This window comes from Alcaligenes sp. MMA, from assembly GCF_020907215.1.
Lineage (GTDB): Bacteria > Pseudomonadota > Gammaproteobacteria > Burkholderiales > Burkholderiaceae_B > Alcaligenes > Alcaligenes aquatilis.
Map to the genome: position 1 here is coordinate 461,372 of NZ_JAJJPP010000003.1, position 57,065 is coordinate 518,436.

The window sequence follows — 57,065 nt, forward strand, 5'->3', positions numbered from 1 at the left end:
ACAACATGACGGTAGCTATAAAACGGGATCTTCTCGTCGAACTCCCGCACAAAAGAAGGTTGCTCTGGGCGAGGGCCAATCAAGCTCATCTCGCCTCGCAGCACGTTGTAGAACTGCGGCAGCTCATCAATGCGTAACTTACGAATGATTTTGCCTACACGAGTAATGCGCGGATCATCCTCCCCAGCGAACTGCTCGACCACGCAATCCTGGTCAAAACGCATGCTACGCAGCTTGTAAATAGTGAACTCACGATTTCCTAAACCAATTCGCTGCTGAGAATAAATGACCTTGCCAGGACTTTCCAGACGAATGGCCAGCATTGCCAACAAGCACACCGGCACCACCACCACAGAACTGAGAATGACCATCGCATAGTCAACAATCAGTTTCACAATCTCGTAGCCTCGTGACGGTAGCAAAGAGCCAATCGTGTTTTCCGACATACGGTCAATCTTGACGCGCCCAGTCAGCGACTCAAAGACCTGCCTGGAGTTATAGACCGCCACTCGGTCCAGCGCACAACGTGTCAAGAAACGTTCTGCATCAGGCTGAATACAGGAAAAGTCCGCCGCCACCCCATCATAGCGATACCCGGCAAGATCATAGTTTTTCAGCAAGCGACCATCCAGGCCTGGCAGGTCCAGCAAGGTTTCGGCCTCTCCCCCAGGAACAATCGCCAATTTCAGTACCCGATAACGACTGGTAAACACGCTCTCCAACAAGAACCATGCCAATGCCAGAAAACTGCTGCTTAACAACAAGGCTCGCGAAGCGTCGTAACGAAATACAAAGCTGGTGGTGTAAATAAGGGCATAGGTCACGCCCACCGTGGGAATAATCAGCCAGGCACTACGCGCTCCCGGATAGCCTTGTTGGCTTTTATCAATCAACAGCTTGCAAGCTACGAAGGCCACGATCACCAGAATCAGTGCGGTACGCTGCCCGTTATCCAAGCTCCACAAAGGCCCCCATCCCCACAACAACAAAACAGGGACAAGCACCACCACGGCGAATCCAATCAACCACGAGCTTGGCCCGGATAATAGGAGTATCTCGTGCAAACGCTTAAACCGCCTGATTTTTATTTGATTCATCGAAGCACTAATAACCTAAAATAGACCGTTTACGCGCCAATTATACGTCGCTCCTGTGTCGCCCCAACCAGACGCAGGCAGATTTACTTGGCGTACTGACTGTATAAAGTCACCTTACTGGCCAAGTCTGTTGACTCACTATTGCTCCTGCAAATTTCTGACAGCCCCCTTTATGTCCGAGCCCGTATCCAAGTCTCTTTTTTCATTTAATGCGGCCGCTCACTTGGGCTTAAGCCTGTTTTTCATCGGCCTGCTCTCCACCCGCAATGTTTACTCGGCAGGGGTAATTCTGCTTCTGGTCACGGCCCTGTGCTGGTATCTGAACTCTTTACGATCCAGCCAGTCTTTGCAAAGCCAGAACATCAGTCGCGGCTTGTACTGGATACTGGCCCTGACCTTTGCCAATGGGCTTCTGATTTGGTTTCTACACCAGAACCCCAGTAATCAACTGGATCTGCTTAGCCGCTATCTGTTACTGATCCCCATTTTTTTAATGCTCAGCTCTCGCCGTCTGCATAGCCATGCAATTTGGGTTTGCTTTTCGTTGGGCAGCTTGTCTGCTTTATGGATCATTCCCGCCCAATATGGCGGCCCTCTGCATGACGGTCGGATCTATGGTTATACCGGGGCCATCCAGTTCGGCAATATCGCCCTTAGCCTGGCTTGCTTTTGTCTGACAGCGCTATTAAGCCAACTTGGCCAAGCACAACGCTCTATCCCTATCCTTATTGTGTCACTCCTGGGTTGCCTGGCAGGGTTCATCCTGTCACTATTAGCCGGCAGCCGTGGCGGCTGGATTGCTCTGCCTGCCGTACTTTGGATTCTTGCCTACGCCTACTTGCCCAAGCAACATTTTCGACGCGGCATAGCCATTCTTTCTCTGGCCGCCGCCCTAAGCGCCAGCATTCTCTGGCAAACCGATACGATCCAATCACGCATCGCTCTGGCACAGCACGATATCGAGCAGTTTGAGGCTGGCAACTCCAACACGTCCATCGGTGCCAGGTTTGCGATCTGGCAAGCCAACTGGAGGCTGATCCAAGAACGCCCCCTCTCTGGCTGGTCCTATCAACAGCACGAGCAGGCACTCACCGAACTGGTCAAGGCCGGACAAGCTGATGCCGTAGTCCTGAACTTGGCCAATTCTCATAACAACTACATTGAAACCTGGGTAGATTTAGGGCTGGCAGGACTGCTACTGCAGGTCTCGCTTCTGCTGTACTGTTTTTACGGTTTCATTCGCCGCGTGCATGCTGCTGAACCACATATTCGCGCTTATGCGGTCTGTGGCAGTACCGTTATTACCATATACACACTAGCGAACCTGACCCAGAACATGATGGAACGCAACAATACGCTTTTGTTCCTACTGCTCAGCATCGCATTGTTCTGGAGCCAAATTTACCCCAATCAAGCCAAACTGCGGTCTGAGCCTTAGGCTATGTCTGCCAAAAAACTATTAGGTAATTCATTCTGGAACCTGAGCTCCTATATGGTGCTCATGTTCGCCTTCTTACCCTCTATGGGCATGATGGCACGCATTTTGGGCCTGGAACCTTTTGGTATTTACACCCTGCTCTTTGCCTTGATTGGCTATGCCAGCATGTTTGACTTGGGGATCAGCCGCGCTTTGATCAGAGCCATTGCCATGGCAGACAAGCAAACTCAACAAATCCAGTCCATTCTGGGCACCGCTACCTTGCTGATCCTGCTCAGTAGCGGTGTCGCTGCAGCCCTGGTCCTCCTATTCAGCCCCTTGCTGGTGCAATGGCTCAACATCAGCCCAGACCTTCGCGCCGACAGCCTGTTCGCCTTTCGACTAATGGCGCTTAGCCTGCCATTCCTGCTTTTGCAAGCAGTCTGGCTGTCATATCTCGAAGGCTTGTCCGACTTCAAGCAGGTTAATATTCAGCGCACCATCAGCGGCCTGCTGCTTGCGATACTGCCGTTGCTGGCCATCCTGTATCAGCCCAACCTAAGCTTTGCCGTATTGGGCCTGTTCGTCGGACGTCTGATTACCTGCATATTGGCCTATTTCTGGGCACTGCCCACTTCTCTTCGCAAAGGTCTGTGGCACTGGGACAGACATCAGGCCCATCGTTTGCTACGCTTTGGCGGCTGGCTGACAGTCAGCAACGTGATCAGCCCATTAATGGTGTATTTTGATCGCTTCCTGCTATCCAACCTGAACGGCGCAACTACCGTCAGCTTCTATACGGCGCCCGCAGAAGCCATTACACGCTTATTGAATATTCCGGGTGCTGTGGTCCGAGTAATCTTCCCTTTGATCAGCGCACAGAAAGATGCTCGCCAAGAGACCCGCCTAACCTATCTCTTACTACTGGGAGTCTGTGGACTGATCAGCCTGGTGGGCATCGTTGGAGCAAAGTGGATTATCCTGCTTTGGCTGGGTGAGGCCTACGTTGAACAATCGGTACCCCTGCTACAGATTTTGCTGGTGGGCTTCTTTTTCAATGCCATCGCCCAGGTCCCGTACACGGTTATTCAAGCCAAGGGACACGCTCACATTACCGCCTATGTACACTTGGCCGAGATCCTGCCATATATAGCTTTACTCTATGTCTTGATTTCCCACTTTGGCTTGCTGGGCGCCGCAATTGCTTGGACCAGCCGGGTTATCGTAGACTGCCTTGCCCTTTTAATTCTGGCTAAACGTTATCGCTAAGCCTTACGGAACGCTACTTTATCGTCATGCATATTCTCGTTACCGGTGGCGCCGGCTTTATTGGCTCAGCATTGGTCCGTCACCTGATCCAGGCCACAGAGCACCATGTTCTTAATGTCGACAAGCTGACGTACGCAGGCAATCTGGAGTCCCTGGCAGCCGTTCAGAACGACCCACGGTATCAGTTCGCTCAGCATGACATTCAAGATGCTGCGGCTATCCAAGCCTTGCTGCAGAAATTTCAGCCAGACGCCATCATGCATCTAGCTGCTGAGTCCCATGTTGATCGCTCTCTGGATGGCCCCGCCGCATTTATACAAACAAATATCGTTGGCACCAGCACTCTTTTGGAGTGCGCCCGCCACTATTGGAATGAACTGCCGGAGCCCAAAAAATCGCGCTTCCGCTTTCACCACATCTCGACTGACGAGGTCTATGGCGACCTGCACAATACAAAAGATCTGTTTGTAGAAACGACGCCCTACGCTCCAAGCTCACCTTACTCCGCCAGCAAGGCCAGCTCGGACCACCTAGTCAGAGCTTGGCAACGTAGTTATGGCCTGCCTACTGTGATCAGTAACTGTTCCAACAACTACGGTCCCTATCACTTCCCCGAGAAACTGATTCCACACATGATCCTGAACGCACTTAAAGCACAGGCTCTGCCCGTCTACGGAGAAGGTAAACAGATCCGGGATTGGCTCTACGTGGAAGACCATGTCCGCGCGCTCTTAACGGTGCTGGAAAAAGGCCAAGTAGGAGAAACCTACAATATCGGTGGCCATAACGAGCAAGAAAATATTTATGTGGTGCAGCAGATCTGCGCCTTGCTTGAAGAGTTAGCCCCGGAAAAGCCCAAGGGCCTGCAACACTACGCCGACTTGATCACCTTCGTCCAGGACCGACCTGGACATGATCAACGCTACGCTATCGACGCCGGTAAAATCGAGCGGGAACTCGGCTGGAAACCGCAGGAAACCTTTGAGACAGGTTTACGCAAAACCGTCCAATGGTATTTAGACAATTCAGGCTGGTGGGAGCGCATCCTGAACGGCCGTTATCAGCTCCATCGCTTAGGTCAGACAGAATCATGAAAGGCATTATTCTCGCTGGTGGGTCTGGAACCCGCTTGCACCCTATTACTCTGGGTGTTTCCAAACAGCTATTGCCTATCTACGACAAGCCCATGATCTACTATCCCTTGTCTGTGCTGATGTTGGCGGGCATACGGGAAATCCTGATTATTTCTACCCCCACCGACCTGCCCAGCTTTCGCACTTTGCTAGGTAATGGCAGCAAATTCGGTGTCCAGCTTAGCTATGCAGAGCAACCCTCCCCCGACGGCCTGGCTCAAGCCTTTCTGATTGGTGCCGACTTTATTGGGTCTGATCGCGTCAGCCTGATCCTGGGGGACAATATTTTTTACGGCTATGGTTTCAGCCAGATGCTGAAAGAAGCAGCCCAGCGTGAGCAGGGCGCCACTATTTTTGGCTATCAAGTCAGTGATCCCGAGCGTTTTGGTGTGGTGGAGTTCGATCCACAGGGCAAAGCAATTTCAATTGAAGAGAAACCCCTGCAACCCAAGTCGAACTTCGCGGTAACGGGTTTGTACTTTTACGATAACTCGGTCGTTGATATTGCACGGCAAGTACGCCCTTCTGCACGTGGCGAACTGGAAATTACGGACGTCAACAACGTCTACCTGCAGCAAAACAGCTTGCATGTCAGCTTGTTAGGCCGAGGCTTTGCCTGGCTGGACACGGGTACGCACGAAAGCCTGCAAGAGGCGGGGAGTTTTGTTCGTACTATCGAACATCGCCAAGGCTTGAAAATCGCTTGCCTGGAAGAGATCGGTTTCAGGCAAGGGTGGCTGAGTCGCTCAGACCTGGAACAACAAGCCCAAGCCCTGGCAAAAACCGAATATGGCCAATACTTGCACAAGCTGCTGCAAGATGAGCCTGCGTCGAAAAAAACAGCCTAAAAAGCCTATAGTAATTAAACCCGTCGCAAGGCTCGGACCGTTTGCAAATACTGACCAGCATAATGTTGGTCAAAATAATCGGCGTACTGGCCCTGCCATACCTGGCGGGCACGTGCGGCCGCAGCCTGAATCTGCTGCCTATCCAACCCTTGCAACCACGCTGCAATTGCCTGCTGACCTTCCTCAACAGCCCACCCCGTCTGATAAGTACGCACTTTGTCTGCCGTTGGAATTCCCGCCGTCGTCAGCATGGCCCGGCCTAACATCAAATGCTCGTAGTACTTATTGGGTGCTGCAAATAAATGATTGGGCACTCGTTTGTAATACATCCCCACCACAATCTGACAGGACTGCATTATCTGTAACCCTTGCACCGAGCTTTGAGCCCCGTAGTAATGGATATGTGAGTATTGTTGGGCCGACCGCGTAAACAAGTCAGCCAACGGGCCATAGCCAGCCACATGCAACTCACAGGCCGGAATTTGTTCACAGGCAGCCAGCAAATCTTCCAGACCTCGATTTTTGGCCTCCAGCACACCAAAATAAGCAATTTTGACAGGCTGTTGATCCGACACAGGAACGTACTCCTGCACCTCTGATTTTTGAGGCACGTTCTCCAGCACCATGACGGAAGGCAGTGAACTCGGACTAAGCCCATGTTGCTCAAACCGGCAGGGATCAGCCAAAATCCCTGCATTGGCAGTCTTCAATAGGTAGTTCTCCAACTTATCGACCCACCTGCCCAAAGCCCCAGGAAAATAACGCAGCGAGCTGTACTTATCGTAGACATCAAAAATCCATGGCTTGCGACATAAAGCGGCATATACCTTTACAGCCATAGCCGTATCCAGATCAATCGCATGGACCAGATCTACGTTACGGTTGTTCTTGAGCAACCAGCGCAATACAAACAGGTTCCAGAAAAAGATACCAATCAGACTGCGCCACCCGGCACCTAAAGCCCCCGGGCGCGAATAATAGGTATCGTTGCTGTTTTTTTGTGCCGGAACCGCACCACGCTCCCATCCCACAAAGTGATAAGGAATTTGGGCCTCATCTAGCACCTTCAAGTACTTGGCCAGTTTGCCATCCACATGCCGTAAGTACGAGCGAATAAAAACAACCATCCTGCTGTCGTCCAGTGTTTTGCCAAGTCATCCACGATAGCTAAAAAAAACCTAAATAGATACAATTTCCATCAGCAGCGCATACCAGCCACCAGCAAATTACAATCCCATGCTGGCCTTAGAAACACTTGCTTAGCGCGCCTTCGCCCGGCTCTGTATTGACGCGGCCACTCAAGCACCTCACCCCCACATCAACATGACCATTTATCCCACTCGCCTGGCGGGCGTTCTGATCATTGAACCCACTGTTTTTGGTGACGAACGCGGGCTCTTCAAAGAAACCTACCATCAGCAACGTTATCAAGAGCAAGCGGGGATTAGCCTTCCCTTTGTACAAGACAACTTTTCACGTTCTGAAAAGGGGGTGCTACGGGGGCTGCATTTTCAGAGAACCCGGCCTCAAGGTAAGCTGGTTAGCGTCAGTCGGGGAGCAGTATACGATGTGGCCGTAGATATACAGCCAGACTCATCCACTTTTGGCCAGTATGTCGGTGTTGAGCTGAGCGAATCGAATCATAAGCAGCTTTGGATCCCCCCAGGCTATGCCCACGGTTTTTGCGTGCTATCCGACTTTGCCGACTTCAACTACAAATGCACCGATTTTTACTTCCCACAGGATGAAGGCGGGCTGGCTTGGGACTGCCCTGAGGTAGCAATAGACTGGCCTATTCAGAACCCTCGATTGTCCGAGAAGGACAAACACTATCCTGTGCTGAGCCAGCTCGTAGCACAAGGCAAGGCCTGAGCCCATGGCAGGTCCTGTCATCCTGATTACCGGGGCTCACGGTCAACTAGGCCAATCCTTGGCTTGCTTGAGTGCGAACATCCATCCAAGTGTCGAGCTTGTCCTGCTTGGGCGTGCTGAGCTGGACATTACTCAAGCCGGCTCCATTGCTTTGGCATTGAAACAGCATCGTCCTGATGTCGTCATCAACACAGCTGCCTACACCGCTGTCGACAAGGCAGAGTCCGAACCAGAGACAGCACATCTGATCAACGGTATAGCTCCCGGCCTTCTGGCCGCTGCCTGCGCCGAACGCGGCATAGCACTTATTCATGTCTCCACTGACTATGTGTTTGACGGCCTGGCAAGCCAGCCCTATACCGAAGATGCTCCTACCTGCCCTGCCAGCGTCTATGGACAAAGTAAGTTGGCGGGCGAGCAAGCAGTCCTGACCGCCCTGCCCTCGTCCATCATTTTGCGCACCAGTTGGGTATTCAGCCAGTTTGGAAACAACTTTCTGAAGACCATGCTACGCCTGGGACGGGAACGCACTGAACTGAGCATTGTTGATGACCAGATTGGTGGCCCTAGCTACGCGCCACATATTGCTCAAGTGTTACTTCAACTGGCAGAACGGCTGTGTGAGTCCAAACAGGGCACCGGCAAGCAGCAGTCCCCATCAGGGGTCTACCATTTTGCTGGCCAACCCTCTGTAAGCTGGTATGGCTTTGCTCAAGAAATCTTTGACCAGGCAGTCAAACTTGATCTGCTGGCACAAGCACCAACGTTGACCGCTATCTCTACTCGCCAGTACCCAACACCTGCCAAGCGGCCGGCACAATCCAGTTTGCAACAAGGCAGGCTGGATGCTTTGCTAGGGGCACAAGCTATCGAAAGAGACTGGCGGCGCGGCATCAAGCAAAGCCTGCTTGCCCTGAAACAGATGCGGTGAATCATGCCGCATGACTGCAACAGGCCAAGCTGATGGTGTGCTTATTCTGTGCTGCGATAGCTGGGTTCAATAAATCAGGCACACCAACTACCACTTGGTATCCCCGCCCATATCTCTGACATAGTCGCCGCTGAGGCGGGCGGGCGCAGTTGCAGTTGCAGTTACAGTTACAGTTACAGTTACAGTTACAGTTACAGTTACAGTTACAGTCAGAAAAAGTAGATATTCAACCCCACCCTTCTGTCTACACCAAACACAAAAAAGCCACCCCTAAGGGTGGCTTTTTTGCGGATGCTACCGACTTGAGATCAGTGCTTGCGCACGTCACGCAGGCGTCGTGCTGCAGCAGCTTGAGCGGCCAGCATGGCCAGCTCGGCTTCCACAACAGCGATGTCGGCCTTGTCCTTGGTGTTGCGCAGGGCCTCTTCCGCATGTTTGCGGGCTTCCAGGGCCTTTGCTTCATCCAAGTCGTGTGCGCGAATCGCGGTATCCGACAATACAGTGACTTTCCCAGGCTGAACCTCGAGTATGCCGCCAGCGACAAAGATATGCTCTTCGCTGCCATCGTCCATAACGATCTTCAGCGTGCCGGGACGAATCCGCGAGATTAGTGGAGTGTGTCCGGGCAAAATACCCAGCTCTCCAGCCTCGCCGGGCAGCGCCACGAACTTTGCCTCACCGGAAAAGATCGATTCTTCGGCACTGACCACGTCAACATGAAGCTTAGCCATGAGTAATCCTTATTACTGAATAGTCTTGGCTTTTTCGAAAGCCTCGTCGATGGAACCGACCATGTAGAATGCCTGTTCTGGCAGAGCATCACACTCGCCGTCGACGATCATCTTGAAGCCGCGCAGGGTTTCAGCCAGTGGAACATATTTACCAGGCGAGCCGGTAAACACTTCTGCCACGTGGAAAGGCTGAGACAGGAAGCGCTGGATCTTACGAGCGCGGGCAACAGCCTGCTTGTCTTCTGGAGACAGCTCGTCCATACCCAGAATGGCGATAATATCGCGCAGTTCCTTGTAGCGCTGCAGCGTTTGCTGAACACCGCGAGCCACTGCGTAGTGCTCTTCACCCACAACTTGTGGGTCCAGCTGACGGCTGGTGGAGTCCAGAGGATCCACAGCGGGGTAAATACCCAGAGCAGCAATGTCACGAGACAACACAACGGTGGAGTCCAAGTGCAAGAAGGTCGTAGCAGGCGATGGGTCAGTCAAGTCATCGGCTGGAACGTAAACGGCCTGGATGGACGTAATCGAACCGGTCTTGGTGGAGGTAATACGCTCTTGCAGCTTACCCATTTCCTCGGCCAGCGTAGGCTGGTAACCCACTGCGGAAGGCATACGACCCAGCAGAGCAGACACTTCGGTACCGGCCAACGTGTAGCGGTAGATGTTGTCCACAAAGAACAGGATGTCACGGCCTTCGTCACGGAACTTCTCGGCCATGGTCAGACCGGACAGTGCCACACGCAGACGGTTGCCTGGAGGTTCGTTCATCTGACCGAACACCATGGCCACTTTGGACTCGCTCAGGTTGTCCATCTGGATAACGCCAGCATCAGCCATTTCGTGGTAGAAGTCGTTACCTTCACGGGTACGCTCACCCACACCGGCAAACACGGACAAACCGCTGTGTGCCTTGGCGATGTTGTTGATCAGCTCCAGCATGTTCACGGTCTTGCCCACACCGGCACCACCGAACAGACCAACCTTACCACCCTTGGCGAACGGGCAAACCAGGTCAATCACTTTAATACCGGTTTCCAGCAGCTCTACGGAAGGCGACAGTTCGTCGAAAGTAGGAGCAGCCTGGTGAATGGCGCGACGCTCATCGGACTGGATAGGGCCGACTTCGTCGATCGGGCGACCCAGAACGTCCATAATGCGGCCCAGGGTGCCAACACCCACAGGTACGGAGATAGGAGCGCCCGAACCGGCCACTTCCATACCGCGACGCAGGCCGTCGCTGGAGCCCATGGCGATGGTGCGAACTACACCGTCACCCAATTGTTGCTGTACTTCAAAAGTCAGGCCTTTTTCTGCGAAAGCCGAACTTTCGTCAACGAGAGTCAATGCTTCGTAGACTTTAGGGATGCTGTCGCGGGGGAACTGAATATCCACCACGGCGCCGATGCACTGAACGATGGTACCGTTGCTCATGTTGAGTCCTTGCAATATAACTTTGATGGTGTGCCTTGCCGTGATTACACAGCGGCGGCACCCCCCACGATTTCAGAGATTTCTTTCGTAATCGCTGCCTGGCGAGTCTTGTTATAGACCAGCTGAAGATCACCGATAACGGTCTTGGCATTGTCCGACGCGGCTTTCATGGCCACCATACGGGCAGACTGCTCAGAGGCCATGTTCTCGGCAACGGCCTGATACACCAGACCCTCTACGTAACGCATCAGCAAATCGTCAATAACCGACTTGGCATCGGGTTCGTAGATGTAATCCCAACCGTACTCGGAAGCGTTAACACTTTCTTGAGCGTCTACCTGATCGCCAGCCTGGAAAGGATCTTTCAGACCGGAAGGCAAAGGCAACAAGCGAATAAATGTTGGGTCCTGCTTCATCGTATTGACAAAGCGGCTGGTCGCCAGATAAACAGCATCAATACGGCCTTCCACGAAGTCATCGATCTGCACTTTAATAGCGCCAATCAGACGTTCCAGGTTAGGCGCATCGCCCAAGCCCACTTCCTGAGAAACCAGATTGGCACCAACACGCGCCAATGTTCCAGCAGCTTTACCACCCAGAGCCGTTGTCTGAACGCTAATACCTTTGTCTTCAAACTCGCGAACACGCGCAAGTACCAGACGCAAAATATTGGTGTTCAGGCCGCCACACAGACCTTTGTCCGTGCTGACAACCACGATACCTACCGATTTGACTTCGGCGGGCTCAACCATGTAGGGGTGAGTGTAGTCGGGGTGCGCCTGCATCAGATGCGAAGCAATCTCGCGCACCTTGTCTGCATAGGGACGGCCAGCACGCATCCGCTCTTGCGCCTTGCGCATCTTGGATGCCGCCACCATCTCCATGGCTTTGGTGATCTTGGACGTGTTTTGCACGCTCTTGATCTTAGTACGAATTTCCTTGATTCCGGCCATCACACTTTCCTGTAAGGGCATTATCGGGAGCCCAACTAGGCTGTCGACTCCCGCTAATCATGACGCCGGGGTTTCCGGCGCCTGCCAACAATGATTAGAAAGCGCCGTGCTTTTTGAAGTCCTGGATGGCTGCAACCAACTCAGCCTCGTCTTCTTTACCCAGTTCCTTCTTGCTTTCGATACGCTCAACCAGAGCAGCGAACTTGCTGCGCAGGTGATCTTTCAGGCCTTTTTCGAAAGGCAGAACCTGAGCGACTTCCAGATCGTCGAAGTAACCGTTGTTCACAGCGTACAGGCTCACGGCCAGTTCCCACACAGCCAAAGGCTGGTACTGGGGCTGCTTGAGCAGTTCGACCACGCGCTTACCACGCTCCAACTGACGACGGGTTGCGTCATCCAGGTCGGAAGCAAACTGAGCAAACGCGGCCAATTCACGGTACTGGGCCAAGTCGGTACGAATACCGCCGGACAGCTTCTTGATGACCTTGGTCTGAGCAGCGCCACCCACGCGGGACACCGAAATACCGGCGTTAATAGCAGGACGAACACCCGCGTTGAACAGGTCGGACTCCAGGAAGATCTGACCGTCAGTAATCGAAATCACGTTGGTTGGAACGAAAGCGGAAACGTCACCGGCTTGCGTTTCAATGATAGGCAGTGCGGTCAACGAACCGGTCTTGCCCTTCACTTCACCGTTAGTGAATTTTTCTACGTACTCGGCGTTCACACGAGCAGCGCGCTCGAGCAGACGGGAGTGCAGGTAGAACACGTCGCCAGGGTAGGCTTCACGGCCTGGTGGGCGACGCAGCAACAGGGATACTTGACGGTAGGCCCAAGCTTGCTTGGTCAAGTCGTCATAAATGATCAGGGCGTCTTCGCCACGATCACGGAAGTATTCACCCATGGTGCAACCGGAGTAAGGAGCCAGGTATTGCATGGCGGCAGACTCGGAAGCCGAGGCGGCCACAACAATCGTGTACTCCAGAGCACCGTGCTCTTCGAGCTTGCGCACCACGTTGTTGATCGTGGAGGCTTTTTGGCCCACGGCAACGTAGATACATTTAACGCCATTGCCCTTTTGAGCAATGATGGTGTCCACAGCCACGGCAGTTTTACCGGTCTGACGGTCACCAATGATCAGTTCGCGCTGACCACGGCCAATTGGCACCATGGAGTCCACGGCTTTCGTGCCGGTCTGCATGGGCTGGGAGACGGACTCACGGGCAATAACGCCAGGAGCCACTTTCTCGATGACGTCAGTCATCTTGGCGTTGATCGGGCCCTTGCCGTCGATAGGCATACCCAGAGTATCTACCACACGACCCAGCAGTTCGGGGCCAACGGGTACTTCCAGAATGCGGCCAGTTGTTTTAACTGCGTCGCCTTCGGAAACACCGGTGTATTCACCCAGAATCACGGCGCCGACAGAGTCGCGCTCGAGGTTAAGGGCCAGACCGAACGTGTTGTTCGGAAATTCGAGCATTTCGCCCTGCATCACATCGGACAAACCGTGGATGCGCGTAATACCGTCGGTCACGGATACGACCGTACCTTGTGTACGAACGTCAGTCGACGCGCCCAGGCCTTCGATGCGGCTCTTGAGCAGTTCGCTGATCTCGGACGGATTAAGTTGCATGTTCAGACTCCTGAAATCCTGTTTACTGACTCGCGCTATGCGGTCAGCGTATCGCGCATGCTGGCCAGCCGGGCCTGCACGGAAGTGTCGAGCACCTGGTCACCAACAATCACCCGAATACCGCCGATAAGGTCAGTGTCGACGGTCACAGTCGGTTTTAGCTTCAGGCCAAACTTTTTCTCCAGCCCAGCGGTCAGCTCAGCAACCTGAGCCTCAGCCATCGGGAAAGCACTGATGATCTGTGCCTGCGCCGTGCCTTCGAGTTGGTGTTTCAATAGATCAAACTGTTCTGCAATTTGTGGCAGCAGCAAGATGCGCTGGTTATCCACCAACAATTGAAGAAAGTTGCGAGCCTTTTCGGTGACCTGTGACTTAACCAGGCCCGTAAAGAGTTCGAATCGCTGCCCGTTATTCAGGCGCGGATCGTTCAGTGCCTCGCGCACATCGTGGAGACCGGCCACCTGAGCCATTTCGGACAACAGGGCCGACCACGATTCGAGGCCCTGGCTGTCGTCGCGTACGGCGGCGAACAGGGCTTCGGCGTAAGGTCTGGCAATAGTCGATAGTTCAGCCATGGCCTGCCTTGATGTTAAAGTTCTGCCTTGAGCTGCTCGAGCAGCTGGGCGTGCGCATTCGCGTCAACTTCGCGTCGCAAGATTTGCTCGGCACCCTTGACAGCCAAGGCAGCCACTTCGCTACGCAAACCTTCACGTACGCGTTGCACTTCTTGGTTAGCGTCTTGCTGGGCCTGCGCAATAATGCGGGCTTTCTCGGCTTCGGCTTCACGACGAGCTTGCTCCAAAAGAGCAGTCGCTTGTTTTTCAGCGTCGACAATGCGTTGATGGTTCTCGGATTTAGCCGAAGCATCCATCAGGCTGATACGCGCTTGGGCCTGTGCCAGATCGGCCTTGCCTTTATCGGCAGCAGCCAAACCATCAGCGATTTTCTGACGACGATCATCGATTGCTTTCGTCAGTGGCGGCCATACGAATTTCATCGTAAACCAGGCCAAAACGAAAAACACGATCATCTGAAAAAAGAGAGTCGCGTTTAAATTCACGGTCGTATCCCTTCAATACCACGTGTGTAGGAAGCGGTATGCGTCCTGACACATGTATGTTCAAGTCGACAAGCGGTGCATGATCAAACCGAGCAACACACCGCTAACGACGACTGCCTGTCCATCTGCCAAAAGCGGCAACGGACTCGCCTTTTTACCCAACAAATGGGTTGGCGAATGCAAACAACATGGCGATACCGACACCGATCAGGAAAGCAGCATCGATCAGACCGGCCAACAAGAACATCTTGGTTTGCAGAGCGTTCATCAGTTCTGGCTGACGAGCGGATGCTTCCAGATATTTACCACCCATCAGGGCGATACCAATGCAAGCGCCAAAAGCGCCCAGACCGATGATGATACCGCAAGCAAGAGCAACGAAAGCTACGTTGGTCATGACAACTCCTTGGTTAAAAATCAGGTGTAATTCAAAAAAATCAAAGCGTTAGCAAGCTAAGCCTGCTCCCCCCAACCAGACACCATTGTCCAGTCGGAATCGGATTAATGGCCTTCGTGTGCTTGTCCGATATAGACAAGGGTGAGCATCATGAAGATGAACGCCTGGAGCAACACAATCAGAATGTGGAAGATTGCCCACACAGAACCGGCCAGAATGTGACCGAGACCCAGTCCCAGGCTGGCGCCATTAAACCCTGTCCATGCGCCACCCAGCAGAGCGATCAACATGAAAACCAATTCACCGGCAAACATATTGCCGAACAACCGCATGCCCAAAGACACAGACTTGGCCGCGTACTCGATGCAGTTCAGCAAGAAGTTGAAAGGTGCGAGCAATACAGCCATCAGGCCAGTCGCGGTGAACGGTGCAGTAAACAGCTCTTTGACGAAACCGCCTGGGTGCTTGATCTTGATGCCGTAGTAGAACATCAGCAGCAGCACACCCATGGACATGCCCATTGGCACGTTCAAGTCAGCGGTTGGCAAAATACGGTGGTAGTACAGAGGGTCGCCATGTTCGGAGGCCAGACCGGTCTGAGTGAAAATCCAACCCAGGCCATCAACCGGCAGCAAGTCCAGCACGTTCATCATGAGGATCCACAGGAACACGGTCAGCGCCAGAGGCGAGACAAACTTCCGGGACTCGGCATTGGGAACAATGGATTTGGCCTGATCTTCAACCCAATCGACCAGCATTTCTACGAAAGACTGCAAGCGGCCTGGTACACCGGCTGTTGCGGCCGAAGCGGCACGCCACAGAAAGAAAACCACAACCAGACCCATCAGCAGGGACCAGAACATGGAGTCGTAGTTAATGACACCGAAGTTGGCCAGAACATCCTGTTTTTCACCCACGTTATTCAAGTGAACTAAGTGATGCTGGATGTACCCTGACTGAGGCGAAATATCACTAGCAGCAGCCATCTGTATTTACCCTGTGATGTATATGTTATGGGACAAGCCCGTGAAACAAAATTCGTTATGGCAGCTTGCGAAAAAACAGCAGCAGCACATATCCCTTCAAGACACATAGCAAGCCAAAGAGCAAGGCAGGCCAAACCAACCAGCCTGTGTTTGCCATGGCAGCCGCTGCCAGTGTCAATACTGCAAAGCCAAGCTTGAATGCTTCCCCCCAAAAGAAGGAAAGGGCGCCAGCGTTGCCACCACCCATCAAACCTAGCAAAAGACGCAATGCAAACAATGCGTTAGGCACAAAATAAGCAGCCGCACCGATAAGTGCCGAGGCTGCTGCATATGCGCCGGAAATCCATGCCGACAGGCCAATGGCCAACAGGCCCATAAAAGCCTGGGCAAACAGTGTGCGCACAATTCCCTGCCCTGCCCGGCGAGCCATGCGGCTACGTTGCTCGGGCGTCAATACGACGGGTTCGGGAAATGGTGCTTTGTCCCCTGCTGCCTGCACCGTGGCTGTGGTGCCTGTTTGCTGATAAAACGGCTGATTCATAATAGGAAACTATCAGATAACGTTGTGTGGGTGGATGTACTGCAAAGGCCTTGGCCAATCCATCCGCGCAATATTATCGGCCCCTTTTAAAAAGCCGGTGTCGTCAAACCCATAAAGTATAGCGTCTTTTTTTTGTTGTAAGCAAATTCAGCCTTGCTTGTTTGATACTTAATGCAAGGCTGATATACGCAATCCCAATGGCATCAAGGGGTACGCTTATTTTGTAACATTGCAGCGCAGCAATTTTACAACACACCCCCTGATTTATCAGCGATTGGGAAACTTAGCGATGCTTGAACTCAGGCTTGCGCTTCTCGACAAAAGCACGCATCCCTTCTTTCTGATCGTCAGTGGCAAACAAGCCGTGGAAGTTGCGGCGTTCAAACAGCAAGCCCTCTTCCAAAGACGATTCAAAAGCGCGGTTCACGCACTCTTTGGCCATCAAGACCGACGGCAGCGACATGCTGGAAATAACCGTTGCGGCATCAAGCGCTTCTTCCAACAATTTGTCGGCAGGCACCACGCGCGAGACCAGGCCGGAACGCTCAGCCTCTTCGGCATTCATCATGCGTGCAGTCAGAATCAAATCCATGGCTTTGGCCTTGCCCACGGCCCGAGGCAGACGTTGCGTACCACCGAAACCGGGAATCACGCCCAGTTTGATTTCTGGTTGACCAAAACGGGCAGAGTCAGCCGCAATGATGAAGTCGCACAACATGGCCAATTCGCAGCCACCACCCAAAGCATAGCCAGCAACGGCAGCGATGATGGGTTTGCGGAAACGGCGCAGTTCTTCCCACTGGCCACCTAGATAGTCCTGGGAGCTGACATCGTGGTAGTTCCAGTCTTTCATGGCACCAATATCGGCACCGGCCGCAAACGCTTTTTCGTTACCGGTCAGCACGATACAACCGATTTCGTTGTCGGCATCGTATTTCTTTAACAGGGCATACAACTCGGCGATCAGCTCGTTATTGAGCGCATTCAAAGCCTTGGGCCGATTTAATGTCAATAAAGCAACACGACCATGCACCTCTGCTTTGACTAAGGGTTCGTTCATGCTGACTCCCAGAAAAATTAAATAGAATAGGGGAATGGAACCTACACCCGTACTTTACCGTGCCGAGCCGACAGATCTCGCCGGCCACCGCCTGACTGTCCAGATACAGATCACTTCTCCCCAAACCAATGGCCAGGTATTAAGCCTTCCGGCCTGGATTCCTGGCAGCTACCTGATCCGCGACTTCTCGCGTCAGATCGAAAGCATAGCCGCCTTCTGTGGCGAAAAACCGGTTTCCATCCACAAGCTGGATAATCACCGTTGGCAGTGCGAGCCCTGCAAGGGTCCCTTGAGTGTGCAATATCAGGTCTACGCCTGGGACCTGTCCGTGCGCGGCGCGCATATTGATCAGACCCATGCTTTCTTTAATGGCACCAGCGCCCTGCTGGCCGTTGAAGGTCAGACCAAACAGCCATGTCTACTGGAGCTGGTGCCCAACCAGGACATGGAGGATTGGCAGGTTTACACCAGCTTGCCCGAGGCCACTGGCATGCCCGGCGCGGCCGAACGTTATGGTTTTGGCCTGTATCGCGCCCGCAATTACGACGAGCTGATCGACCATCCCATTGAAATGGGCACCCCACAGGTCATCAGCTTCTTTGCGCACGGCGCCGAACACGAGCTGGTCTTTACCGGCGTCATTCCCAATCTGGATTTGCCTCGTATCGCCCGCGATGTAGAGAAAATCTGCACCGCACAAATCGCTTTTTTTGAGCCTGAAACCCGTCGCGCGCCCTTTCTGGACAGCAGCTCGCGCTACGTGTTCATGACCATGGTGACCGATGACGGTTACGGCGGTCTGGAGCATCGCGCCTCGACCGCCCTGATGGCTTCGCGCCGTGACCTCCCCACCCAGGGCCAGGACAAATCGATAAAAAGCGCGGGCTACCAAACCTTTTTGGGTTTGGTCAGCCATGAATACTTCCACACCTGGAACGTCAAGCGCATCAAGCCTGCCGCATTTGCGCCCTATGACTTGAGCCGCGAAAACCACACCCGATTGCTGTGGGTGTTTGAGGGCTTCACCTCTTACTACGACGATTTGATGCTGCTGCGTTCGGGCGTGCTGAGCGAACCAGACTACCTGAAGCTGCTGGCCAAAAACATCAACGCCGTCGAGCGTGGCCCTGGCCGCCTCAAACAGTCCGCCGCGCAAAGCTCTTTTGATGCATGGACACGCTATTACAAGCAGGACGAGAACTCCCCCAACGCACTGGTCAGCTATTACAGCAAGGGCGCCTTGATTGCACTGGGCCTGGACCTGTGCATCCGCAGCCATACCCGGCAAGCCAAGGGCCTGGATGATGTCATGCTGCTGATGTGGGAACGCTATGGCCGCGACTTCTATCAAGGCAAGCCACAAGGCATTCCTGAAGATGCCATGTCTGCCCTGATTCTGGAAGCCACCGGCTACGACGCCACAGACTTCATTGCCCGCTATGTTGAAGGTTGCGAGGACCTGCCCTTGAAACCCTGGCTGGCCGAACACGGCCTGAAGCTGGAATGGCAAGCCTCCTCCAAGCTGCCCAGCCTGAACGCCCGCTTGCGCCAAAGCGCGGGCCAATGCCAGTTGGCCACTGTGTTTACCGATGGTGCAGCGCACCAAGCCGGCCTGTCCGCCGGTGACACCCTGGTCGCCATTGACGGCTTACGTGTCAACGACACCGCCAGCCTGGAACGCCTTCTGGCCGCGTACGAGCCCGGCCAGACCGTTCAGGTCCACGCTTTCCGCCGCGATGAACTACACTGCTTCACGCTGCAACTGGCACGCCCTGCATTGGACGAATGCGTCCTGAGCCGCCAGTCCTGATTGACTTCACAGGCCCGCCCCACCCGGCGGGCCTGCTCCTTTTTTTGCCATGACGACACGCCGCATATTTATCAACAATCTGGTGGTGCAAGCCTCTATCGGCATGCTGGACCACGAGCTGGTTCACCGCCAGCCCCTGCATATTGATGCCGAATTCGACACCACCATTACGCAAGACGTAGAGGACAGCGATATTGGCACCGTACTGGACTACCGCCAGTTGCGCGAGGCGCTGATTGAAGTCAGCACCACCGAACACACCAATCTGCTGGAAACGCTGGTGGAACGCCTGGCTGATCGCATCCAGAATGACTTCCCGACCGTGGAACGCGTTAAAATTCGGGCCAGCAAACCCGAGGCCTTTGCCGATTGTGATGCCGTTGGCATCGAGATCGAACGCCACCGCTAAAGCCCCCGCCCCGCTTCCAGCCGGGGCCTCGATGATACTTCTCTCCGCTTTCCCTTATGTCCCAAGACACCAGCCCCTTACCTTCTTCCGAAACCGATACGCCCGTCTTTGCCAGCAAGGCCGAACGCAAGCAGCGTGTTAACGACAACAAGCTGAGCAAACGCATCATGCGTGAAGTAGGCCGCGCGATCGGGGACTTCAACATGATCGAAGAAGGCGACAAGATCATGGTCTGCCTGTCCGGCGGCAAGGATTCCTACGGCCTGCTGGACGTGCTGATGACATTGCAAAAGCGCGCTCCCATCAAGTTCGACATCGTGGCCGTGAATCTGGACCAGAAGCAGCCCGGTTTTCCTGACCACATCCTGCCCGAGTATCTGGAAAAGCTGGGTGTGCCCTATCACATCGAAACCCAGGACACGTACTCGGTGGTCACTCGCGTCATTGCCGAAGGCAAGACCATGTGTTCTCTGTGCTCGCGCCTGCGCCGTGGGATTTTGTACCGTGTCGCCAAGGAGCTAGGTGCCACCAAGATCGCCCTGGGCCATCACCGGGACGACATTCTGGCTACCTTCTTTCTGAATCTGTTTTACGGTGGCCGTATGAAAGGCATGCCGCCCAAACTGATGTCGGATAACGGCGAACATATTGTGATCCGCCCTCTGGCTTATGTGCCCGAGAAAGACCTGATCGCCTACGCCAAGCTGAAAGAATTCCCCATCATCCCTTGTAACTTGTGCGGCTCACAAGAGAACCTGAAACGTCAGGAAATCAACCGCATGATTGCAGACTGGGACAAGAAATTCCCGCACCGCTCCTGGAACATCTTTGGCGCCCTGACCCGCGTGGTGCCATCGCACCTGATGGATCCCAAGCTGCATAACTTTGCAGATCTGAAGGTGACAGGACAGGCCGATCCCGAAGGAGACAAGGGCTTTGACCAGGATTACTTCGACGATCACCTGCCTGAGAGCCTTTTGGCCACAGGCTTTGAAGAAGAAGCCGATGATGCCGCACCTACTGTGCGCCAGGATGCCTTCACTCCCGCCCAGCCAGCCGCTTCTGGCGAGCAGCAGATTGTATTCATGAGCAAAAGGCGCTCCGGCCAATAAAGCGAGTGGTCGACGCTCCAACGACGACAGTCCTCTGGGCCATGGAACGGATGGTCTGTGCCCAGAAAAAAACACCACTCCAAGCTGTAGAGCGGATCATCTTTTTCGATCGTGGCACCCAAAACCCTCCAAACCTTAGCGCCTGCAGATCAGAGATCGCCACTGCTTGGACTGCTTGGACTGCTTGGACTGCTTGGACTGCTTGGACTGCTTGGACTGCTTGGACTGCTTGGACTGCTTGGACTGCTTGGACTGCTTGGACTGCTTGGACTGCTTGGACTGCAACTTAGCGTAGCGCTTACCGCCAGCAAACACACCAACGACGGACAACAAAAAGCCCCGATATAAACCTTCAAAACCTGGATTTAATGCCAGATGCCAATGGTTTATATCGGGGCTTTTATACCCACTGAACGGCTATCCAGCCTTAGTTCGGCGTTTGCGAACCATCCCAGCGTTCACCGGGCACCTGAATATCAAACAGTTCCAGCACCCGCATCACCGTGTGATCGACAATATCGTCGATACTTTTGGGACGCAGATAAAACGCGGGCATAGGCGGGAAAATAATCCCGCCCATTTCCGTGACAGCGGTCATATTGCGTAGATGCGCCAAATTGAATGGCGTTTCACGCACCATCATCACCAAACGGCGACGCTCTTTCAAAGTAACGTCTGCTGCCCGGGTAATCAGGTTATCGGACAGACCATGTGCCACAGCAGCCAGAGTGCGCATCGAACAGGGCACAATCACCATGCCAGCAGTCGGAAAACTGCCACTGGCCAGGGTTGCTCCCACATCGCGAAAGCTATGCACCTGATCGGCCAGAGCCTGGATCCCATGCCTGTCGATATCCAGCTCATACTTGATGTTCAACACCCCGGAGGGCGAGATCACCAAATGGGTTTCCACATCCGGACAGGACTGCAGCACCTGCAGCAAACGCACGGTGTAGACTGCCCCGGTGGCCCCGGTCATGCCAATGACCAGGCGTCGCTTGGTGCTCACTCCAGAGCCCCAGCCTCACGCAGCATAGTTTCCAATTCGCCGTTTTCGTACATTTCAGACACAATGTCCGAACCGCCGACGAATTCGCCCTTGATATACAGTTGAGGAATGGTGGGCCAGCTGGAGAAATCCTTGATGCCCTGACGCACTTCGGCGTCGTCCAGCACATTGACCACAACCACTTGGCTCAGACCAACAGCGCGCAGGATCTGCACGGTACGGGCGGAGAAACCGCACTGAGGAGCTTGAGCTGTGCCCTTCATAAACAGCACAACAGGGTTTTCCGTGACGGTTTCGCGGATGAAATCTTGAACTTCACTCATGATGTTCTCTTAAGAAAAGAATTAACACTGTCCACCTGTGACCCGCCGGATTCCTGCCAGATCTTCATAACTGACGATCTGTTTGAACCCTGCCTGCCGCAGCATATTTTGCACATGGTCGGCCTGATCCCAGCCGTGCTCCATGAGAAGACTAGCACCGGGGCGTAGATACGGCCCGGCTCCCTGAACTATTGTACGCAAATCCGTCAAGCCGTCAGAGCCATCTGTCAGTGCCTGACGCGGCTCGAACCGCACATCGCCCTGCGCCAGATGTTCGTCATCCACTGCAATATATGGAGGGTTGGACACGATCAGGTCAAAAGGTTCCTGGCCTGTCACGGCATCGTACCAACTCCCCAGGCAAAACTCGACTTTCCCACACAAACGCTGAGCATTTAGGCCGGCCTGCGCCAAGACCAGCGTGCTGATGTCACTGGCGACCACCTGGGCATCGGGGCGTGCCAACGCCAAAGAAACAGCAATGGCACCGCTGCCACAGCCCATATCCAGAATGCGGGGGGCTTTGATGTGCTGCACGCGCTCCAAGGCACGCTCGACCAGGGTTTCCGTATCGGGGCGCGGAATCAGCACCGAAGGCGATACCAGAAACTCATGGCCCATGAATTCGCGGACACCGACGATATAAGCCATAGGCTCACCCGCTACCCGCCGGGCTTCCAGGGCTTGATAGCGTTGAATCTTGTCCAGTGGCAACTCGTCCGTGTCGTGCGCAATCAGCCAGGAACGGCCAACACCCAGCACCTGCATCCACAGCATGTCACGCTCCAGACGCGGCAAGGGGCTGAGCCGCTGCAAAGCTCGCAGAGTACGAGAGGAATCGGCAGGCGTGACCGTTTGAGGCACGGCCTGCTCACCGGATAGGCTCATGCTCACGCCTGCGCCAGATCAGCCAGCAAACCGGCCTGATGTTCGGACAGCAAAGCCTTGATCAGCTCGTCCAGATCGCCATCCATGATGTAGCCCAACTTGTACAAGGTCAGGTTGATACGGTGATCCGTCATGCGGCCTTGCGGGAAGTTGTAGGTGCGAATGCGCTCGGAGCGGTCACCCGTACCGACCAGGCTCTTGCGCTCGGCAGCTTCCTTGTCGGATTGCTCACGCTGCTGCTTGTCTTTCAGACGCGCAGCCAGCACCTGCAAGGCTTTCTCACGGTTGCGGTGCTGAGAGCGATCATCCTGACACTCCACTACCAGCCCGGTAGGCAAGTGAGTCAGACGAACGGCAGAGTCCGTCTTGTTCACGTGCTGACCACCGGCACCACTGGCGCGGAAGGTGTCCACACGCAAATCAGCGGGGTTGATGGTGATCTCAGCCAAGCCTTCAGCCTCAGGCAACACGGCCACCGTACATGTAGAGGTGTGAATGCGGCCCTGGGCTTCAGTTTCCGGCACACGCTGCACACGGTGCGCGCCAGACTCGAATTTCAGGCGACCATAGACATCCTGGCCTTCAATACGCACGATGACTTCTTTGTAGCCACCCACCTCCGACTCGCTGGCAGACATGATTTCCGTGCGCCAGCCACAGTTTTCGGCGTAACGCATGTACATGCGCAGCAAGTCCCCGGCAAACAGGGCACTTTCATCACCACCGGCACCGGCACGGATCTCAATAAAGACGTTGCGGGTATCGTCCGGATCACGGGGCAACAAGAGGATTTGCAGCTCGTCTTCCAATTGAGCAATACGCTCTTTGCCCAGCTTGTATTCTTCCTCGCCCATTTCCTTCAATTCAGGGTCGGACATCATGTCCTGAGCAGCCTGCAAATCGCCCTCGGCCGCTTCATAGCTCTTGAAAGCCGTAACGACAGGGTCCAGCTCGGCACGCTCACGCGACAGTTTGCGAAACTCATCCATATTGCCGGCAATTTCTGGCTCGGCAAGCATGGCATCAACCTCATGCAGACGGCGAGACAATTGCTCAAGCCGACCGCGCATAGAGTCTTTCATAGGGAACAGCCTAAAGGGAAAATCAGAAGGTCTGGGCGCAGTTCAAAGCAAACGGGCTGCACCGCAGAAAAGTCGGTGAACAGACAGCAGCCCAGACGCTAACGTCGACGGGTAGTCGAGGGCAACAGGCGAGGCAACAGATCCAGCAACTGTGCGCGCTCCGCACCTTCGCTGCGCGTCAATTCGGCCATGGGGCCATGCATATACTTTTGAGTCAGGCCATGCGCCAGCATTTCAATGACCTCTGCCGGATCATCACCACGAGCCAGCATACGACGCGCACGCTCCAACTCGTGTTGGCGTACTTTCTCGACCGACTGCTGCACATTCAAAATAGCGGGCACAATCGCCCGGGTGCCAAGCCAGTGCATATAGTGCTGCACCTGGGTGTCGATAATGGCTTCGGCCTGGACCACCGCAGCCTGACGGGCATCCGCACCGCGCTGTACAAAGCGGCCCAAATCATCGACGGTATACAGGTAGACGTCATCCAGACGGCCTACTTCGGTTTCAATATCGCGTGGCACGGCCAGATCGACCATGACCACAGGGCGGTGACGACGCGAACGCACAGCCCGCTCCACCATGCCCAGACCCAAAATGGGCAAAGTGCTGGCCGTACAGGACACCACCACATCAAAATCTGCCAGACGCTCGGGTACATCCGCCAGCTTCATGGTGCTGGCCATAAAGCGGGACGCCAGGTTTTCAGCACGTTCCTGAGTACGATTGGCGACCACGATGCTACAGGGGTTCACCGCCGCAAAGTGCGTGGCGCACAGCTCGATCATTTCGCCGGCACCAATAAACAGCACCTTGGCCTGGCCAAGATCACCAAACACGCGCTCAGCCAAACGAACTGCTGCCGCCGCCATGGACACCGAATGCGCACCAATCGCGGTTTGCGTACGTACTTCCTTGGCCACCGAGAAGGTACGCTGGAATAATTGATGCAGCAACGTACCCAGCGAGCCGGCCTCGTTGGCGGCTCGCACGGCATCTTTCATTTGACCCAGAATCTGGGGCTCGCCCAACACCATGGAATCCAGACCGCTGGCAACGCGAAACGCATGGCGCACGGCTTCATTCTGGTTGTAGCGATACAAATGAGGGGTCAGCTCGGCAGAGCGCAGGCTGTTGAAGTCAGCCATCCACTCGGGCAGACGTTCAGCCACATGAGGCTCGGCTGCACAGTAGATCTCGGTGCGATTACAGGTAGACAGGATGGCTGCTTCACGTACACCTGTGCCAAAAGTGGCACGCAAGGTATCAAGCGCAGGCTTTAACACATCGATCGGAAACGAAACGCGCTCGCGCACGGCAACCGGCGCGGACACATGATTCAGACCGAAGGTTAGAACATCTACAGACATGAGCAGTACAGGCTATAGCCTTGAAAAGACCAAGACAGGCAGTTTTTGCAAACGCAAAACGCATGAAATTGAAGTGATTTTACGCCGCAAGCCGCAGTTTTGCCAAAAATGTTACTTGAATTGCCCTTTTGTGATTACAATTGCACTCCTTTATGCAGTCCTCTTTTCGCTGAAAAGGGCCTCCCCCTAGGGGTACGGTAAATTTGAAGTCGAAAAGATGCATAAAATTTTTGTTGTACTATGTGCACAAATAAAAAAACGTGGTATAGTTTTATTTTTACCGAGCAGTACACGTTGGCCTGGTAGCTCAGTCGGTAGAGCAGAGGATTGAAAATCCTTGTGTCGGTGGTTCGATTCCGCCCCAGGCCACCAAGAATTCAAACAAAAAGCCCAGTCAAACGACTGGGCTTTTTGTTTTTCCGGGGCCCGCCCTGAAGGCTCTACCTCTTAAACAAGAGGCGGGCACTCACCAGACACAGTGGATCACACCTTCAGTAATGCCCTTAGACCTGGTGAGGTGCCAAGCAGCCCTTCACTCGACCTGATGAACGCGATTGCGGCCATCCGCCTTGGCACGATACAAGGCCGCATCAGCTAGAGCCAAGGCTTCATAAAGATCATTGCCATGCTCTGGGTAACAGGCCACCCCCAAAGACACGGTCACACTCCCAACTGTCTCAAATACCGTCTGCGCTACCGCACGGCGTAAACGCTCTGCAAATTGGCCCGCCGCCTCAAGACCTGTCTCTGGCAACACAACCACAAACTCTTCGCCTCCCAGGCGAGCCACGACGTCTTCCCGACGCGCTTGGGTCATAATCAACTCTGCAATCGCTTTAAGCACCTCGTCCCCAAGCGCATGGCCAAACCGATCATTGACCGCTTTGAAATGATCAACATCAATCATCACCACCGCTACGGACTGCTCGGCATCTGTCATTTCTTCCAAAGCGGCATCCAGACCGCGCCGATTCATCGTCCCAGTCAAAGGATCTGTTGCCCCCTGCTGGTACAGTTTGCGAATTCGACTGCCTATCGCAGAAAAACTTTGCATCAAGCCCTGCCGAATCAGGGCAGCCTCAACATACCAACCCTTAACAAAGCGAATGCGTCGAAAATCAACGTGATTATCCAGATTGGCAGCCGCAGTAGCCAACTGGCGCAATGGGCTGGCAATAAGCCCGGACAAATACCAAATTGCCAGCAGACTCAATGCAAATACTGGCAAAGCAAGCAAGAGCGTGCGCAACAACAGCTCACTCGTATTCGCGAACACACGCTCTGTAGGACGCTGTGCAATGACGAGCCAACCAGCGGCCGGAATCGCTGCCACACTGACCAGCTCCTGATCCGGATTGATCTCATCAGGCTCGGGCAATGACTGTCTGCCGGTGACCTGTGGCTGCTCGGTCACTGTCGCCACGTCCTGGGCCGTAGTTCCTATCTGACTTTGCTTCGGATGATAAATAATCGTCTGCGAGCCATCAACGATGCGAAAGTAAGTTCCTTCCTCATAGCTCAATTTATCAAGCGACTCTTGCAATGCACTGCGGCTTTGCAAGTACATACCCCCACCAATAAACCCCGCGTAGGCTCCATCAGGTGCGAAAACCGGAGTAGCAACCATCGTCATCCACCGCCCTTCCCCTCCCTGAAATGCGCTTGCAACCATTGGCTCTGGCACGGCCTTGCCCTGGAACAGTTCCGGCCACAAGGGCAATGCCACATTCCGAAACACAGCGCCTGGGCTGGCGGCCAGCACTGAGCCTGACACATCAACCAAGACAAGCGCATCGAACGCCTTGGTAACCTCCATCACTTGCTTGAACTCTTCCCGTATCACGGCTACATCGAGTTGTCCTGCCGTGATATCCAAAGCAGCGCTTTTCAGTACCGCAGCCGATGAGCGAAGAAAATCATCACTGGCGTGCGCCAGCCTTTCCGCATAAGCCTGATTGACTCGTACACTTTGCTCGAGCAATAGCCCCTGCTGCACCCGATAAGCGGCATGCAAACTGCTAAACAAAACCAAAAAAACGAAAGACAGGCACAACCACAAGATCAGACTTCGCAAATTAACCGACCTGCGTAGTGTGAACATTCGTCTAAAGCGCGGGATTTTTATCATTGAGAACAGCGGCAGGGCGATGGTGGATATCCATACTATTTTACGTAAGACCATCTGAAACATGCAGATTCCGACGTCAATCCGCATTCACAAGTAACCCAGAACGCTTTCCTCAGTGCCTAGCCCCGCTGATACTGCAAGCAGCGACCCTTGTAAGGCAACTCCTTGCCCTCGGGCGTGAAGATAGGCCGGTCACGCAAACACACTTGCCGTACCAGCTCAAAGCCGTAGTGCTCCATTTCCTGGGTGAACTTATTGCGATGCCCCCGGTCCGGATCCACCAGCCAGACTTCGGCCTGCTCTTTCGCACGTTGATTGACCAGCTCTGCCAATTGAACGGGTGTATTGCCTTCATAAAGCAGGTCGCTACCCACGATCAGATCGTAACGCTGCTTGGCAGGTATCAGGCCCAAGGAAGCCAGCAAATCGGGGCAGGACTGCTCACCCCACTGCGCATGAACATACGGCAAATCGGACAAACCGTTCAACGCCTGATTCAGCTTCAAGAAATGCGGCACCATAGGATGACAATCGCTGGCGTGAATGTTTGCGCCACGTTTATGCATCATCAAACTGGTCAGACCCAAACCGCAGCCCAACTCCAGAATGCTTTCACCCTCCCGAACCGGACGGTTTTTCAGTTTGCGCGCCAGTTGAATGCTGGATGGCCATAGCAAACCGAATAAGGGCCAGACAGCCGAGCCTATCCCCAAAGATTGTGCGTGTCCCAACGGGTCGGCGTATTGCATGTGATCGGCCAAGGAACGAATACGTAACGATTCTCTGGACGAGATTCGTATATGCTGGATACGGGTTGTTAACTTGGCGGGCGTGGATGAGGTCGAGCCATATGAGTTTGACATAGACTCATAATCGTCCATATTCACGCAAAAAGCGAATTTTTAATTATTTTGTCGTCGTTTAAACTATAGATAGCCGAATTTAAACGAATTTTCGCTTAACGCCGCTGATAAGGACCGCTATTGTTCAAAGAACTGATTAACGACCTCAACGACCATTCCATCGTGGAACCTGACATCTTTCTGGACGTCCCCTTCGTCCCCAGCGATGACCAAGTCATCGACACCCTGCTGCAACTGGCTCAGACCGGGCACAAGGACATCTTGTATGACCTGGGCTGTGGCGATGGGCGTATTGTCATTGCCGCCGCCAAAAAATACCGCTGCACCAGCATCGGCATAGAACTGGACCCGCTGCGCGTTGCCGACGCCATGGAGCATGCTGGCCATGCAGGTGTGGAGTATCTGGTGGACTTTGTGGAAGAGGATCTGTTTACCGCAGACTTCAGCCAGGCCACTATCGTCACGCTGTACTTGATGGACACCATCAATGCCATCCTGCGCCCGCGCCTGTTGCAGGAGCTGCGACCCGGTGCGCGCATTGTGTCACACGCCTTTGATATGGGGGATTGGGAAGCCGACGAGATCCTGCATGTAGGCGGCATCAAAATCTACAAATGGATTGTGCCAGCGCGAGTTGCAGGTGAATGGGAGTGGGAAGGCCTGGACGGAACGGACTACCGCTTGCAGCTCAAGCAGCGTTATCAGGATGTCAGCGGGAAAATCTGGATCAATGGCAAGCCTGCCCTGCTGACTGATCTTTATCTGTGCGGCGATTGTCTGGAGCTACGTACACAGGCCGACGAGTCCGCGCCCGTCGTCAGCTGCAATCTGTACTTCGACCATCAGGAGCTGCTGTCCGTGGAAGAGGTAGAAGAAGAGGCCTGATTCCGCAGGCCCCTGCTTTGCCATACCAATATCAAGCCCTGGCACCCGACCAGGGCTTTTGTTTTAGAACTGGTACTTCATCGTCAGCATGATCTTCTGCGGCGCGCCGTAAAAGCCCTGGGAGTCCTCCGTCAGATCCACATACTTCTTGTCGAACAGATTGTTCACGTTCAACTGGGCCGACAAGCTGGGCGAGAAGCGGTAATGTGCCATCAAGTTGGCCAGCAAAATGGAACCTTGCTCACGTCGTGCGCTAAGGTTTGGCGCTACGGTTCTATCTACGTAAACATGACTGCGCCATTGCACACCACCGCCTACTGTCAACTTCCCTTCGGTACCCGGCACGATATAGGAAGTTTGCAAATGCACCAGGTTCTGCGGCTCAGAGGTTTTGAAAGGGCCGCCTTCAGCATTGCGTACCAGGTTACGCGCAAAGCCCGCAGACACTTGCCAGCCTGGTTGGATTTCACCCGAAGCCTGTAGCTCAAAACCTTCGCTGGTTACGCCCTTGGCCCCCCGATAAGCAAAATCGCTGGAGCCAGGTACAGTCCTGTCCCCATCTTTCTCGGCCACATTGTCCTGCTCGATACGAAACAGTGCCAGCGACGTGTTGAGCTTGCCATCAAAGTGCTCGGATTTCAGGCCCAGCTCGTAGCTCTTGCCCTGCACCGGGTCCAGATAGCCACCACTGGCGTCACGATAGGTCTGTGGCTGGAAAATATCGGTGTAGCTGAGATAAGCCGTGAAGTTATCGTTGAAGTCGTACAACAGGCCAGCGTACGGCGTGAACACATGATGGTTCATGGTGTCATTGCCGGACTCGCGCCTCCAGTTGGTTTGTCGCCCCCCCACAATCAGCTTCAGTGAATCGCTCAAGGACAAGCGCAGGGCACCATAGACCGCATTCTGACGCGTTTCCTGCTCGCCCAGCGGCTGGAAATCACCCCATACCGGTTCAGGATAGGAGCCGTTCCACTCAAAGATATTGCCCACTGGCGTATTGCCTTGTGGGGCGTGGTTGCCATAGCGGTAATTGGACTTGCTGCCCATCGCCCCCACAAAAGCCTCGTGCTCCTGCCCAAAGGCCTCAAATGGCCCGCTCAGTTCCAGCGACGCGCTGTTCTGATCGAACTCCTGATGCGAGTTATTCAGCAAGGAAGTCATGCCCAAGCCGGTGACAGGATCAGGGTGTCCCATCAAATACACCAGCTTGGAGTCGTACTCACTTTCCAGACGACTGACATTGGCTTTCAAGGACCAGCCGTTGGAAAAACGATGATCAATGCCCGCGTAGAAAGTATTGCTGGTCGTATCCCAGCGAGTCCAATCCGCACCGATGCTGAAAGAACGCCGCCAATCCAGATCCCCACCCTTGTTATCCAAGGTAGGCAGACCGCCCCAGGTCACGCCCGTCGGACGTTTGGCCTGATGCTCTACCCCAACCCGCACAGTGGTATCAGGTGTCAGATCTGCTTCCGCGGTCGCTAACCAGGCACGATTGCGCGTGTGGTAACGGTCGATATACGAGTCGCGCTCCTCCATCATCCCTGCCACGCGAGCACGCACGGTACCGTCCTTGTTCAAGGGCGTGGACAGATCAATCGTGCCCCGGTGATGGTCCCAGGAGCCTATGCCAACAGAAGCGGTGCCGGTAAACACATCGCTGGTCGCGCGCTTGCGCACGATATTCACCGAAGCCCCCGGATTGCCGGCACCCGTCATCAAGCCGGTCGCACCACGCACTATCTCGATACGGTCGTACAGAATGGGATCAAAGTTGGAAGTGCCAAAGAAGTCATTCTGCGTGGCAATGGACACCCCATCGTATTGGTAAGTGTCGATATAGAACCCACGCGAATGAATATCGGTGCGGTCAATATCCGACATGGAAGTCGCAATCCCCGTCACGGTCTTAAAGCTCTCACCCAACGTAGTCAGATTCATATCTTCCATCTGCTGACGCGTCACCACGCTGACTGACTGCGGTGTCTCGCGTGGCGACAGGCGCAGGCCTGTTGCCGCCGTAGTCGCCTGCACGGCATAAGAACCCGAGCCTTCGGTAGACAGGTCACGCCCCACCACGCGCACTGGCGCGAGCTGCGTAGTCTCGCCCTGCACCGGACGGGTCAGGGACACGTTCTTGCCGTTACGTCGGAACTCCAGGCCCGTTCCTGCCAGCAAGCGGCTCAAAGCCTGATCTGCCGTCAGACTGCCGGACACAGGGGGAGCCGTAATGCCTTTAACCGCATCCGGCAGATAGAAAATCTGCAAGCCGGCCTGAGCACCCAGCTTTTCCAGCGCGGCCTCCAAGGGTTGCGCGGCAATGCTGATCGCCACCGGCGTTTCCTGCGCCCAAGCGTGGGGTGCGTGCAGACCAATAGCCAGAAAAAGAGAGAGTGCGAGGGCATTAAGACCAATCGATGTCGTACCCCGACGCGCGGCGGCGGAGGGTATAGCTTGCGTGTCCAGCATGAACAGAGTTCCAAAAAATAAGTACGCGCACGGTGCGCAGACGCCCTTGGCCAAGGCTATGGGCCAGTCTGCTTCCGGTCTGGAAAGCAGGCCCCCATAAGTAAGACGCCGTAGCGAAAAATTTTCCGGAATGATTCTCACTGCTCTTTTTGATACAAAATGTATCGTCAGTGATGCATGACTTGCTTGGCGACGGGACTCGACAGCACAACATGGTTCGACTCCGAGTCGCTATTCACCGTCCGCACTTCACGGTTCGTTGCTTGCTGCTTGCTGCTTGCTGCTTGCTGCTTGCTGCTTGCTGCTTGCTGCTTGCTGCTTGCAGTCAAGCGTAAAACGAGCCGAAACCTTAACGCGCCATCAGCAAAGCGCTGCCATCCGCCTGTCGCGCCACCAGGACTGGCGCAATGTCCGGCAGGATGTCCAGCGCCGCTGCTGGCTCCTCAATACTCAACGTGCCCGAAATGCGCAGCTTGGCGATCTGTGAGTCTGCCACCCGCAAAGGGTGATCCAGATAGCGGCTCAGCTCCTGCGCCACCGTCGTCAAAGGCACATCACGGAACACGATGCGCCCCTCTTGCCAGGCCGTAATCGCTTCCACACGCTCCTGCCCCAAAGGCGTCACCTTGTTGTTTACCGCGCCGGATACCTGCCCGGCCGATAACATCACCCGATCCCTGCGCCACCACGGACCCATAGAAAGCTGCACCGAACCCTCACGCACCGCCACGGTGACACCTTCAGCCTCTCGACGCACATTGAACTGCGTGCCGGTAACCAGCACCTGCGCCTGGCCCGCGTCTACGGAGAAGGGTCGATTCTTGTCGGACTTCACCGCAAACAAGGCCTCGCCCCGCAGCAACTCCACGCTACGGCGCGACGCATAAAACGCGATGTTCACTTCCGTGTCCGTATTCAAATCCAGACGCGAACCGTCCGGCAATTCAAGTTGCTTACGCTCACCGCGTGCCGTCAGCACGCGCTGGGTAAACACAGGTGTCTCGGCCCACATCGAACGACTGAACCAGGCCCCGGCAGCCACCGTGGCAAACGTCGCCCCTGTACCCAACACCCAGCGTCGACGCGCGAAGTTGGGCTCCTCTTGCGCCGGACGATTCATGATCTCCCGCATCTCGTCCATGGGCAGATGGTCCGCCACCTGCCAGACCTGCTGCAAGGAACGGTACTCCCGCTCATTGGCCGGATCCTGCGCCAACCACGCATCCCGCTCACGCCGCTCCTGCAGCGTCAGCTCACCGAGCTGCTCTCTGGAAAACCAGTCCAGCGCTTGCTCTTGCGGCAGATGAGAGGGGGTGGGCTTGTCGTTTTTAGGCATGGCTCGCGTCGCCAGGGACACAGGGCAAAAAACCGTGCCCTTCACTGATAAGACGTTTATGCATAAGGAAATCCGGAATCAATGAGGGGCATAGTTTTGTAACTTTTTCTGAAGATGCCGTAATGCCCGCTTCATGTATTTTTCCACCGAGCTGGATGTCAGATCCAGCTTCTCTGCAATTTCCTTTTGCGTATAGCCCTCTATTTTGTTCCACAAAAACACCTGCTGGCACTTCAAGGGCAGCTCCTGCAAAGCCTCCCGCAACGCCTGGCTAAGCTGCTCCATGCGCAGATCACTTTCCGGGCCAGGGTCTACCGGGTGCTCCTCCTCGCGCAAATCATGCAAGGGCACCACGTCATGGCGCGACTGGCGGCGGATTTCACTGATCAGCTGATTTTGCGCACTGCGATACAGATAGGCTTTTTGATTCAGTGCCGCAGCATGTTCACCGCGCAGCAAGCCTTCAATGGAGTCCTGCGCGGCATCCTCCGCGTCCTGCGGCAAGGAACTGCGCTTCGCCCACGAGCCGATCAGCCCGCTGTAGTGAGCGAGCCAGCCTTTCTTGGGCGAAGGTCGGCGGGACATGGCAAATGCAAGAGACGAATGTCGAATGAAGCGATAATATTAACAATAATTCTCATTTAGATATAGAAAAGTCCCTGCGGTGTGAAATCCGCGTCTTACTGACAAAGAGAAACGTCTCTTAACGGCATATCGCGCTGACAATGCTAGGCTGTTCTAACCCTTGTTTATCAAGCAAAGGAATCAGCCTTATGCGTTTTTCTTCCCTCAAAGCGCGATGCGCAATGGCCTTGGCCACCGTCAGCGCCACCCTTGCCTTGTCGGCCCCGTCACTGGCGGACGTCATTATTCCCATGAACCTGGCTACCGAAAGCGGTGCTGGCGAGCAAATCGGCCAGGTCAGCGTTCGGCAGACTGAACACGGTCTGGTTTTCACACCAGATCTGAAGAATCTCAAACCCGGTGTACATGGTTTCCATATACATGAGAACGCCAGCTGCGCGCCCAGCGAGAAAGACGGCAAGGTAACGCCTGCCGGGGCAGCCGGTGGCCATCTGGACCCTAACAAGACCGGCAAGCACGGTTTCCCATGGGGCAATGGACACCTGGGTGATTTGCCCGCCCTGTATGTTCAGGCCGACGGCAGTGCCAGCACTCCCGTTCTGGCTCCGCGCCTGAAGTCCCTGGATCAGATCAAGGGCCGAGCCCTGATGATCCACGAAGGCGGTGACAACCACTCCGATCACCCTGCACCACTGGGCGGCGGTGCCGGACGTTTTGCTTGCGGAGTGATCAAGTAAGCGCCTTCATCCCTTTAACTTTTTCAAGGAGAGACCATGAACGAAATGATTGAATCTTCCTTTGAACAACTGCAAGAGATGATCAAGGACATTCGCTTTGCGATGTTCGTTACCCATTCGGAGGGCGGCCAGCTTCATGCCTGGCCCATGACCACGCAACAGGCCAAGATGGGTTCAAGACAGGAGGACGTTGAGCACGACAAGCTCTGGTTCTTCATGGCCAGGTCCAGCAAGGTGGTTCACAATCTGGTGGTCAACCCTCATGTCAACGTCAGCTACGCCGACCCCAAAACTGACACCTATGTGTCGGTTTCGGGCATGGCCAGCGTTGTGGACTCCATGAATCAAAAGGAGCGCTTCTGGAACACGCTGGTCGAGGCCTGGTTTGAAGAAGGCATTACCGATCCGGATGTTGCTTTGGTCTGCGTACAGATAGACAGTGCCGAGTACTGGAGCGTGCGTGAAGGCAAGCTGGCCCAGGCAGGCAAGATGCTCAAAGCAACCCTGATGGGTGAGCAACTGACAGAAATGGGGGAGCACGGCAAAATCAGCCCTGCCACCCAACCAGATCGTTGAATGTAGCCTGCTTGTTCACTGAAACCTGACGCCCGGCCTTGCGCCGGGCTTTTGCTGGCAGTCTGGGGGATGCAGGCGTTCCCCCTCGGTCAACGTCCTTCCAGAAGCCGGGCAATGCGCGTGTACAAAGGCCCGGTCAGCACCAGCACACATACCATGCGAGCAACTTGGAAAGAGGTCACCATAGGCGCGCCCAACTGCAGGACTTTGGCGGTGATGGCCATCTCTGCAATGCCGCCAGGGCTGACACCCAGCACCAAAGTCGGGTAGGCAATATCAGACAGCCGATACAGGCCGTAGGCAAAGCCAAATGCCAAGGCCAGGTTGATTATATTGCTGACGGCGGCAACGCCCAGATAACGGGGTGCCCGACGGAAAAAATCCGGGCCGAACTTATCACCCAAAGCCCAGCCAATGCACAACTGCCCCAGGTTGGAAATTTCTACCGGCAAGCCCGACAAAACAATATCCTTGTACGTCAGGATGGCCACCACCAGCAACGGCCCTAACACCCAGGGATTGGGCAGGCGCAACACTTGAAAGATAAACCCTGCGGCACTGCTCAAGAGCACCAAAAGAGCCAGACCGGGCAAGTTCAGAAAGTCGGGTCTGACCACCGCCCCGGCCTGCTCACCCGAAAAACCCAAGGCCTCGAATGCAAAGGGAATAATCACCACTACCATCAACACCCGCAGGCCATGTGCAGAGGCAACCAGATCCGGGCGTGCGCCGTAACGCTCCGCCAGCCCTGTCATCTCGCTGGCCCCCCCTACCGCGCTGGCAAACCAGGCCGTACGCAGGTCCGTACCGGCAAAGCGAGTCAACATGAAGGCACCCATACAGCACAAGATCAGCGCAAACACCATGCCCATCACAATGAACACGGCATTGCTGCCAATCAGGTGAACCATGGCGGGGGTGAAATAAAGCCCTAGAGAGGCCCCAATAACCCACTGCCCTGCGTTACGCGCCAGCGGCATGCAGGCGGCCGGACTACCGGCCATTTTTGTGGCCGCCGTCAGGATCAAGGCACCCAACATCCAGGGCAAGGGCATACTCAGCCAAGCAGCCACCCAGGCCCCTATCAAGGCCACGCCAAAACCTAGGGCAATTCGAAACCAGTTAGCCATAACAAACACGACAAGACCAGGCCGCAGCCTGGCTCTCCCTCCCAATATCCCCCACCCAACCGGTGGGGGCCACCTCATTATATTTTGTCGTGTCCTTGCTTGCGGGCCGTAATACGACGCAACACGATCGGACCTACGCTAACTAAAACAGCAGCGATCCACAAGCCAATGGAAATGTTGCTCTCGAACAGAATACCGATTTCGCCATTCGTAATAGAGAGCGCACGACGCAAATTCTGCTCCATCATATTGCCCAGAACCACGCCCAGCACCATGGGCGCCATAGGCACATTCATCTTACGCAGGAAATAGCCCAGGACACCGATACCGACGACCAACAGCAGATCAAACGTCGTGCCGTTGATGGCATAAACACCGATATAGCTAATCGCCAAAATACCCGGCACCAACAAGCGCGGAGGAATCGCCAGCATGGAAGCAAATACCCGCACCATAGGCACGTTCATCAGAAACAGCATGACGTTGGCGACCATCAAGGAGGCAATCAAGCCCCAGACAATCTGTGGCTGCGACTCAAACAGCGCTGGCCCCGGCGTGATGTTGTAAAGCGTCAAAGCCCCCATCATGACCGCTGTCGTGCCCGAGCCGGGCACACCCAGCGTCAACATGGGAATAAAGGAGCCGGTTGCCGCACTGTTATTGGCCGCTTCGGGCGCAGCCAGGCCTCGCAAATCGCCCTGCCCAAACATGGCATTGGGGTCCTTGCCTTCGATGTATTTTTTCTCGTTAGCGTAGGTTACTGCTGAAGCCACACTGGCCCCGGCACCGGGCAAGATACCGATAAAAAAGCCCATCACGCCCCCGCGTATGGTGCTCCACCACGTCATGCGCAACTCTCGCCAATTAAAGAGCTTGCGTTTGCTTTTAGGCACCTCAATCGACACACCGCCCAGCAGGTTCTCCAGCATCTGCAGCATCTCGGCCACAGCAAACAAACCGATCACAACAACGACAAAATCAATACCGTCTGCCAGGTTCGGAATGTCAAAACTGTATCGGTACACCCCCGAGTTCGCATCCACCCCAATCGTAGAGATGAACAGGCCCACCATGGCTGCCAGGATACCTTTGACAGGCTCATCCCCCAACAAGCTGGTCAAGGCGCAAAAGGCAAAGACCATCAGTACAAAATACTCGGCAGGACCGAATGCAACCGCCCAACCCGCCAGCATGGGGGCCAGCAGCACAATCCCGCAAATGGCAATCGTGGAACCGATAAAAGACGCAAAAGCGGACAAAGACAAGGCCACACTGGCCATGCCTTTACGTGCCAGCGGATAACCATCCAATGTCGTCATGACCGCGGCTGCTTCGCCCGGCACATTGATCAAGATGGATGTAATACGTCCACCATATTCAGCACCCACGTACACGGCCGCCAATAAAATCAAGGCAGACTCGGGCGGCAATTTCATTGCAAACGCAATAGGCACCAGCATGGCGACGCCGTTGATAGGCCCCAGCCCCGGCAAAACGCCCACAATGGTGCCAATAAAAGCACCAATAGCGGCCACCAGCAGATTCTGGGCAGAGAACGCAACACCAAAACCGACACTTAAATAGTCAAGAATAGAGCTCATAGCCACTCTCCCAGGATGCCGTACGGCAGAACCACATCCAGGCCCAGGTCAAACAACAGAAACAAGCCCACGCCCATCGCCAGCCCGCCAATAAGGGCCTGCTTCCAGGAGCCGCCAAACAAACGCCCAACCAGTGTCGCCATAATCGTAGTGGCGACAATAAAGCCCAACCATTGAAAGAGCCAGGCATAGGCCGCCAGATACGCCACCATCATCAAAATGCGGCCGTTGGCACCCGGTGGATTGGCAGCCACTTGCCCTCCGCCCTTGATCATCAAGCGCAAGCCACACAGGGCGATAATCAGCGCCAGCAGCAAGGGAAAGGCTTTGGGCCCGACGGGCTCATAGGAAAAAGGGGGTTCTAGGTCGTAGCCAAAGGCGGTGATCAAGGCGGCAAGCACCAACGCACCCACGCCTAACACGCGATCATTTAGCGTCATGATGGAATCTCCGGATTCACCCGCCATGGACGGCGGGGCAAAAGGCGGTGTTCCCGATCCAAAAGACTGGGGAACACCGTACAGATTTACTTCTTGATCAGGCCGAAAGAATCAGCCAACTCGCGATACTGAACCACGCGTTGTTTGACATAGGCGTCCAGTTCGGAACCGGTCATGTTGAACGGGAACAAACCTTGCTGTGTTTGCAAGCGGGTAAATTCAGGCGTTTTCATCAGACGATCAAAGGCCTGAACCCACCATTGATACTGCTCGTCAGAGACTTTGGGACCAACGTAAAAACCGCGAATAATCGGCCATTCAATATCAAAGCCTTGCTCTTTGGCAGTAGGAACATCAGCCAAGGCACCGTCCAGTCGCTTGTCATTGAACACAGCCAATACGCGGATGGGAGCCCCCCCTTCCAACATCGTGTGTGCCTCGGCAGCATCACCCATATAGGCCTGAACGTGACCACCTCGCAACGCTGTGATGGCTTCGCCACCGCCTTCAAACGCGACAAAACGCATTTTGCGAAAATCCACATCGGCGGCACGCGCTGTCAAGGCGGCTTTCATCCAATCCTGGCCGCCAACAGACCCGCCCGCCCCCAACACGATTTTGCTCGGGTCAGCCTTGAAGGCCTCCATCAAGGACTTCAGATCCTGATAGGGTGAGTCATTACGTACGATAGCAACACCGTAATCACTACCTATCGATGCCAGCCAGCGCACATCTTCTACCGAATACTTGCCAAACTTGCCCTGCGCCAGATTAAGCAAGGAGCCGCCGGAGAAGGCAGCAATCGCATTGCCGTCGCCTGGGCGCTGAGCCACGATGTGGTTATACGCGACCGCTCCCACACCACCGGGCATGTAAACGGTGCGCATGGCATTTTCCAGCAACTTGGTTTCCAGAAAACCGTTGACGGCCACGCGGCAGGTCAAATCAAAGCCGCCACCGGGTTGGGCCGGAGCAATACACTCAGGTTTGGACGGTTGCTGGGCATGTACACCGCTCAAACTGCTCAGGCCCAAAATGCTGCTCGCAAGCAGCACCCGTAGTTTCGTGTGAATAGTCATTGGATCGCCTCCTGGATGATCGTCGTCGTTGTAATGGTTGCGACCTTACCGGAGCGAAGCTTTCGCCTAGCTTTCAATTACCCTGAAAACCGCCAATCTCAAGGGTATACCCTAGATTAAAAGATCAATGCTTGAGCGTCTCAAACGCCAAACGCACGATCAAGCCGCGCTGCTGTGGCCCAGCCTGCAAGCTCATGCGAGCACCATGAATTTGAGCGATAGCCTGCACAATCGCCAAACCCAGCCCCGAACCCTGCAAAGCCTTGCCCGCCTCTCCCCGCCGAAAGCGATGGCCCGCCTTGGCCATATCGTCTGCACTCATGCCCGGGCCGTCATCCTCCACTTGCAGATAACACATTCCGCCCTCTTGCCTGACAGACACGGTAATGCGAGCACCCCGTGGGCAGTACTTGATGGCATTGCTGACGATATTGCTCAAGGCCTGCTGCAACAGCCAAGCCTCTCCCGCCACTCGCACCGGCTTTGAAGGGACATCCAGCCCCAGATCCTGACGACGCGATCGAGCCAGGCTCCACAGCTCGTCAACCACCAACCCTGCCTGCTGACACAGATCCACTGTTCCCAGGGCAGCACGGCTGCGCAACTGATCAGCCGCATCACGCACCCGCGACAGGGCCACCATTTGATGCGTCATCTGGGCCGTATTATTCAAACGCGACTGAATCGCCTCCAGCACCTCTTTCATTTCTTCTGTCTTGGCCAGGGTCAGGGCAAAATCCACCTGAGTCAGCAAAACGGCCAAAGGCGTTTTCAACTGGTGAGAAGCATCATCCAGAAATTGCTGCTGCTCGCGTGACTTACGCGCATAGCGATCCATATGCAAATTAATGGTCTGCACCAAGGGACGCACTTCTCGGGGCAGGCTGGCCTCGCTGATGGGCTCCAGATTATCGGGAGAGCGATACCGTACCTCTGCGCTCAGCTTGCGCAAAGGGCGCAACGCCAGCAAGGTCCCCACCAAAATCAGCACAGTAAAAAGGCTGAGAACCGCCACATCCTGAATCAGATTCTGAATAATGACTTTACGGATGAACTCGTCACGCTCGCTCAAATTCTCGCCCGCCTGGATCAAGACACGACTGTCCTGATACGTCTGCAGCCGCCCATCCGACTCCAGCGCCACCGCCGCAATACGTAAAGGCTCTCCCAAATAGTGCGCGTCATAAAAAACAGGCTGATTGCTCACCAGCCTGCCCGGCGGCAAAGGCATGCCGGTAAACCCTATTTCCGACAAACCATCTTCGGTGGCCACCCGGAAATACACCTGACTGCTGATGGTGTATTCCATGAACTCCATCATGTAGTAGGACTGCTCCATGGCCAGCCCACCACTAATCGTCATCAAATTGGCCGACATGGATTTCAACGCCCCCGCCAAGGCCCGATCAAACGCCGCATTGACCTGATCTTTCAGTGTCATGCTGGAAATGAACAGGGACACTGCCGAAGTCAGCAAGGCCGCCGGAATCAGCATGACCAACAAAGTGCGACGCAGACTGCTCAAGGCCATAGAGGCTCCTGCAAAGACATGAACTTACGGTTCATCTTCGCTGACCGGCTCCAGGCAATAGCCTATGCCGCGCAAGGTAATGATGTGGACATCCGAGGCCTGCAGCTTTTTGCGCAAACGATGCACCAGCACCTCGATAGCCTCGATATTGATTTCATCTTCATCTTTCTCATTGAGCCGGTCCAAAATGAACTGCTTGTTCACAGGCTCACCACTACGCTGCACCAGAATGCGCAATACCTCGGCCTCACGCGGTGACACGGACAAGAGCGCACCGTCCAGCGTAAAACGCTGTGTGGACAAGTCATAGACCAGGCTGGCACACGCCATACGGGGCTTGTCCTTGCCACGGCTACGACGAATCAAGGCGTTGACGCGGGCCACCAGCTCTTCAATACGAAACGGCTTGGGCAGAAAATCGTCGGCACCACACTCCAGCGCTTCTACCCGCTCCTGCAAAGAATCACGCGCCGTGAGAATCAACACAGGAGTACGGTTATCCTCCGAGCGCAAGCGGGCCAGCAAGGCGCGCCCATCCATGCCCGGCAAACCCAAGTCCAGAACCAGCGCATCAAATTCCTCGACCTGCAGACGGTGATAGGCCACCATCCCGTCGTTGGACCACTCAACCGAAAACCCTTTCTTTTGCAAGCTGCGGGTCAGCCACAGGGCCAAGTCAGGCTCGTCTTCAATCAATAAAATTCGCATGGCGGATAGTAAAAAAGAAAACAGAACAGAAGCAATAGTACGCCGCTGGACCTTATTGACCGCGCTTTACGCGCTAATGGGTTCGGTCAGCTCCAGTACAAAACGACGTAACCAGCGACTTTGCTCATCGTGCTCTTTGTTGATATCCCAAATCATGGACACCACAAACGACGGGACACGCAACGGGACGGGCGAGACAGCCAGGCGGCTATTGCACTCGGCAAAAGAGCGGGCGGCGTAATCAGGCATGGTCAGCACCAAAGGGCTGCCAATAATCGCGTTGATCGCGCCGGAAAAATGAGTGAACGAGGCCTTGACCTTGCGCTGCAGACGCTCGGCATCAAATAGCTCATCCACAAAACCTCGCAAGCCATCAAAAGACACGCGTCCATGATGGGCATGCAGATACTCCTGCTTGCTAATAGGCGTCGAAAACTGGATGGACTCCTTATCGTATATGCAGATATACGAGGCAGGAAACAGCACTTGGGACTTATGCATGGTGCTCAGGAATTTGGGGCTGGAACAGATCGCCAGATCCGCCCCATGCTCTTGCATGCTTTGCGGCCATAAATAGCTGTTGGTTTGATAGAAAGAAAAGCCGATCGTCCAGCCCTGCTCGTCAGCCATGCGAATCATGCGTTTGGCCAGCATATTTTCCAGATCGTCAGACAAGGCAATACGAAAAACCCGACTGGAGCGTCGTGGATCAAACTCTTGATCGGAGGTGACCAGCGCCGAAATGCTTTTCAAGGCTTCGGATATCTGCGGGGCAATCTCCAAGGCACGATGCGTAGGCGTCATTCCGTGCGAGCCACGCGTGAACAACTCGTCGTTAAAGACCACCCGCAACTTGCGCAAGGACGCACTGACCGCACCCTGGGTCAGAAACAAGGCATTGGCGGCTTTGGTGACGCTGCGCTCGTTCATCAAGCACTGAAACACCAGCAGCAGGTTCAAATCCACGCGCCTGATATTAGCAATATTAATTGAAGCCATTTTTCTAATTAGTTTGAATAATTATTTGGCTTGATTAGACTAAAAATCACCCACAACCACAATAAGGGTCAGGTATTTATCTGCCCCGCTCGAGGAGACCTCTATGGGCACTGCTACCATCGCCCCTTCACATGCCAATTCGGCCCCCCCAGGCCAGCCGGCCCTAAGTCGAAAACAAGTGCTTGCCGTGGGTATCGGCAACTTTATGGAATGGTTTGATTTCGCAATTTACGGCTACTTTGCAGCCGTTATCGGCAGCATTTACTTTCCCTCTGACGCCACGGGCGTTTCCCTCTTGTCGTCCTTGGCCGTGTTCGCGGTGGGCTTTGTCTCGCGTCCCTTTGGCGCCCTGATTCTGGGGCCCATTGGCGACCGTTTTGGCCGTAAGACCGTGCTGATGATTACCGTTTTTGGCATGGGCGTCTTTACCACCTTGATTGGTCTGCTGCCCGGCTATGCCACCATCGGGATTGCCGCTCCCATCCTGTTGGTCATTCTGCGCTTTCTACAAGGGATGATGGTGGGCGGTGAGTGGTCGGCCGCCGGTATTTTCCTGGTGGAAAGCGCCCCCGCCAATCGTCGCGCCAGCGCCGCCAGCGTGGTGACCTTCACGGCCGGTATCGCCTTTCTGGTGGGGACTGCCACGGCCGCCGCCATCAACGCCAATCTGAGCCAAGAGCAGGTTTACAACTGGGGCTGGCGTGTACCTTTCGTGTTGTCCATTGTGATGACCTTCATTGCGGTGTTTATTCGTCGCAAACTGAACGACACCCCCATCTACCACGAGCTGCAGGAAAAGAAAGCCAACAACACCCTGGAGCGCGTCTCGCCCAAGGACAAGTTCAACGCCTTTGTACTGTCCTTTGCGTTCTCCGCGCTGTTTCTGGTGTCGCTGTACTACTTCATCACCTACGCCAATAACCACCTGGTTTCCGTTCTGGGCATGAGCAAGACAAACGCTCTGTGGCTATGTAGCGCCGCGTTGGTGGTGTATTGCATTTTGCACCCGCTGGTCGGCCGTTTCTCGGACCACTACGGTCGTCGCAAACTGGCCTTGTTCGCCGCCGCTGGCCTGACCATCATGGCCTACCCGATTTTTCTCATGATGAATACCGGCAAACCGGCTCTGATCCTGTTGAGCCTGACTATCCTGGCTTTTCTAGTCGCCATTTCCGCCGTCATGAACGTGGTGCTGCTGGTAGAGGTATTCCCGGCCTCGATCCGCTCCACCGGCGCTGCCCTGGGTCACAACGTCTCGTCGGCACTGCTGGCCGGCCCAGGCCCCTTCATTGCCGCTGCCCTGATCCAGTACACCGGTAACCCGAACGTACCGGCCTGGTACCTGGCTGCCGTATCCCTGGTGTGCTTCCTGATCCTGTATACCCGCCTGCCCGAAACCAAAAACGTGGACTTGTCCGCAGGCTGACTTTTAAAGGAGAGCTAGTTATGAGCAAAGTTGCTGTTATACAAGCGGCGTCCATCCCGTTTGACTCTGTCAGCAGTGTCGAAAAAGCCGCTGCCATCTTGCAGCGCGTGGCTGCCAACGGCGCCACCCTGGCTGTCTTTCCTGAAGCCTTTCTGGGGGGATACCCCAAAGGCATCAGCTTTGGCAGCGTCATCGGCAACCGTCGTCCCGAGGGCCGGGCCCTCTACCAGATGTATGTAGAAGGCGCCGTCACCCTGGGCGGCCCTGAGCTGGAAGCACTGGCCGATGCCGTCACTCAAACCGGTGTGTACACCGTGATGGGTGTGATCGAAAAAATGGGCCGTACCCTGTACTGCACCGCGCTGACACTGGCTCCCGGCCAAGGCGTGGTGGGTATCCACCGCAAACTGATGCCGACAGGCCAGGAGCGTCTGGTCTGGGGCTTTGGCGATGGCTCCACCCTGGGTACCGTCGATACTCCCATGGGTCGCATCGGCAAGGTGATCTGCTGGGAAAACTACATGCCGGCCCTGCGTCAGACCATGTATGCCCAAGGCACCGAGCTGTACTGCACTCCCACGGCAGACGACCGCCCCACCTGGGCCTCTTCCATGATTCACATCGCCGTTGAAGGCCGTGTATTTGTGCTGTCCGCCTGCCAGGCTATCCGCCTGAACAACTACCCCGAATCCTTCCAGAAAGAGTTTGCTCTACCCGGCGAATTTGCGCCAGACAGCTACGTCATGCACGGCGGCAGCATGATCGTCAGCCCCACCGGCGAAGTGCTGGCCGGCCCGGTGTTTGACGAAGAAACCGAACTGTACGCCGAGCTGGATATGGACCTACTCAAACAGGCCAATCTGGACTTTGACGTCTACGGCCACTACTCGCGCCCTGACATCTTCTCCCTGCATGTCGACACCCGCGCCAAACAGGTTGTGAAACTGCAAACCGAAGACTCGGGCGAATAAAACCACTGCATCTCGCACCTCAAAAAAACCGGCCCCATCGCGCTTTTGACGTGATGGGGCCAGACCTGCTTCAGAGCCAAGTACAGCCTGCTCTCTGTGCCTACTCTTTCCTGTGACAGCTTTCTTCTTTATCCCGTTGGCTCTAGCTCAAGGCCAACGGGTCCAGCACGGGCTGATACGTAGACACCTGCAACTGCGTCTCGTCCAGACCCATTCCCTGCGCCAGAAGAGCCAACATAGCCTGGCTCAACGGAACAAGACCTTTCTCGATCACGTTATATTCCGCCACACTGATCCCCAGCCGGCCGGCCAGGCGTTCGCGCTTGATCTCCAGATACTCGCGCCAGGCTCGAATCAAAGTCCAGCGATGCGTGCGCATATCCTTGAGCACCGCATACGGAATCCCTTTATCCGAACGCACAAAACGCGGTGCGGCCACCAGCTTGCGCACACACTCGTCTTTCATGGCATCGCGTGTCAACAGATGGGCATACAGCACAGCCTGCTCGGGCAATGTGCGAGGATCAGTATCTTCAGTGGTCAATAAATACGTGTTCATCATGGCTGACAAATCTAGGGATGTAAGGTGACGGTGAACCATGAACTTACCGACCCGCTCCAGCCCAGTCTGTCAGATAATTCTGAAAGTGCCCCCTGCCCGCCCTCCCGACTGATCCTGATCAACAAAATACGCCCACACAAACCATAAAAAATGCCCCTGAACACGTTCAGAGGCACTCGTCCAAAACACAGCACGGCGCATATCAACAACAACAACAACAACAACAACAACAACAACAACAACAACCAAACCACACGACACCACGTCTAGATACATGAAGGCCTAGGGCCACCCAAGCACAGCGCCATAAAGTCGTGAAGTCGTGAAGTCGTGAAGTCGTGAAGTCTCCAAAGCATCGCGCAATGAAAGCCCAAATCAAAAGCCCAGAGTCAGCCCTCCTAAGGCATGAATTCCCTGAGAGCCCCTCTGGCCTGCGCCGGGGCCTTGGGGCGATTCAGAGCGCTTGCCGCAGGCGGGAGATCAGGCAGGGGTACAAGCACCCAGTTGTTTGAACCCGACGCTTGTACTTGGTCCGGGGGACCAAGTACCGGGTAAGTTCTGGGTGCGCCCTGCCTGATCTCTGGCCAAGGGGACCGGTGCGCAGCACCGGCAAGTGCTCAAGCCCCCAGGCCCCGGCGCAGGCCAGAGGGGCGTCTTCACTGAGACAATTCCTACCTAATCGTTAAGCAATCCCCAAAAACCAAAACATCAAAACATCAAAACGATCAGAAGTTATATTTCACCCCACCAAAGAAACTCCTGCCATTACCCGCCAGATAAGTGGGCATCGCCTCCGAAGCCGAGCGACGAATCACATAACTGCTCGCGTAAGTCTTATCAAAAATGTTATCCGCCATCAGATAAGCACTCCAATGCTTGTCATGCTGATAAGCGACCTTGAAGCCCCAAATGGCATACGCATTTTGATGCGTGCCTTGCACATTCTGATGATTGGTCGGCGTATCCGAAGCCAGCCAACGCAGGTTCGGCCCAAAGCGCCAGCCACCACGGCGATACATCAGCTCTGCCCCCAGCAAATGCTTGGGCACCCCGGCAATGCGATTGCCCTCATACTCGCCCCCACGGAAACGGAAATCGCTGTAGGTATAGGACAGGCGATAGTCCCAACGTCCTGCCGCCGGAGCAGGCAAAGAACCGCTCAAACCCGCTTCCACCCCCTGGTGCCGTGTGCGATCGCCATAGTTGAACGTCACCGACGACGCCCCCGTCGCATCACTGACAGCCATCAGCTCATCTTTCACATTGCTGCGATACACAGCCAATGACCAGTCCACCGCCGACTCGCCACTACCCAAACGCCCGGCTCCGCCCAACTCAAAAGTCGTGGCCTTTTGCACATTCAATTCCGTCAGCCCCGTCACTGCCGAACGCACATTCATGGGCTGGGGCACTTGCGCACTGATGATCTCCCAATACGTAGGCGCCTCATGACTGCGGCTGACATTGGCAAACACCCGCAAATCCTCGGACGGCTGCCACACCACGCCCAGTTTCGGGCTGGCATACGACCATTTCTGATCCAAGGTCTCGCCACCCAAACGATTACGCGCGTCACGAATCGCCTGGCTGTACTTCACATCCCCCACCACCGTCCACTGGGGTGCCACATTCCAGCTCAAGCCCAAGAGCGCATTGCGGTTTTCAGCACGCAGGCGATAGTCCCCAAAAAACAAGGCGCGGCTGCCATTGGCGGGATTGACCGCGTACAGCTCACGATCCATATCACTGCGCGCCCAGTCCAGCGCAAAGCGATAATCCAGGCTACCTTCACGGCCCGCTACCTGCCATTGCGCCCCATAGGTATGCCCTTTGGTGGGCGAGGACACCTGCGGATTCGTAAAAGTATCGTCCACGGTCTGCCAGTACAGGCCCACGGTCTGGTTGAACTCCTCCGTTCCCCAATAGCTGCGGTTAGCCAAGCGGAACTGCGTGGCCTTGCGATTCGGGTCACGCTTATAGACATTCGCCGCCCTGTCCTGCGGCGTGTCGTAATCACCCATCACACTGCGCGGATCGCTGTAGAGACGTTCACGCGGGACCACATTGGGAATATCAAACTTCAAATCCACATAAGACAGGTAGGTACGGTTCTCGAACTGCCCGCGCTTGAAGCCAATATTGCCCTGCACATTCGTACGCTCGGAGTTCGAGTGATGGCGATAGCCATCCGCCTTATCATGGCTGACAGCCAAGCGCCCATCGAATTCGTCCGTCTGAAAACCCTTGGCCACATACAAACCCAGACGCCCAAAGCTGCCGCCTTCCACGCTGATGGTGTCGCCTTGCGTGCCGCTCATGGAGCGGAAATCCAGCTCACCGCCCAAGGTGGTCGCACTGGCCGACAAGGCATTTGCACCTCGGCGCACACTGATCAGGGAACTGTTACGCGGTTCCAGAAAACCAATCACAAACGAGCCATCCGCCTCGTTCAAAGGCAGGCCATCTTGCAACAACAAAACACCTCGATTGACCGGATTACTTTGAATGCCCGAACCCCGGATATTGAGCCGTGGCTGATCAATGCCACCAAAAAAATCCTGCACCACCAGACCGGGCTGATAGTCCAGAGCATCGCGCAAGGTCACCAGACGCACTTCGTGCTGCGGCAGAATCAAGTTGGTGCCACCGGGCACGGCATCCAAACGGGCTTTCTCTTGTCGCAGATCAGCCTGCAGCACGCTTTGCCCAACAGGCGCCTTGATGACAATGGGAGACAAGGTGGAGGTAGACGGCTCGGCCCAGGCGGCGCCCGACCACAGCCCTCCCAGCGCCAGGCTGACCGTCAGCCGACGCAATACAGGAACGTGTGACATCGTATTCTCGATAGAAAGTGAAATTACCAGTGCAGATAAAACATGGTCTTGGCCAGGATCACGATCCCGACCATGTGACAGAACACGCTTAGGTGAATGCGCTTGAAATGGATGGACTTCAGGCGTCCGGTGCGTCGCAAGGTCATGGCGGTCAGAAAGTGAGCAAAAACGCTCAGCGCCAACAGAATCTTGATGGTCAGGAACAGACCCAAAGTGTTATCAAAAGGATGGGCCAGCGCCGCGCGGTGATGCCAGGCCAAACCTATCCCGGCGCTGTACAGAACCAACAGAACCCAGGGCATGATGCGGCGGGCACGGTCACCAATTGCAATCTCCAATGTACGCATGGCCTCTCGTGGAACGTGCTTGCGTATGCCTTCCAGCATCAGGACTTCAAAGAACACCGTGCCAATAAAAAACAGGGCGGCAAACAGATGGAACAGCAAAATCACGGGATAGGCAGTCATGGCGTTAAAGCCTCCTGAGACAAGAGTTGGGCATACAAAGAATCGGCCAGATGCTCACGGGCAGCGGCATCGCCAGGGCTGGCAGGCTCAAACAGTTGGCCCTGCCCGTTTTGCAGTAGCAGGCAAGAGTCGGCCACCCGCATCAGTTCGCGAGGTTGATGGCTGACATACAGCAGTGCCGCTCCGGTTTCTTCCAGACAACGCAGGCAGACTTGGGCCAGGCTATGGCGCAAGGCCGGGTCCAGGGCACTGAACGGTTCGTCCAGCAGCAGAAGATCCGGCTGCAAGGCAAAGGCGCGGGCCAGTGCCACCCGCTGCGCCATGCCACCAGACAACTCCCCCGGCCAGCACTGGGCAACACCGGCCAGCTCTACCTGAGCCAACCAATACATGGCACGCTCTTTGGCTTGAGCAGCCGACAGGCCCTGTGCCCTCAGCGGAATCTGCACGTTATCCAGCACGCTGCGCCAAGGCAGTAAACGAGGCTGCTGAAACACCAGCACAGGGTGACGAAACGGGTTCCAGATCTGGCCGCTATCGGGTTTGATCAGCCCCGCCACCAAACGCAGCAAGGTGCTTTTGCCTTCACCACTAGGCCCCAGAACGCCCAGGCGCTGCCCGGCTTTCAAAGTGAAACTTAAATCCTGCAAAACCGGCTTTTGTCCAAACAGGACCTGGACATGGCGTAGCTCAAGCATGGCTGTCCTCCCGCCACTGTCCCAAACGACGCTGCAAGGGTTGCAGCAGAACAAATTCAATCGCGGCCACCAAGCCCAGAATCAACACCACCCAGGCATATAGCTCGGCACTGTCAAAGGTGCTGCGCGCATTAGCCAAGGCATAGCCTGCACCACTTTCTGCGCCCAGCACTTCGGCCATCACCACCAGACGCACACCGCCGCAGCAGGCAATCAACAAGGCAGCCGTCAAGGGAGCCGTTAAAGAAGGCAGATACAGGTGACGCAGACGACGCCACCAGCCAAAGCGATAAACGTGGCTCATCTCGATCAAGTCGCGGTCCACCTGCAACATGCCTTTGACCGTGTTGACGTACATGCCCGGCACCATCATCAGCACCGTCATGAAAATCACCATGCCCGAGCCCAGACCAAACCACAGCATGGCCAGCACAACGACCACCACAGGCGGGATCGCCATCAGCAGCCAGCGCAAAGGCTCCAGCAGGCCACGCAGGCGCGGGCTATGTGCCGCCAGAATCCCCAGCGTAAAACCGATGGAGCAACCCACACTGACGCCGACTGCCACGCGCAAGAGGCTGGCTCCAGCGTCATTCAGAAAGTGGCCGGACATCATCAAACGCGGAATCGCGCGGGCGGTTTCTATAGGCGAGGCCATCAACAAAGGCCCCAGAAACAGGGCGCTGATCTGCCAGCACAGCAAGATCAGCAACACACCCACAACACCCCAGACGCGTGAGCTACGGGCCGTCAAATGAGGCTTGACCTTCATGGCCCATAAAACCCGGCAGCAGGCAGACCACCCCCCAAGGCTTGGGGGTGCTGATCCGCCAGCAATTGATACAGCGCTTCCAGTTGAGGGCGGATTTCACTGGCTGGACGACTATCCAGACGGGTCTTTTCAATCGCAGTTTGAATTGCCGGAACAGGGAACTGAGGCAAATAGCCATGAACCATTTGGGCGCACGCTTGCGGTTGCTGACTGCACCAACGGGCCGACTCGGCATACGCCCGCTCCACAGCCTGATTCAGCTCGGTGTCCTGAGCCACGGTGACGTTAGCCATGACACCGGCTTGGGGCAGTGCCTGTTGCGAAGGGAAAACCTCCGCCCAGGCTTGCTCCAGGCTTTGGCCGCGATGCAGATCTACCTTCTTCTGCTCTGCCTGCCACAAGAGCAAAGAAGCGGTAGGCTCCACCAGCAAGGCCTGATCCCCCTGCCCGGTCAGCATCAAAGCAATGGCATCCTGAGCATCGCGGGTACGGCGCAAGCGCACGGCATCCTTGCCCGGCTCGGCTTGCTTGGCCAGCAAGGTATCCAGCAGAACAGCAGGCAGATCACGCTGGAATGGCACCAGCAGTTCTTTACCAGCCAGATCGCTAAAGTCCTTGACCGCCGGATCTCGGCTGACCAGCCACAAAATCCCCCAGACCGAGATATTCAATTGCTTGACGGCTTGCCCCTTGTTGAACATCAAGGCGGACAAATTGCTGGGTGCGGCGCTGTAATCCACTTCTTTTTTGGCCAGCAAAACACGCAACTGATCCGGGTTTTGCCACAGACGAAATTCCAGCTTGTCCGTGTATTGGCTCAAGGCCTGGGTTTGCGCCATATGCATCAAGGGATAGGACACCACCGCAGCGGGGCCAGCCAGAGTCAGGGACTCGTAGCGGGGCGCGGCCTGGGCACCTGCGACACACAAGGCCAAGAGCAAACCAGCCCAAACACGCCCCGAGATGCGGCGGATGACTATGCCACGGCCATCTCTTTTGGAAATACCCAGCACCGTAGCGCTAAACCGCGCCAAAACCCGCTCCTTAACTGCATCAAAAACGTGAAGCTGTGCCCCGGTTTTTAGATCAGGTTCATCCAGACGGGGCATGGCAGCATGCTTACCCGATACGCCAGCATCGATTACCCTGGGAACAGCCTGGTTTAAAGTCAGCCCACGCGCGTGGCAGGCTATCGCCTGCTGCCCTCTGTCTGAACGGGTATTTTTTGCCTGAGGAGCAGCCCAGCGGCAAAACCCTTGATAGCTATATGGCATGAAGATTCGTATAATGAGAACTATTATCAAATGGAAATTCTCCCATCTTCATCTCAGCGCCCAAATGACAAAAGTCAACATGCCCGGCCTGTGCCCCGCTTTGTTTGAATTACTGGCCCGCCACCGCCTCCTTCAAGGTTTGCCCATCGAGGCCATCGAGCATTTGTGCCGTGACGCCTTGGCTCAACACGCCTATCCGGGACAGATCCTGTTCGATGAAGGAGACGAGGCCCGCTATTGCTTGCTGGTCGATAGCGGCCAGGTAGAAATCCTGCGCTATAGCCAAAATGGCGACGAACGTGTTTTTCACGTGTTCGATCCCGGTCAACTGGTGGCGGAAGCGGCCATGTTCATGCCCCACGGCCGCTACCCCATGTGCGCCCGTGCAAGGGGGCCCGTGCATGTTTACAAGCTCTCACGCAGCAGTTTGCAAGAAGCCTGCCGTCGCTGGCCCGACCTGGCCATGAACATGATGGCCGGCCTGAGCAGTGCCTTATATGCACAGGTCAATAAAGTGGACTGGATTTCCGCCAGCTCAGCGGCCGAGCGCCTAGCCAACTACTTGCTGAATCTGCAAGCCCGCCAAGGGGAAAATATCCAGCTTCCCTTGAACCAGCGGCAACTGGCCTCCCATTTGGGCATACGGGCAGAAACCTTGAGCCGTTTGTTTACCGACTGGCAGGCGCGCGGCTATGTCAGTGGCAAACGCAGTGACTGGCAGGTACGCGACCAGGCGCATCTACGACGTTTAGCCAGCCCTGCACAACGCTCCTTTTAAGTAGCCTCAGGCCCATCAGCGCAACATCGTCCAAAAGCATCCATCAGCCCCTGACGCAGGGCCACAGGCCCCCTCTTTTTTAGTCGCTGCCCTAAAAACAGAGCAAGTGTTCATCGCTGCCTCAAACCAGAAGCAAATTCGCGCCGCCGCCATACCGTCATGACTTTTGTCATTGGAGGACCTTTCAAGCAGACCGAGAATGCCGGCTTTTAGCCCCTTTGCTTGATATCCATGACACACGCGCTGCCGCAGGCCGATTACACCGAAGCCGACATCCGCCAATTGGTGACCCAGTTCTACGCCCAGGTGCGACACGATGTGCAGCTAGGCCCGATTTTTGAACACACGGTGAAAAATTGGGACGAGCACCTGGATATGCTGTGCGATTTCTGGTCAGCCATTTTGCTGGGCACACGCCGCTTCAAGGGCGCCCCCATTGCGCGCCATGCGGCCCTGCCCGCCTTATCCTGGCCCTTGTTTGAGCGCTGGCTGGCAATTTTCCACCAAACCACAGCAGCGCTGGGCAAACCCGCCCTGCAAGAAAAGGCAGACGCCATGGCAGACCGCATTGCCGCCAAACTTTGGCAAACCTATCAGGCGCAAAGCAATCAAACGCGCTTGCCCGACACCCTGCCTGAAGGGCTGGAACGCTACAGCCAATCCCCCGTTTTCACGCCAGACAATTTGCCCGAGGCCCTACGCCGTGCCCACAACACCAAGGCCGGCACCTGGGGCCTGCTGCGGGTTCAAACTGGCGTACTGCGTTTTGCGCTGGACCAGGAGCCCTTTACTGAAGTGGTCCTGACAGCCGGGCAATGTGTGGCCATCGAGCCCCAAATCCTGCATCACGTGGAATTCGAGCTGCCCGGCAGCTTCCAGATCGAGTTCTTCAAACAAGCCCGCTGAATTGAAAAAATCCCTTACAAATAGTAGGTGAATACCCGCATCACCGACTACACTTGCGGCTCTGGCGTGAAAACCTCAATAGAATCAAGATTATTCTTGGTCAATTAGACACGCCCATCAGGCTGGACCCTTACGTTCAACGCTTATACTGTTCAACTATAAACCAGGGGCACCGCTCACAAGGCGCCCCCTTCAGATTTCAAACACGAAAACACAATCCTATTGGAGAGCCGCATGGTGAACATGAATCGGCGTCAGTTCTTCAAAGTGACGGGGGCCTCGCTGGCCAGTTCCAGCATGGTTTTGCTGGGCGCTGCGCCCACCCCCGCCATGGCGGAAGTCAGGCAGTACAAACTGACCCGCATGACAGAGACGCGAAATACCTGTCCTTACTGTTCTGTAGCCTGTGGGGTGCTGCTGTACTCCCGTGGTGACGGTGCCATGAATGCCGAGCCCAGTGTGGTTCACATCGAAGGCGACGCGGATCACCCGGTCAACCGCGGCACACTCTGTCCTAAGGGCGCAGGCTTGGTGGATTTCATCAAGAGCCCCAACCGACTCAAATACCCCGAATACCGCGCCGCTGGCTCGGACAAATGGGAACGCATCTCCTGGGAAGACGCTTTCACGCGTATTGCCAAGCTGATGAAAGAAGACCGCGACGCCAACTTCCAGACCACGGCTGAAGACGGCACCGTCGTCAACCGTTGGCTGACCACGGGCATGCTGGCGGCGTCGGCAAGCAGTAACGAAGTGGGCTATATCACCCATAAAGTCATCCGCAGCATGGGTGTACTGGCGTTCGATAACCAAGCACGTGTCTGACACGGCCCGACGGTGGCAGGTCTTGCCCCGACGTTTGGCCGTGGAGCGATGACGAACCATTGGGTCGACATCAAGAACGCGGATATTGTGCTGATTATGGGCGGCAACGCAGCCGAGGCGCACCCCTGTGGGTTCAAATGGGTGACCGAGGCCAAAGCACACAACAATGCAAAACTGATCGTTGTGGATCCACGCTTTACGCGTTCGGCATCCGTGGCGGACTATTACGCACCGATACGTACCGGTAGTGACATCACCTTTCTGGGTGGCGTCATCAAATACCTGCTGGATAACGACAAGATCCAGCACGAATACGTGCGCAACTACACCGATATGCCCTTTATCGTGCGCGAAGACTTTGACTTCGAGCAGGGGCTGTATTCGGGCTACAACGAAGAAAAACGCAGCTACGACCGATCCTCCTGGGACTACGAGCTGGGCGAGGACGGCTACGTCAAAACCGACCCGACCTTGCAACACCCACGCTCGGTTTACCAACTGCTGCGCAAGCACTACGAGCGCTACACGCCCGAGATGGTGGAACGCGTCTGTGGCACGCCCAAGGACAAATTCCTGAAAGTCTGTGAAATGCTGGCCTCGACCGCTGAACCGGGTCGCGCTGGCACCATTTTGTATGCACTGGGCTGGACGCAACACACGATTGGCTCGCAGATCATCCGTACCGGCGCTATGGTGCAGTTGCTGCTGGGCAATATTGGTATTGCCGGCGGTGGCATGAACGCGCTGCGCGGACACTCCAATATTCAGGGTCTGACTGACCTGGGTTTGATGTCCAACCTGCTGCCCGGCTATCTGACCTTGCCCAACCAGGCCGAGCAAGAGTTTGACGGCTACATTGGCGCACGTGCCCTTCAACCGCTACGCCCTAACCAGCTGAGCTACTGGCGCAACTACAAGAAGTTCCACGTCAGCCTGATGAAGGCCTGGTTCGGTGATGCCGCCCAGGCCGAGAACAACTGGGCCTATCACTACCTGCCCAAGCTGGACAAGCTCTACGACATGCTGCAAGTGTTCGAGCTGATGGACGAAGGCAAGATGACGGGCTACATCTGTCAGGGCTTTAACCCCCTGGCGGCAGCACCGTACAAGGCCAAGCTGCTGCGTGGTTTCTCCAAGCTCAAGTACATGGTCATCATGGACCCGCTGGTCACGGAAACGTCAGAGTTCTGGAAGAACTATGGCGAACACAATGATGTCGATTCCGCTTCCATCCAGACCGAAGTGTTCCGTCTGCCCACTACCTGTTTCGCCGAGGAAGAAGGCGCACTGGTGAACTCGGGCCGCTGGTTGCAATGGCACTGGAAGGCCGCCAACCCTCCGGGCGAGGCCAAGAGCGACATTGAGATCATGAGTACGCTGTTCACGCATATTCGCTCGCTGTATCAGAAAGAAGGCGGCGCCTTCCCTGACCCGATCCTGAACCTGTCCTGGCCGTACTCCAACCCGGATGATCCAACCGCCGCTGAACTGGCCAAGGAATACTCGGGACGAGCACTGGTTGACCTGGTCGACCCCAAAGATCCGACCAAGATCATACGTAAAGCAGGCGAACAGCTCGATGGCTTTGCCCAATTGCGCGACGACGGCACCACGCTCAGTGGTTGCTGGATCTATGCCGGCGCCTGGACACAGCAAGGCAATATGATGGCTCGCCGAGACAATAGCGATCCAACCGGCATCGGCCAGACGCTGAACTGGGCCTGGGCCTGGCCAGCGAACCGTCGCGTGCTCTACAACCGTGCCTCCTGTGACCTGAACGGCAAACCCTTTGACCCACGCCGCAACCTGGTTCACTGGGACGGCAAGCGCTGGGGGGGTGCAGATGTCCCTGACTACAAAGCCGATGAAAACCCGGCCGATGGCATGGGACCGTTCATCATGAACCCCGAAGGGGTGGCCCGCTTCTTTGCCCGAAAAGGCATGGCAGAAGGCCCCTTCCCCGAGCACTACGAGCCCTTTGAAAGCCCGCTCAGCTACAACCCGCTCAGTCCTGACGAGCCCCGTGCCATTACCAACCCGGCCGCGCGTATCTTCAAGGACGACCTGGCCGCCATGGGTACGGTAGACAAGTTCCCTTATGTGGGCACAACCTACCGCCTGACCGAGCACTTCCACTACTGGACCAAACACGTGGAGCTGAACGCCATCGTGCAGCCTGAACAGTTTGTGGAAATTGGCGAGGAACTGGCCAAGGAAGTGGGCATCGTGCACGGTGACCGCGTCAAGGTGTCCTCCAACCGGGGCTATATCAAAGCCGTGGCGGTGGTGACCAAGCGCATCAAGGCCCTGAACGTGGATGGCAAAGTTGTCCACCAAGTGGGGATCCCGCTGCACTGGGGTTTTGTAGGTCTGGCCCGACCCGGTTTCCTGATCAATGCGCTGACACCGCCCGTCGGGGACGGCAACTCGCAAACGCCGGAAACCAAGGCCTTTCTGGTTCAACTTGAAAAGGTTAAGGAGTAAGCCATGGCCTTGCAATCACTCGATATCAAACGGCGCTCCGCAACCACCACCCCATCGCCCAGCGTGCGCGAGCCCGTGGGCGGGGAGGTGGCCAAGCTGATCGACACCAGTAAGTGCATTGGCTGTAAGGCCTGTCAGGTCGCCTGCATGGAATGGAACGATACGCGCGACGAAATCGGCCACAACGTCGGGGTGTATGACAACCCGGCCGACCTGACCGACAAGTCCTGGACCATCATGCGCTTTGCGGAGTATGAAAACCCCGCTGGCGATCTGGAATGGCTGATTCGCAAAGACGGCTGTATGCACTGCGAGGATCCGGGCTGTCTGAAGGCCTGTCCCTCGCCGGGCGCCATCGTGCAGTACACCAACGGCATTGTGGATTTCCACGAGGAAAACTGCATTGGCTGCGGCTACTGCGTGACCGGTTGTCCTTTCGATGTGCCCCGCATTTCGGAAAAGGACAAGAAAGCCTACAAGTGCACCTTGTGTTCAGACCGTGTCGCGGTCGGACAGGAACCGGCCTGTGCCAAGACCTGTCCTACCGGCGCGATTGTGTTCGGTACGAAAGAAGACATGCAGCACCACGCTGCAGAGCGTATCGAAGACCTGAAATCGCGTGGCTTT

At 55.5% G+C, this 57,065-nt stretch carries 55 protein-coding genes and 1 tRNA gene (2 of these 56 running past the window's edge); 19 read left to right on the forward strand and 37 right to left on the reverse strand.

The features are described 5' to 3' along the window. Positions 1–1,010: the 5' portion of an exopolysaccharide biosynthesis polyprenyl glycosylphosphotransferase gene (locus LNA76_RS14655; RefSeq protein ID WP_159086144.1), read on the reverse strand. The gene continues 178 nt to the left of window position 1, outside the view; only the first 1,010 of its 1,188 coding nucleotides appear in the window; it begins with the start codon at positions 1,008–1,010; the stop codon falls past the left edge of the window. Positions 1,011–1,269: 259 nt separating this feature from the next. On the opposite strand from LNA76_RS14655, the gene LNA76_RS14660 reads away from it, so the two are divergent. Genes LNA76_RS14660 through rfbA form a run of 4 tightly spaced genes read left to right on the forward strand, consistent with a single transcriptional unit; the run spans position 1,270 to position 5,764 of the window. Next, positions 1,270–2,535: an O-antigen ligase family protein gene (locus LNA76_RS14660; RefSeq protein ID WP_230019334.1), complete on the forward strand. Its 1,266-nt coding sequence runs from the start codon at positions 1,270–1,272 to the stop codon at positions 2,533–2,535. Positions 2,536–2,538: 3 nt separating this feature from the next. Beyond that, on the forward strand, positions 2,539–3,783 hold the full coding sequence (locus LNA76_RS14665; protein WP_230019335.1) for a flippase: 1,245 nt from the start codon (positions 2,539–2,541) through the stop codon (positions 3,781–3,783). 26 nt (positions 3,784–3,809) lie between these two features. Beyond that, positions 3,810–4,877, forward strand: coding sequence for a dTDP-glucose 4,6-dehydratase (rfbB, locus tag LNA76_RS14670; RefSeq protein ID WP_230019336.1), 1,068 nt, complete (start codon positions 3,810–3,812; stop codon positions 4,875–4,877). Beyond that, positions 4,874–5,764: a glucose-1-phosphate thymidylyltransferase RfbA gene (gene rfbA / locus LNA76_RS14675; RefSeq protein ID WP_230019337.1), complete on the forward strand. Its 891-nt coding sequence runs from the start codon at positions 4,874–4,876 to the stop codon at positions 5,762–5,764. Before rfbB ends, rfbA begins: the two co-directional genes overlap by 4 nt. Before the next feature lie 14 nt (positions 5,765–5,778). Here the strand turns inward: rfbA and LNA76_RS14680 are convergent, their stop codons facing one another. Next, entirely contained in the window at positions 5,779–6,891 is a 1,113-nt protein-coding gene (locus tag LNA76_RS14680; RefSeq protein ID WP_230019338.1) for a glycosyltransferase, read from the reverse strand. 196 nt (positions 6,892–7,087) lie between these two features. Here LNA76_RS14680 and rfbC point away from each other — a divergent pair, with 196 nt between their 5' ends. Together rfbC and rfbD are read left to right on the forward strand one after the other, a co-directional pair. Further along, entirely contained in the window at positions 7,088–7,636 is a 549-nt protein-coding gene (gene rfbC, locus LNA76_RS14685; RefSeq protein WP_230019339.1) for a dTDP-4-dehydrorhamnose 3,5-epimerase, read from the forward strand. Positions 7,637–7,640: 4 nt separating this feature from the next. Next, positions 7,641–8,567 (forward strand): dTDP-4-dehydrorhamnose reductase, encoded by a 927-nt coding sequence (gene rfbD, locus LNA76_RS14690; protein ID WP_230019340.1) that lies wholly within the window; start codon positions 7,641–7,643, stop codon positions 8,565–8,567. Positions 8,568–8,875: 308 nt separating this feature from the next. Here rfbD and LNA76_RS14695 read toward each other — a convergent pair whose 3' ends face one another. The 10 genes from LNA76_RS14695 to LNA76_RS14740 all read right to left on the reverse strand — a co-directional run bounded on the left by LNA76_RS14695 (position 8,876) and on the right by LNA76_RS14740 (position 17,365). Then, the gene (locus LNA76_RS14695; RefSeq protein ID WP_094197897.1) at positions 8,876–9,298 is read right to left on the reverse strand and encodes a F0F1 ATP synthase subunit epsilon; all 423 of its coding nucleotides are present in this window, start codon (positions 9,296–9,298) and stop codon (positions 8,876–8,878) included. 12 nt (positions 9,299–9,310) lie between these two features. After that, entirely contained in the window at positions 9,311–10,732 is a 1,422-nt protein-coding gene (gene atpD / locus LNA76_RS14700) for a F0F1 ATP synthase subunit beta (protein ID WP_042486019.1), read from the reverse strand. A gap of 44 nt (positions 10,733–10,776) precedes the next feature. After that, on the reverse strand, positions 10,777–11,685 hold the full coding sequence (gene atpG, locus LNA76_RS14705) for a F0F1 ATP synthase subunit gamma (RefSeq protein ID WP_094197899.1): 909 nt from the start codon (positions 11,683–11,685) through the stop codon (positions 10,777–10,779). 94 nt (positions 11,686–11,779) lie between these two features. Beyond that, positions 11,780–13,321, reverse strand: a complete 1,542-nt coding sequence (atpA, locus tag LNA76_RS14710) for a F0F1 ATP synthase subunit alpha (protein ID WP_094197900.1) — start codon at positions 13,319–13,321, stop codon at positions 11,780–11,782. A gap of 35 nt (positions 13,322–13,356) precedes the next feature. Then, on the reverse strand, positions 13,357–13,896 hold the full coding sequence (locus LNA76_RS14715) for a F0F1 ATP synthase subunit delta (RefSeq protein ID WP_108728449.1): 540 nt from the start codon (positions 13,894–13,896) through the stop codon (positions 13,357–13,359). Between the two features lie 14 nt (positions 13,897–13,910). Further along, positions 13,911–14,381 carry a F0F1 ATP synthase subunit B gene (locus tag LNA76_RS14720; RefSeq protein WP_009464119.1) on the reverse strand — a complete coding sequence of 157 codons (471 nt, stop codon included), beginning with the start codon at positions 14,379–14,381 and terminating at the stop codon, positions 13,911–13,913. 154 nt (positions 14,382–14,535) lie between these two features. Then, positions 14,536–14,778 (reverse strand): F0F1 ATP synthase subunit C, encoded by a 243-nt coding sequence (atpE, locus tag LNA76_RS14725; protein ID WP_003805001.1) that lies wholly within the window; start codon positions 14,776–14,778, stop codon positions 14,536–14,538. Positions 14,779–14,882: 104 nt separating this feature from the next. Further along, positions 14,883–15,764 (reverse strand): F0F1 ATP synthase subunit A, encoded by an 882-nt coding sequence (gene atpB, locus LNA76_RS14730; RefSeq protein WP_108728448.1) that lies wholly within the window; start codon positions 15,762–15,764, stop codon positions 14,883–14,885. Between the two features lie 55 nt (positions 15,765–15,819). Then, positions 15,820–16,305, reverse strand: coding sequence for an ATP synthase subunit I (locus LNA76_RS14735; RefSeq protein WP_230019341.1), 486 nt, complete (start codon positions 16,303–16,305; stop codon positions 15,820–15,822). Positions 16,306–16,588: 283 nt separating this feature from the next. Next, positions 16,589–17,365: an enoyl-CoA hydratase gene (locus LNA76_RS14740; protein WP_094197904.1), complete on the reverse strand. Its 777-nt coding sequence runs from the start codon at positions 17,363–17,365 to the stop codon at positions 16,589–16,591. Between the two features lie 34 nt (positions 17,366–17,399). On the opposite strand from LNA76_RS14740, the gene LNA76_RS14745 reads away from it, so the two are divergent. The 3 genes from LNA76_RS14745 to ttcA are packed head-to-tail and all read left to right on the forward strand — an operon-like array spanning position 17,400 to position 20,696. Further along, positions 17,400–19,175, forward strand: coding sequence for a M61 family metallopeptidase (locus tag LNA76_RS14745; RefSeq protein ID WP_230019342.1), 1,776 nt, complete (start codon positions 17,400–17,402; stop codon positions 19,173–19,175). A 49-nt stretch (positions 19,176–19,224) separates the two neighbouring features. Then, positions 19,225–19,584, forward strand: a complete 360-nt coding sequence (gene folB / locus LNA76_RS14750) for a dihydroneopterin aldolase (RefSeq protein ID WP_094197906.1) — start codon at positions 19,225–19,227, stop codon at positions 19,582–19,584. Between the two features lie 56 nt (positions 19,585–19,640). Beyond that, positions 19,641–20,696 carry a tRNA 2-thiocytidine(32) synthetase TtcA gene (ttcA, locus tag LNA76_RS14755; RefSeq protein ID WP_230019343.1) on the forward strand — a complete coding sequence of 352 codons (1,056 nt, stop codon included), beginning with the start codon at positions 19,641–19,643 and terminating at the stop codon, positions 20,694–20,696. A gap of 135 nt (positions 20,697–20,831) precedes the next feature. On the opposite strand, the gene LNA76_RS14760 is transcribed toward ttcA, so the two are convergent. From LNA76_RS14760 to hemA, 6 genes are all read right to left on the reverse strand, one after another. Beyond that, positions 20,832–21,029 carry a hypothetical protein gene (locus tag LNA76_RS14760; RefSeq protein ID WP_230019344.1) on the reverse strand — a complete coding sequence of 66 codons (198 nt, stop codon included), beginning with the start codon at positions 21,027–21,029 and terminating at the stop codon, positions 20,832–20,834. A 94-nt stretch (positions 21,030–21,123) separates the two neighbouring features. Beyond that, positions 21,124–21,705, reverse strand: a complete 582-nt coding sequence (locus LNA76_RS14765; protein ID WP_094197908.1) for a UbiX family flavin prenyltransferase — start codon at positions 21,703–21,705, stop codon at positions 21,124–21,126. After that, on the reverse strand, positions 21,702–22,028 hold the full coding sequence (gene grxD, locus LNA76_RS14770) for a Grx4 family monothiol glutaredoxin (protein WP_094197909.1): 327 nt from the start codon (positions 22,026–22,028) through the stop codon (positions 21,702–21,704). Before grxD ends, LNA76_RS14765 begins: the two co-directional genes overlap by 4 nt. A gap of 21 nt (positions 22,029–22,049) precedes the next feature. After that, positions 22,050–22,916 carry a peptide chain release factor N(5)-glutamine methyltransferase gene (gene prmC / locus LNA76_RS14775; protein WP_230019345.1) on the reverse strand — a complete coding sequence of 289 codons (867 nt, stop codon included), beginning with the start codon at positions 22,914–22,916 and terminating at the stop codon, positions 22,050–22,052. A 2-nt stretch (positions 22,917–22,918) separates the two neighbouring features. Next, on the reverse strand, positions 22,919–23,998 hold the full coding sequence (gene prfA / locus LNA76_RS14780) for a peptide chain release factor 1 (RefSeq protein WP_125277953.1): 1,080 nt from the start codon (positions 23,996–23,998) through the stop codon (positions 22,919–22,921). A gap of 98 nt (positions 23,999–24,096) precedes the next feature. Further along, positions 24,097–25,371, reverse strand: a complete 1,275-nt coding sequence (hemA, locus tag LNA76_RS14785; RefSeq protein ID WP_094197912.1) for a glutamyl-tRNA reductase — start codon at positions 25,369–25,371, stop codon at positions 24,097–24,099. 296 nt (positions 25,372–25,667) lie between these two features. Here hemA and LNA76_RS14790 point away from each other — a divergent pair. Next, positions 25,668–25,743, forward strand: a tRNA-Phe gene (locus LNA76_RS14790). Between the two features lie 160 nt (positions 25,744–25,903). Here LNA76_RS14790 and LNA76_RS14795 read toward each other — a convergent pair. Next, positions 25,904–27,562: a sensor domain-containing diguanylate cyclase gene (locus tag LNA76_RS14795; RefSeq protein ID WP_230019346.1), complete on the reverse strand. Its 1,659-nt coding sequence runs from the start codon at positions 27,560–27,562 to the stop codon at positions 25,904–25,906. A 56-nt stretch (positions 27,563–27,618) separates the two neighbouring features. Beyond that, positions 27,619–28,362, reverse strand: a complete 744-nt coding sequence (locus tag LNA76_RS14800; protein ID WP_094198447.1) for a class I SAM-dependent methyltransferase — start codon at positions 28,360–28,362, stop codon at positions 27,619–27,621. 120 nt (positions 28,363–28,482) lie between these two features. Here LNA76_RS14800 and LNA76_RS14805 point away from each other — a divergent pair, with 120 nt between their 5' ends. After that, entirely contained in the window at positions 28,483–29,247 is a 765-nt protein-coding gene (locus LNA76_RS14805) for a class I SAM-dependent methyltransferase (RefSeq protein WP_230019347.1), read from the forward strand. Positions 29,248–29,310: 63 nt separating this feature from the next. On the opposite strand, the gene LNA76_RS14810 is transcribed toward LNA76_RS14805, so the two are convergent. The 3 genes from LNA76_RS14810 to LNA76_RS14820 form a co-directional block, all read right to left on the reverse strand. Further along, a complete protein-coding gene (locus LNA76_RS14810; protein WP_230019348.1) occupies positions 29,311–31,719 on the reverse strand; it encodes a TonB-dependent siderophore receptor in 2,409 nt (802 codons plus the stop codon). Between the two features lie 349 nt (positions 31,720–32,068). Next, on the reverse strand, positions 32,069–33,055 hold the full coding sequence (locus LNA76_RS14815; RefSeq protein WP_230019349.1) for a FecR family protein: 987 nt from the start codon (positions 33,053–33,055) through the stop codon (positions 32,069–32,071). 78 nt (positions 33,056–33,133) lie between these two features. Then, on the reverse strand, positions 33,134–33,640 hold the full coding sequence (locus LNA76_RS14820) for an RNA polymerase sigma factor (RefSeq protein ID WP_094197917.1): 507 nt from the start codon (positions 33,638–33,640) through the stop codon (positions 33,134–33,136). Positions 33,641–33,828: 188 nt separating this feature from the next. Here LNA76_RS14820 and sodC point away from each other — a divergent pair, with 188 nt between their 5' ends. Further along, a complete protein-coding gene (gene sodC, locus LNA76_RS14825; protein WP_108728443.1) occupies positions 33,829–34,377 on the forward strand; it encodes a superoxide dismutase family protein in 549 nt (182 codons plus the stop codon). 36 nt (positions 34,378–34,413) lie between these two features. Next, complete coding sequence (locus LNA76_RS14830) at positions 34,414–34,953, forward strand: pyridoxamine 5'-phosphate oxidase family protein (protein ID WP_230019350.1); 540 nt, start codon at positions 34,414–34,416, stop codon at positions 34,951–34,953. Positions 34,954–35,042: 89 nt separating this feature from the next. Here LNA76_RS14830 and LNA76_RS14835 read toward each other — a convergent pair whose 3' ends face one another. From LNA76_RS14835 to LNA76_RS14865, 7 genes are all read right to left on the reverse strand, one after another. Beyond that, on the reverse strand, positions 35,043–36,083 hold the full coding sequence (locus tag LNA76_RS14835) for an AbrB family transcriptional regulator (protein WP_094197920.1): 1,041 nt from the start codon (positions 36,081–36,083) through the stop codon (positions 35,043–35,045). A gap of 77 nt (positions 36,084–36,160) precedes the next feature. After that, the gene (locus tag LNA76_RS14840; RefSeq protein ID WP_108728442.1) at positions 36,161–37,684 is read right to left on the reverse strand and encodes a tripartite tricarboxylate transporter permease; all 1,524 of its coding nucleotides are present in this window, start codon (positions 37,682–37,684) and stop codon (positions 36,161–36,163) included. Continuing rightward, positions 37,681–38,124: a tripartite tricarboxylate transporter TctB family protein gene (locus tag LNA76_RS14845; RefSeq protein WP_094197922.1), complete on the reverse strand. Its 444-nt coding sequence runs from the start codon at positions 38,122–38,124 to the stop codon at positions 37,681–37,683. Before LNA76_RS14845 ends, LNA76_RS14840 begins: the two co-directional genes overlap by 4 nt. An 86-nt stretch (positions 38,125–38,210) precedes the next feature. Further along, the gene (locus tag LNA76_RS14850; RefSeq protein ID WP_094197923.1) at positions 38,211–39,203 is read right to left on the reverse strand and encodes a Bug family tripartite tricarboxylate transporter substrate binding protein; all 993 of its coding nucleotides are present in this window, start codon (positions 39,201–39,203) and stop codon (positions 38,211–38,213) included. A 124-nt stretch (positions 39,204–39,327) separates the two neighbouring features. After that, positions 39,328–40,734 carry a sensor histidine kinase gene (locus LNA76_RS14855; protein WP_230019351.1) on the reverse strand — a complete coding sequence of 469 codons (1,407 nt, stop codon included), beginning with the start codon at positions 40,732–40,734 and terminating at the stop codon, positions 39,328–39,330. A gap of 24 nt (positions 40,735–40,758) precedes the next feature. Then, positions 40,759–41,442: a response regulator gene (locus tag LNA76_RS14860; RefSeq protein ID WP_094197925.1), complete on the reverse strand. Its 684-nt coding sequence runs from the start codon at positions 41,440–41,442 to the stop codon at positions 40,759–40,761. Between the two features lie 66 nt (positions 41,443–41,508). Further along, positions 41,509–42,441, reverse strand: coding sequence for a LysR family transcriptional regulator (locus tag LNA76_RS14865; protein ID WP_094197926.1), 933 nt, complete (start codon positions 42,439–42,441; stop codon positions 41,509–41,511). Between the two features lie 103 nt (positions 42,442–42,544). Here LNA76_RS14865 and LNA76_RS14870 point away from each other — a divergent pair, with 103 nt between their 5' ends. After that, positions 42,545–43,867 carry an MFS transporter gene (locus LNA76_RS14870; RefSeq protein ID WP_230019352.1) on the forward strand — a complete coding sequence of 441 codons (1,323 nt, stop codon included), beginning with the start codon at positions 42,545–42,547 and terminating at the stop codon, positions 43,865–43,867. A 20-nt stretch (positions 43,868–43,887) separates the two neighbouring features. Then, the gene (locus LNA76_RS14875) at positions 43,888–44,838 is read left to right on the forward strand and encodes a carbon-nitrogen hydrolase family protein (protein ID WP_094197927.1); all 951 of its coding nucleotides are present in this window, start codon (positions 43,888–43,890) and stop codon (positions 44,836–44,838) included. Positions 44,839–44,980: 142 nt separating this feature from the next. On the opposite strand, the gene LNA76_RS14880 is transcribed toward LNA76_RS14875, so the two are convergent. From LNA76_RS14880 to LNA76_RS14910, 7 genes are all read right to left on the reverse strand, one after another. Then, positions 44,981–45,400 (reverse strand): helix-turn-helix domain-containing protein, encoded by a 420-nt coding sequence (locus LNA76_RS14880; protein ID WP_159063959.1) that lies wholly within the window; start codon positions 45,398–45,400, stop codon positions 44,981–44,983. A gap of 69 nt (positions 45,401–45,469) precedes the next feature. Beyond that, positions 45,470–45,676, reverse strand: coding sequence for a hypothetical protein (locus tag LNA76_RS14885; RefSeq protein ID WP_230019353.1), 207 nt, complete (start codon positions 45,674–45,676; stop codon positions 45,470–45,472). Between the two features lie 449 nt (positions 45,677–46,125). Next, positions 46,126–48,234, reverse strand: a complete 2,109-nt coding sequence (locus LNA76_RS14890; RefSeq protein ID WP_230019354.1) for a TonB-dependent receptor family protein — start codon at positions 48,232–48,234, stop codon at positions 46,126–46,128. 23 nt (positions 48,235–48,257) lie between these two features. Next, positions 48,258–48,701, reverse strand: a complete 444-nt coding sequence (locus tag LNA76_RS14895; protein ID WP_108728436.1) for a CopD family copper resistance protein — start codon at positions 48,699–48,701, stop codon at positions 48,258–48,260. Further along, positions 48,698–49,399 carry an ABC transporter ATP-binding protein gene (locus LNA76_RS14900; protein ID WP_230019355.1) on the reverse strand — a complete coding sequence of 234 codons (702 nt, stop codon included), beginning with the start codon at positions 49,397–49,399 and terminating at the stop codon, positions 48,698–48,700. The genes LNA76_RS14895 and LNA76_RS14900 overlap by 4 nt, the downstream gene beginning before the upstream one ends. After that, positions 49,392–50,171, reverse strand: coding sequence for an ABC transporter permease (locus tag LNA76_RS14905; protein ID WP_094197932.1), 780 nt, complete (start codon positions 50,169–50,171; stop codon positions 49,392–49,394). The genes LNA76_RS14900 and LNA76_RS14905 overlap by 8 nt, the downstream gene beginning before the upstream one ends. Beyond that, positions 50,168–51,280 (reverse strand): ABC transporter substrate-binding protein, encoded by a 1,113-nt coding sequence (locus LNA76_RS14910; RefSeq protein ID WP_230019356.1) that lies wholly within the window; start codon positions 51,278–51,280, stop codon positions 50,168–50,170. Before LNA76_RS14910 ends, LNA76_RS14905 begins: the two co-directional genes overlap by 4 nt. 229 nt (positions 51,281–51,509) lie before the next feature. On the opposite strand from LNA76_RS14910, the gene LNA76_RS14915 reads away from it, so the two are divergent. The 4 genes from LNA76_RS14915 to fdxH form a co-directional block, all read left to right on the forward strand. Then, on the forward strand, positions 51,510–52,223 hold the full coding sequence (locus tag LNA76_RS14915; RefSeq protein ID WP_108728434.1) for a Crp/Fnr family transcriptional regulator: 714 nt from the start codon (positions 51,510–51,512) through the stop codon (positions 52,221–52,223). 231 nt (positions 52,224–52,454) lie between these two features. Next, complete coding sequence (locus LNA76_RS14920) at positions 52,455–53,129, forward strand: DUF1971 domain-containing protein (protein WP_230019357.1); 675 nt, start codon at positions 52,455–52,457, stop codon at positions 53,127–53,129. 234 nt (positions 53,130–53,363) lie between these two features. Beyond that, positions 53,364–56,438, forward strand: coding sequence for a formate dehydrogenase-N subunit alpha (gene fdnG / locus LNA76_RS14925; RefSeq protein ID WP_159063960.1), 3,075 nt, complete (start codon positions 53,364–53,366; stop codon positions 56,436–56,438). Between the two features lie 3 nt (positions 56,439–56,441). Beyond that, positions 56,442–57,065, forward strand: the 5' portion of a protein-coding gene (gene fdxH, locus LNA76_RS14930; RefSeq protein WP_230019358.1) for a formate dehydrogenase subunit beta. Its footprint extends 294 nt past the window's final position; 624 of the gene's 918 nt are visible here — the first part of the coding sequence; it begins with the start codon at positions 56,442–56,444; its stop codon lies off the right edge, out of view.

What these genes read in the sequence shown, in the direction of transcription:
- LNA76_RS14660 (WP_230019334.1), top strand. Translation starts at nt 1,270, where the DNA reads ATGTCCGAGCCCGTATCCAAGTCTCTTTTTTCATTTAATGCGGCCGCT.
- LNA76_RS14665 (WP_230019335.1), top strand. Translation starts at nt 2,539, where the DNA reads ATGTCTGCCAAAAAACTATTAGGTAATTCATTCTGGAACCTGAGCTCC.
- rfbB (WP_230019336.1), top strand. Translation starts at nt 3,810, where the DNA reads ATGCATATTCTCGTTACCGGTGGCGCCGGCTTTATTGGCTCAGCATTG.
- rfbA (WP_230019337.1), top strand. Translation starts at nt 4,874, where the DNA reads ATGAAAGGCATTATTCTCGCTGGTGGGTCTGGAACCCGCTTGCACCCT.
- LNA76_RS14680 (WP_230019338.1), bottom strand. Translation starts at nt 6,891, where the DNA reads ATGGTTGTTTTTATTCGCTCGTACTTACGGCATGTGGATGGCAAACTG.
- rfbC (WP_230019339.1), top strand. Translation starts at nt 7,088, where the DNA reads ATGACCATTTATCCCACTCGCCTGGCGGGCGTTCTGATCATTGAACCC.
- rfbD (WP_230019340.1), top strand. Translation starts at nt 7,641, where the DNA reads ATGGCAGGTCCTGTCATCCTGATTACCGGGGCTCACGGTCAACTAGGC.
- LNA76_RS14695 (WP_094197897.1), bottom strand. Translation starts at nt 9,298, where the DNA reads ATGGCTAAGCTTCATGTTGACGTGGTCAGTGCCGAAGAATCGATCTTT.
- atpD (WP_042486019.1), bottom strand. Translation starts at nt 10,732, where the DNA reads ATGAGCAACGGTACCATCGTTCAGTGCATCGGCGCCGTGGTGGATATT.
- atpG (WP_094197899.1), bottom strand. Translation starts at nt 11,685, where the DNA reads ATGGCCGGAATCAAGGAAATTCGTACTAAGATCAAGAGCGTGCAAAAC.
- atpA (WP_094197900.1), bottom strand. Translation starts at nt 13,321, where the DNA reads ATGCAACTTAATCCGTCCGAGATCAGCGAACTGCTCAAGAGCCGCATC.
- LNA76_RS14715 (WP_108728449.1), bottom strand. Translation starts at nt 13,896, where the DNA reads ATGGCTGAACTATCGACTATTGCCAGACCTTACGCCGAAGCCCTGTTC.
- atpE (WP_003805001.1), bottom strand. Translation starts at nt 14,778, where the DNA reads ATGACCAACGTAGCTTTCGTTGCTCTTGCTTGCGGTATCATCATCGGT.
- atpB (WP_108728448.1), bottom strand. Translation starts at nt 15,764, where the DNA reads ATGGCTGCTGCTAGTGATATTTCGCCTCAGTCAGGGTACATCCAGCAT.
- LNA76_RS14735 (WP_230019341.1), bottom strand. Translation starts at nt 16,305, where the DNA reads ATGAATCAGCCGTTTTATCAGCAAACAGGCACCACAGCCACGGTGCAG.
- LNA76_RS14740 (WP_094197904.1), bottom strand. Translation starts at nt 17,365, where the DNA reads ATGAACGAACCCTTAGTCAAAGCAGAGGTGCATGGTCGTGTTGCTTTA.
- LNA76_RS14745 (WP_230019342.1), top strand. Translation starts at nt 17,400, where the DNA reads ATGGAACCTACACCCGTACTTTACCGTGCCGAGCCGACAGATCTCGCC.
- folB (WP_094197906.1), top strand. Translation starts at nt 19,225, where the DNA reads ATGACGACACGCCGCATATTTATCAACAATCTGGTGGTGCAAGCCTCT.
- ttcA (WP_230019343.1), top strand. Translation starts at nt 19,641, where the DNA reads ATGTCCCAAGACACCAGCCCCTTACCTTCTTCCGAAACCGATACGCCC.
- grxD (WP_094197909.1), bottom strand. Translation starts at nt 22,028, where the DNA reads ATGAGTGAAGTTCAAGATTTCATCCGCGAAACCGTCACGGAAAACCCT.
- prmC (WP_230019345.1), bottom strand. Translation starts at nt 22,916, where the DNA reads ATGAGCCTATCCGGTGAGCAGGCCGTGCCTCAAACGGTCACGCCTGCC.
- prfA (WP_125277953.1), bottom strand. Translation starts at nt 23,998, where the DNA reads ATGAAAGACTCTATGCGCGGTCGGCTTGAGCAATTGTCTCGCCGTCTG.
- hemA (WP_094197912.1), bottom strand. Translation starts at nt 25,371, where the DNA reads ATGTCTGTAGATGTTCTAACCTTCGGTCTGAATCATGTGTCCGCGCCG.
- LNA76_RS14795 (WP_230019346.1), bottom strand. Translation starts at nt 27,562, where the DNA reads ATGTTTCAGATGGTCTTACGTAAAATAGTATGGATATCCACCATCGCC.
- LNA76_RS14800 (WP_094198447.1), bottom strand. Translation starts at nt 28,362, where the DNA reads ATGTCAAACTCATATGGCTCGACCTCATCCACGCCCGCCAAGTTAACA.
- LNA76_RS14810 (WP_230019348.1), bottom strand. Translation starts at nt 31,719, where the DNA reads ATGCTGGACACGCAAGCTATACCCTCCGCCGCCGCGCGTCGGGGTACG.
- LNA76_RS14815 (WP_230019349.1), bottom strand. Translation starts at nt 33,055, where the DNA reads ATGCCTAAAAACGACAAGCCCACCCCCTCTCATCTGCCGCAAGAGCAA.
- LNA76_RS14820 (WP_094197917.1), bottom strand. Translation starts at nt 33,640, where the DNA reads ATGTCCCGCCGACCTTCGCCCAAGAAAGGCTGGCTCGCTCACTACAGC.
- sodC (WP_108728443.1), top strand. Translation starts at nt 33,829, where the DNA reads ATGCGTTTTTCTTCCCTCAAAGCGCGATGCGCAATGGCCTTGGCCACC.
- LNA76_RS14830 (WP_230019350.1), top strand. Translation starts at nt 34,414, where the DNA reads ATGAACGAAATGATTGAATCTTCCTTTGAACAACTGCAAGAGATGATC.
- LNA76_RS14835 (WP_094197920.1), bottom strand. Translation starts at nt 36,083, where the DNA reads ATGGCTAACTGGTTTCGAATTGCCCTAGGTTTTGGCGTGGCCTTGATA.
- LNA76_RS14840 (WP_108728442.1), bottom strand. Translation starts at nt 37,684, where the DNA reads ATGAGCTCTATTCTTGACTATTTAAGTGTCGGTTTTGGTGTTGCGTTC.
- LNA76_RS14845 (WP_094197922.1), bottom strand. Translation starts at nt 38,124, where the DNA reads ATGACGCTAAATGATCGCGTGTTAGGCGTGGGTGCGTTGGTGCTTGCC.
- LNA76_RS14850 (WP_094197923.1), bottom strand. Translation starts at nt 39,203, where the DNA reads ATGACTATTCACACGAAACTACGGGTGCTGCTTGCGAGCAGCATTTTG.
- LNA76_RS14855 (WP_230019351.1), bottom strand. Translation starts at nt 40,734, where the DNA reads ATGGCCTTGAGCAGTCTGCGTCGCACTTTGTTGGTCATGCTGATTCCG.
- LNA76_RS14860 (WP_094197925.1), bottom strand. Translation starts at nt 41,442, where the DNA reads ATGCGAATTTTATTGATTGAAGACGAGCCTGACTTGGCCCTGTGGCTG.
- LNA76_RS14865 (WP_094197926.1), bottom strand. Translation starts at nt 42,441, where the DNA reads ATGGCTTCAATTAATATTGCTAATATCAGGCGCGTGGATTTGAACCTG.
- LNA76_RS14870 (WP_230019352.1), top strand. Translation starts at nt 42,545, where the DNA reads ATGGGCACTGCTACCATCGCCCCTTCACATGCCAATTCGGCCCCCCCA.
- LNA76_RS14875 (WP_094197927.1), top strand. Translation starts at nt 43,888, where the DNA reads ATGAGCAAAGTTGCTGTTATACAAGCGGCGTCCATCCCGTTTGACTCT.
- LNA76_RS14880 (WP_159063959.1), bottom strand. Translation starts at nt 45,400, where the DNA reads ATGATGAACACGTATTTATTGACCACTGAAGATACTGATCCTCGCACA.
- LNA76_RS14885 (WP_230019353.1), bottom strand. Translation starts at nt 45,676, where the DNA reads ATGTATCTAGACGTGGTGTCGTGTGGTTTGGTTGTTGTTGTTGTTGTT.
- LNA76_RS14890 (WP_230019354.1), bottom strand. Translation starts at nt 48,234, where the DNA reads ATGTCACACGTTCCTGTATTGCGTCGGCTGACGGTCAGCCTGGCGCTG.
- LNA76_RS14895 (WP_108728436.1), bottom strand. Translation starts at nt 48,701, where the DNA reads ATGACTGCCTATCCCGTGATTTTGCTGTTCCATCTGTTTGCCGCCCTG.
- LNA76_RS14900 (WP_230019355.1), bottom strand. Translation starts at nt 49,399, where the DNA reads ATGCTTGAGCTACGCCATGTCCAGGTCCTGTTTGGACAAAAGCCGGTT.
- LNA76_RS14905 (WP_094197932.1), bottom strand. Translation starts at nt 50,171, where the DNA reads ATGAAGGTCAAGCCTCATTTGACGGCCCGTAGCTCACGCGTCTGGGGT.
- LNA76_RS14910 (WP_230019356.1), bottom strand. Translation starts at nt 51,280, where the DNA reads ATGCCCCGTCTGGATGAACCTGATCTAAAAACCGGGGCACAGCTTCAC.
- LNA76_RS14915 (WP_108728434.1), top strand. Translation starts at nt 51,510, where the DNA reads ATGACAAAAGTCAACATGCCCGGCCTGTGCCCCGCTTTGTTTGAATTA.
- LNA76_RS14920 (WP_230019357.1), top strand. Translation starts at nt 52,455, where the DNA reads ATGACACACGCGCTGCCGCAGGCCGATTACACCGAAGCCGACATCCGC.